The sequence below is a fragment of the Pseudarthrobacter sp. NPDC055928 genome, from assembly GCF_042270935.1.
Classification (GTDB): domain Bacteria; phylum Actinomycetota; class Actinomycetes; order Actinomycetales; family Micrococcaceae; genus Arthrobacter.
Genome location: NZ_JBHJZH010000012.1, coordinates 107,108 through 163,691 on the forward strand (window position 1 = coordinate 107,108; position 56,584 = coordinate 163,691).

Here is a 56,584-nt window from a genome sequence, read left to right on the forward strand (position 1 = left end):
CCATCTATTTCACACTTACGCCCTATGCCCGCGCGTTACATTGGCCTTAAGTGTCACTTCGATGAGGCGTGTGGGTACAGGATGTTAGTCCTGGAACCAGATCTTGATTTCGCGCTCAGCTGAGTCCACGGAATCCGAGCCGTGCACCAGGTTCTGCTGGACCTTCAGGCCCCAGTCGCGGCCGAAGTCGCCGCGGATGGTGCCCGGGGCAGCCGTGGTGGGGTCCGTGGTGCCTGCCAGGGACCGGAAGCCTTCGATGACGCGGTGACCTTCGAAGATCGCTGCCACAACCGGGCCGCTAAGCATGAATTCCACGAGGGGTTCGTAGAAGGGCTTGCCAACGTGCTCTTCGTAGTGCTGTTCCAGGAGTTCCCTGCTGGCATCAACCTTCTTCAGCTCGGCAAGGGTGTAACCCTTGGCCTCGATGCGGCTCAGGATGGCGCCGCTGAGGTTGCGTGCCACGCCGTCGGGCTTGATCAAAACGAGGGTGCGCTCAATGCTCACGGTTGCTCCAATGCGTTGGTGGGGTTTCGGGTCAATTCTACGAGGCTTCCGGGTGCGCGGCGTTCCACTCTGCCTGCTCGCGTTCGCGCTGGGCGGCCTCGGAGTCGATCCGGATGCCGGTCCTGATCCCGTACCACCAGGCAAGGCCGAACAGCCCGCCCACCAGGAACATCAGGGGCTCCACGAGGCCGGTCAGGATGAGTACGATTTGCAGGATCCAGCCGAGCGCCACGCCCCAAGGCTTGGACAGCACAGCGCAGGCAAGGATCATGATGACGCTCAGGCCAATGCCGACTCCGAGGATCAGCGCCGGGGGCACTTCCCCGCGCTTGAGGCCGAAGACCGCGAGCGTGGCAAAGAACGCCACAAAGGCCTCCAGCAGCAGAACAGTGGAGGCGAACATCACCTTGGTGGAACGGCGCTTCTTGGGCATCCCCGGGCGCCATTCCCGCTGGGCCCTGGTCAGTTTGGCCACGAGCTACACCTCCGTCTTTCCCAGGAGGATCCGGGCTTCGGCCACCAGTGTGATGGAACCGGTTACGAGAACTCCGCCAGCGAGGTCATCGTTGGACTCCGCGCGTTCAACTGCCCATTCCAGGGCGTTATCCAGTTTTTCCTCGATGTGGATGTTGTCCTCCCCGAAGCCCAGCTCCACAGCCAGTTCGGCGAGTTCGGCAGCTGGTACTGCACGGGGCGAGTTGGACTGCGTGAAGCAGTATTCCTCAGCGAGGCCTGCCAGGGAGTCCTTGAGCTGGCGCAGGATTTCTTCCGCGTCCTTTTCCTTCAGCACCCCGACCACCGGAACGAGCTTGCTGAAGCTGAAGGCCTCCTGGATGGCTTCGGAGGAGACTCGGATGCCGTCGGGGTTGTGCGCTGCGTCAACGATGATGGTGGGTGCGGTCCGGACAACCTCCAGCCGTCCCGGCGAGGTGACGGATGCGAAGGCTTCCTGGAGCACGTCGGCGTCGAGTTCCTTTTCGCCGCCGAAGAATGCCTCCAGCGCGGCCACCGCAACGGCAGCGTTCTGGGCCTGGTGGGCCCCGTGCAAGGGGACCATCAGTTCCGGATAACGTCCGGCGATCCCCTGGATGCTGACGATTTGGCCGCCGACGGCCACGGTCCGGGATTCGACCCCGAATTCCACGCCTTCAAAGCGGAACGGAACGGACACTTCCCGGGCCTTTTCCAGCAGCACCTGGGCGGCGTCAACCGGCTGCGCCGCGCTGACCAGGTACCCGCCCGGTTTGATGATGCCGGCTTTCTCGTAGGCGATGTCCTCCGTGGTGTCGCCCAGCAGGTCCGTGTGGTCCAGGGAGATGGGTGTGACCACGGAGACCTGTCCGTCGCCTACGTTGGTGGCGTCCGTGACGCCGCCGAGGCCTACTTCGATGACGGCAACGTTCACCGGCTGGTCGGCGAAGACCGCGAAGCCGAGGATGGTGAGGCACTCGAAGTAGGTGAGCCGGGGCTCCCCCGCAGCGGTGAGTTCGTCGTCGACGATCTGCAGGTAGGGGCGGATCTCGTCCCAGATGCGGACAAACGTCTCATCCGACACCGGGGCGCCATCGATACTGATCCGCTCAGTGACCTTGGATAGGTGCGGGCTTGTGTAGCGGCCCGTGCTCAGTCCATGGGCGCGCAGTCCGGCCTCGATCATCCGTGCCGTGGAGGTCTTGCCGTTGGTGCCGGTCACGTGGATGATCGGGTACGCCTTGTTGGGCTCCCCCAACACGTCCATGGCGCGGAACAACGGCGCCAGCCGTGGTTCCATCTTGTTTTCGGGGGCACGCCCCAGGAGCTCGGCGTAGACGCTTTCCACGGAAAATTCGTCGGTCATGTCCTAGGCCTCGATCTTTTCGACGGTGATCTGCAGCTCGGTGCCGTCTCCGTTGGAGAACAAGCCAAGCTCCAGGGTCAGGGTTTCGGTGACTACAAGGTTTTCGTGGGCTTTCACCGCGTCCACAACATCCGTCGTGGCGGTGACGTTTGTCCGGATGCGGTCACTGACGTTCAGCCCGGCATCCTTGCGAGCCTGCTGGATGGCACGGACCATGTCGCGGGCCGTGCCCTCGGCCTCGAGCTCGGGGGTAACCTCGGTGTTGAGCACCACAAATCCGCCACCTGGCAGAACGGCCGCCGCGCGCGAGCCGGCGCCCGCCGCCGCTTCTGCCACCACGGTTTCCAGGGCGTATTCCTGCGGTTCCAGTTCCAGGCCGCCGGCAGTAACCACGCCGGCGTCGGAAACGGACCAGTCGCCGGACTTCGAGCCCTTGATGGCCTGCTGGACGTTTTTGCCCAGGCGGGGGCCTGCGGCCCGGGCGTTGACGACGAGCTTCTGCTCGATCCCGAACTCCTCCGGGGAGGCGCTATCGGCGTCGAGCAGGCGGACCGAGCGGATGTTCAGTTCGTCCGCGACGACAGCGGCGAAGCCTTTCAGCGCATCCGCGCCGGGTGCCACCACGGTCAGTTCCTGCAGTGGCAGCCGGACGCGAAGGTTTGCGGCCTTGCGCAGCGAGGAGCCGGTGGAGCAGATCTGCTGGACACGGTCCATCGCTTCGACCAGCGTTGCGTTGGATGGGAACAGGTCAGCATCCGGCCAGTCGGCCAGGTGGACGGAACGGCCGCCCGTCAGGCCGCGCCAGATCTCCTCGGAGACCAACGGCAGCAGCGACGCCGCCACCCGGGAGACGGTTTCCAGCGCGGTGTACAGCGCATCGAAGGCGTCAACGCTCTCGTCGAAGAAGCGCTGGCGGCTTCGGCGGACGTACCAGTTGGTGAGCATGTCAAGGTAGCTGCGGAGTTCGTCGCAGGCTCCGGAGATGTCGTAGCTGTCCAGCTGGGTGGTCATGTTGCGGACCAGGTCGCCGGTGTTGGCCAGCAGGTATTGGTCCAGGGTGTCCGCGTAGCCGTCGTACCGCAGCTTCGCTTCGTAGCCCTTGCCCCCTGCAGCGGCGTTTGTGTACAGCGTGAAGAAGCTGTACACATTCCACAGCGGCAGGATGACCTGGCGGACGCCGTCGCGGATGCCCTGCTCGGTGACCACCAGGTTGCCGCCGCGAAGGATGGGGCTGGACATCAGGAACCAGCGCATGGCGTCGGAGCCGTCGCGGTCCAGGACCTCTGAGACGTCCGGGTAGTTGCGCAGGCTCTTGGACATCTTCTGACCGTCCGAGCCCAGCACGATGCCGTGGCTGATGACGTTCCGGAAGGCCGGACGGTCAAACAACGCCGTTGAGAGGATGTGCAGCATGTAGAACCAGCCGCGCGTCTGGCCGATGTACTCCACGATGAAATCTGCGGGGTTGTGGGTGTCGAACCAGGCTTCGTTCTGGAAGGGGTAGTGCACCTGGCCGTACGGCATGGAGCCGGAGTCGAACCAGACGTCCAGGACGTCTTCGACGCGGCGCATCACGGACTGTCCCTCTTCGGGGGTCCGGGGGTCGTCGGGGTTCGGGCGGGTGAGTTCGTCGATGAATGGGCGGTGCAGGTCAACCTGGCCATCCGCATTCAGCGGCAGGCGGCCAAAGTCGGCTTCGATCTCGGCCAGGGAGCCGTAAACGTCCGTCCGCGGGAATTCGGGGTCGCTGGACTGCCACACGGGGATGGGGCTGCCCCAGTACCGGTTGCGGCTGATGGACCAGTCGCGGGCGTTTTCCAGCCATTTGCCGAACTGGCCGTCCTTGACGTTGCCGGGGATCCAGTTGATCTCCTGGTTCAGTTCGGACATCCGGTCCTTGAATTTGGTGACCTCGACGTACCAGGACGACACTGCGCGGTAGATCAGAGGGTTCCGGCAGCGCCAGCAGTGAGGGTAGCTGTGTTCATAGCTGGCCTGCCGGACCAGGCGGCCCTGGGCGCGGAGCACCTGCGTGATGGGCTTGTTTGCCTCGAAGACCTGGAGGCCCGCGATGTCATGCAGGTCGCCGTGCTTGAACAGTGGCAGGAATTTGGCGCCCTCGTCCACGGACAGCACCACGGGGATGCCGGCCTCTTCACAGACTTTCTGGTCATCCTCGCCGTAGGCCGGTGCCTGGTGGACGATGCCCGTGCCGTCCGTGGTGGTGACATAGTCGGCCACCAGGATGCGCCAGGCGTTCTGGGTGCCGAATTTTTCGGTGTCGCTGAAGTCGTTCCACAGCGGCTGGTACTGCAGGCCCTCCAGCTCTGCCCCGGCGTGGGTGGACGTGACCGCGGCCTCGGCGGCCTCAACATCCTCGTAGCCAAGGTCCTTGGCGTAGGTGGCCAGCAGGTCCGCGGCCAGGAGGAAGCTTCCCGTGACGGGCGCCTCCGGCGAGGCGGCCTTGATGCCGTTGGGTCCGGCGGGCAGTACGGCGTAGGTGATGGAAGGCCCGACGGCGAGCGCCAGGTTGGTGGGCAGGGTCCACGGGGTGGTGGTCCAGGCAAGCGCCTGCACGCCGGCCAGCTGCCGGGAAAGGGCGGACTCGCCTGCCGTGATGGGGAACGTCACGGTGACAGTCTGGTCCTGGCGGTTCTTGTAGACGTCGTCGTCCATGCGCAGTTCATGGTTGGACAGCGGGGTTTCGTCTTTCCAGCAGTACGGCAGCACACGGTACCCGTTATACGTCAGGCCCTTTTCGTGCAGTTGCTTGAAGGCCCACAGGACCGACTCCATGTACTCGACGTTGAGGGTCTTGTAGTCGTTGTCAAAGTCCACCCAGCGGGCCTGCCGCGTGACGTAGCTCTGCCATTCATCGGCGTACTTCATGACCGACGCCCGGCAGGCGTCGTTGAACTTGTCGATGCCCATGGCCTCGATCTGGGTCTTGTCAGTCATGCCGAGCTGCTTCATCGCTTCCAGCTCAGCAGGCAAACCATGGGTGTCCCAGCCGAAGCGGCGTTCCACGCGGCGGCCGCGCTGGGTTTGATAGCGCCCCACCAGGTCCTTCGCGTAGCCGGTCAGGAGGTGTCCGTAGTGCGGCAGGCCGTTGGCGAACGGCGGGCCATCATAGAAGACGAACTCGTTGCTGCCGGGTTCGCCGCCGGGGGCGTCAGCGCTTCGCTGGTCGATGCTTGCCTGGAACGTTCCGTCCTCGTCCCAGTACTTCAGGATGCGTTCTTCGATTTCCGGAAACTTCACGGAAGCGGAAACACCTGCGCCCGGTGCGGCCGAAGGGGAGGCTGAGGCTTTGGGGTAATACGTCATTCTCGACATCCTGGGTTGAGCTGGTGAACCGTCCAGCCGTTGCTGTCGGGCTCCGTTCAGGATGCGAGGACGGCTCCTGCGCAGTCCGGGGACTGCACGCTTACCGCGGTACCACCTCACTTACCGGCACTCCGTCACGCTCCTTGGAACGTGCTGTTGCGCCGGCCGCTCATTACTGCTGTGACGGGCTTACCCGTCCGGTTCTACTGACACTGGCCGCCAGGTGCCTGGCGATATGTGCGTTCTTCCGGAAGCTCACCGGTGATAGCCGGGTCATAACCGTCTTCAAGTCTACTATCGCCCGGCGGCCCACCGCCATTCCCGGTGCGGGAAGTGTTATTGCCTAGACTCAGGACCATGACTGCTTCCGCCCGCGGCTCCACCGCTGCACCTGGACAACAACCGAAGGCAGCTGCAGTTCCTGCCCAAACTATGCCGCCTGCGCCCGTTCCGGCCAGGAAAATCCTTGCCCCGGCCTGCCGCTGGCTGTCGCTCCTGGCCTCCCTGCCAGTGATGGCTATGTCGGTGGTCCGGGCGGTTCCAGGGGAATGGCCGATCCTGGCAGTCCAGCTGGTTTCCTTTACACCGTGGCTGGCCGTGCCAGCCATGGTGGCACTGGTCCTGGCGCTGCTCGGCCGGAGCAGGTGGCTGCAGGTGGGCACTGCGGCGTTGCTGCTGTGCCAGGTGTTCTGGCTCTTTCCGTTTGATGCGGCCCGGCCGTCCGCAGCACCCGGCGCCGCAGCCACGGTGGAGCTGAAGGCCATGACCATCAATGCGGAGTATGGCCAGGCGGACGCCACCCGGATCGTGGAGCTGGTAAGGGATAACGGGATAGGGCTCCTGACGGTCCAGGAGCATTCGCAGGCCCTGCAGGACCGGCTGGCGGCCGCAGGCCTGGACACCCTCCTGCCGCACCGGATCAGCGACCCCACCGATGACGCCGCGGGTGGTGCCGTCTATTCCAGCCATCCCCTCGAACAGGTGGGCCTCATCCCGGACACGCCGTTCCGGATGCCGACGGTCCGGCTAACAGCGGAGGCACGAGGATCAGTCGCGGTTCTGGAGGTAACGAATGTCCACGCGCTGCCGCCGGTGGATGTCCGGGTGGACCAGTGGCGCAGCGACCTCGCGTCCGTGGGCAGGCTGGCCGGGCGTCCTGGCAACAGGCTGCTGGTCGGTGACTTCAATGCCACATATGACCATTCCGAGTTCCGGCAGCTTCTGGGTGCAGGCCCAGGACTTGTCGATGTGGGGACAGCCTCGGGTTCCCGCCTGGTGCCCACGTGGCCTATGGAAGGGGTCTGGCTGCCCGGGGATCACCCTTGACCATCTGGTGACCAGCCGGCAGGTGGGCAGTTCGGGCTACCAGGTCCACAAGGTGCCGGGTACGGACCACGCGGCCGTCCTGGCCACGCTCGCCGTACCGGCCACCTGATCAGCCTTTGCGGATGAGCTTGTAATTGGCGGCCTGCGCCACAGGGCGGATGACAATCTGGTCCAGGTTGACGTGGTGCGGCGCGCTGACGGCATACCGCACTACGTCAGCCACATCAGCTGCGGTCAGCGGCTTCTCCACGCCCTCGTATACCTTTTTGGCCGCTTCCGGATCGCCGAGCCGGTTCAGCGCGAACTCCTCCGTATAGACCAGTCCGGGGGCCACTTCGATAACGCGGACATTGTGCTCGGCCTCTTCCAGCCGGAGCGCGCCGGTCATGGCGTGTTGGGCGAACTTGGCCGCGTTGTAGCCTGCGCCGCCTTCGTAGGCCGCCAGCCCGGCCGTGGACGTAAGGTTCAGGACTGTGCCTTCACCATTGGCGCGGAGCATGGGCAGGAAGGCTCGGGTGACCTTCATGGTGCCGAGCACGTTGACCCGGTACATCCAGTCCCAGTCCTCGGTGTTGGCAGCGCCCACGAAGTCGGCTCCGCGCGCTCCGCCGGCGATGTTGATGAGCGTTCCCACGCCCCCTGCTTCGGTGACGTGGGCAAGGAGCCGGGCGACGTCGTCGTCCTCGGTGATGTCGGCGGGAACCCCAACGGCGCCCGTCTCGGCTTCGAGCGCGGCCAGCCGTTCGGCGCGACGGGCTACAGCGAAAACCGTCCACCCCTCAGCGCGCAGCGCGCGGACGGTGGCCTCGCCGATACCGGTACTCGCCCCCGTAACTACTGCTGCACTATTCTGCCTTGCCGTGGTGCGTGAATCCTCAGTCATGGCACCACCCTAACGGCCCCGGCAGGGACCATGCCCCAACCGATGTCGCATGATGAAGTCCGGGCCATGAAACAATTGGCAGATGGCTGAAGCACATCAGGGTACAGACACGCCCTCCACCGCCCCTATCAACGTTCCGGACAAGCCCGCCCTTGAGGGGCTTGAAGCCGCCCTCACGCAGCGCTGGCTTGCCGAAGGGACCTACAAGTTCAACCCGGACACCACCCGGGAGCAGGTCTACTCGATCGACACTCCCCCGCCCACCGCGTCAGGTTCGCTGCACGTGGGGCACATGTTCTCCTTCACGCAGACCGACGTCCTGGCCCGCTACCAGCGCATGATCGGCAAGAACGTCTTCTACCCGATGGGCTGGGATGACAACGGCCTTCCCACCGAGCGCCGCGTGCAGAACTACTACGGCGTGCGTTGCGACCCGGCTATCCCCTACGACGCCGCGTACCGGCCGCCGGCCCAGCCGGCCAAGAACCAGCGCGATTTCGACGTCGTCTCGCGCCGGAACTTCATTGAGCTCTGTGAAGAGCTTGCCGTTGAGGACGAGAAGGTTTTCGAGAGCCTGTTCCAGCAACTCGGACTGTCCGTCGACTGGAAGCTGACGTATCGGACCATCGACGACGCCTCGCGCGAAGTCTCACAGCGTGCCTTCCTCGCCAACCTCGCAGCCGGCGACGCCTACATGGCAGAGGCCCCCACGCTGTGGGACGTGACGTTCCGCACGGCCGTTGCGCAGGCCGAACTGGAAGACCGCGAAGTGGCCGGGCACTACTACCGGTACCCGTTCTTCACGGAGGACGGCGAGAAGATCTACATCGAGACCACCCGTCCCGAACTGTTGGCGGCATGTGCGGCCCTGGTGGCAAACCCCGACGACGAACGGTACCAGCCGCTGTTCGGCAAGAAGGTCACGTCCCCGGTCTTCGGCGTTGAGGTTGAAGTCAAGGCCCACCCGCTGGCCAAAGCGGACAAGGGGTCCGGCATTGCCATGGTCTGCACCTTCGGTGACCTCACCGACGTCACCTGGTGGCGCGAGCTCCAGCTGCCCACGCGGGCCATCGTGGGCCGGGACGGACGCATCATCGGCGACACCCCGGACTGGATCAGCACCGACGCCGGCCGTACGGCGTTCGAAGCCATCGCGGGCAAGACTGTCTTCAGTGCCAAGGAAACCGTGGTGGAACTCCTGGCCGCCGAGGACCTGATCGACGGTGAGCCGAAGAAGATCATGCACCCCGTGAACTTCTACGAAAAGGGCGACAAGCCGCTCGAAGTGGTCACGTCCCGCCAGTGGTACTACCGCAACGGGGGCCGCGAAGAGGACCGCCGCGAACGCCTCATCGCCCGCGGGCACGAGATCGACTTCCACCCTGCCTTTATGCGGTCGCGCTTCGAGAACTGGATCTCGGGCCTGAACGGCGACTGGCTGGTTTCCCGCCAGCGTTTCTTCGGCGTTCCCATCCCCGTCTGGTACCCGCTCGACGCCGACGGCAACCCGCAGTACGACACCCCGATCGTGCCCTCGGATGAGCAACTGCCGGTTGACCCCGCGGCAGATGCAGCACCGGGCTACGACGAGGCCCAGCGCGATCTCCCAGGCGGCTTTACCGGTGACGCCGACATCCTGGACACTTGGGCCACGTCCTCTCTGACGCCCCAGATCGTCGGCGGCTGGAGCCGGGACGAGGACCTTTTCGCCAAGGTCTTCCCGTTTGACCTGCGCCCCCAGGGCCATGACATCATCCGCACGTGGCTCTTCTCCTCGGTGGTCCAGGCGGACTCGCTGCAGAACACCGCGCCGTGGAAGCATGCCGCCATCTCGGGCTGGATCCTGGATCCGGACCGGAAGAAGATGTCCAAGTCCAAGGGCAACGTGGTGGTTCCCACCGACGTGCTCGACGAGTTCGGCTCCGACGCCGTCCGCTACTGGGCTACATCGGCCAAACTCGGCGCTGACACAGCGTACGAGATTGCCCAGATGAAGATCGGCCGCCGCCTGGCGATCAAGCTCCTGAATGCCTCCAAGTTCGTCCTGAACCTGGGCGCCACGGAGAATTCGGTGGTGTCCGGGGACCTCTCCGTGCTCACGAATCCGCTGGACCGTGCTGTCCTGGCACAGCTGGCCGACGTAGTGCGGCACTCCACCAAGGCGTTCGAGAATTACGACTACGCCAGGGCACTGCAGATCACCGAGAGCTTCTTCTGGCAGTTCACGGACGACTACGTCGAACTCATCAAGGACCGCTCGTACGGCGCGGCCGGCGAAGAGGAGCAGGCTTCGGTCCTTGCCGCCCTCGCCACGAGCCTGGACACCCTGCTGCGTCTTTTTGCCCCGTTCCTCCCCTTCGCCACCGAAGAGGTCTGGGGCTGGTGGCGCAACGGGTCAGTGCACCGTGCCGAATGGCCCACGGCCATAGAGGTCGACGGCGACACCACCCTGCTCGCCACCGTGGGCACTGCCCTCAGTGGTGTCCGCAAGGCAAAGTCCGAGGCCAAGGTGAAGCAGCGGACCGAGGTCCTCTCTGCCACTATCACTGCCTCCGAGTCGCTGACCACCCAGCTCAAGGCCGGCCTGGCGGACCTGAAGGCGGCGTCGAACGCCCGCGAACTGACGCTGGTAGCCGGAGAAGGCGAACTGACGGTCAGCGACGTCATCCTGGCTGCGCCGGAGGAACCCGCACAGGGCTGACCGGATCCGGGCCTGTTTCAAACAGGCCCGGATCCCGACGGCCTGTTTTTGGGCAAAGGGGAAGCCCCATCAGCGTTTTGCCGTTGGTGGGGCTTCGACTTTTCGGCCATCTGGTGACGTCTTTGATGGTCTGGCAGGATCCGCTGATCTTCAGGTCTTCCTACCTCGTCACTGGTAGCTTGTACCTGGCTTTGCCGAAGGCTGCGTCAGATACATATCACTGAATCTTTGGTTCCTGCGTCCCTCTTCTTTCGAAGTGGGTAAAAACCATTCTGGTCCCGGGGATGGGGATACGCAAGGGCCCCGGAAGAACTACATCAGAGTAGTTCTCCCAGGGCCCTTTTCGTTGTGTCTGGACGCAGGAATTCAGTCGAACCGGGGACGTTCGGTACGGCTCCGCTTAATCTCAAAGAAGTGCGGATAGGAGGCCAATGCCACGGTCGCGTCCCACAGCTGGCCAGCCTGCTCGTCCCGAGGAATACGGGTCAGCACGGGGCCAAAGAAGGCCGTTCCGTTAAAGGCGACCACCGGGGTTCCGACGTCCTGGCCCACCAATGAGATGCCCTCATCGTGGCTGGCGCGCAGCTGGGAATCGAACGCGTCCGACGTGGCGGTCTCGGCCAGTCCGGCTGGGAGGCCGCATTCTGCCAGCGCCTTGCTGATCACAATGGCGAAGTCCTTCTGCCCGCCTTCATGGATCTGCGTTCCCATGGCGTCGTACAGCGGCTTAATGACGTGATCGCCGTGCTGCTCCTTGGCTGCGATGATGACTCGCACGGGGCCCCAGGCGTTGTCCATGGACTTCCGGTAGTCGGGGTCCAGGTCGCGGCCCTCGTTGAGGACTGCCAGGCTCATGACGTGCCAGGCAGTCTTGATGTCGCGGACAGCCTCCACCTCGCCGATCCATCGTGAGGTGATCCACGCGAACGGGCATACGGGATCGAACCAGAAGTCGGCCTGGTTCGGGGTGGTTTCAGTCATGCGTCATTCCTCTGCGTCGTTCAGCGTGATGGTGTGTGGCGGCGGGTGCTGTCAGGCTGACTTACGGCGCTTGGTCACGTGCGGAATCATGGTGGGCTCAGCCTTGCTGAGCACCACGTCCGCCGTGATTACCACGCTGGCGATGTCTTCGCGGCTGGGCAGGTCAAACATGACGGGAAGCAGCACTTCCTCCATGATGGCGCGGAGGCCCCGTGCGCCCGTGCCCCGCTCAAGGGCCTGATCCGCGATGGCGTTCAGGGCGTCGTCATCGAAGGCGAGCTCCACGCCATCGATCTGGAACATCTTCTGGTACTGCTTCACCAGTGCGTTCTTGGGAGTGGAGAGGATCTGGATCAGGGCGTCACGGTCCAGGTTGGATACCGTCGTGATCACGGGGAGCCGGCCGATGAATTCCGGGATCAGACCGAATTTCAGGAGGTCCTCTGGCATTACTTCGCCGTAGGAGTCGATCTTGTTGCTGGCCTCGTTAAGCGGGGCGCCGAACCCGATTCCCTTTCGGCCGGAACGGGAACCGATGATCTCTTCCAGGCCAGCGAACGCACCGGCAACGATGAAGAGCACGTTGGTGGTGTCGATCTGGATGAATTCCTGGTGCGGGTGTTTGCGGCCGCCCTGGGGCGGGACCGAGGCTACCGTTCCTTCAAGGATTTTCAGCAGTGCCTGCTGGACGCCTTCGCCGGACACGTCCCGGGTGATGGAGGGGTTCTCGCTCTTGCGGGAGATCTTGTCGATCTCGTCAATGTAGATGATGCCCTGCTCGGCCTTTTTGACGTCGTAGTCCGCGGCCTGGATGAGCTTGAGGAGGATGTTCTCCACATCCTCACCCACGTAGCCGGCCTCGGTCAGGGCGGTGGCGTCAGCAACGGCGAAGGGGACGTTGAGGCGGCGGGCCAAGGTCTGCGCGAGGTAGGTCTTGCCACAGCCTGTAGGACCGATCAGGAGGATATTGGACTTGGCGATCTCGACGTCGTCGTGGTGGCCGCCGTCGGCGAGGCTCCCGCTCTTGGGCGCATGGCCCGCCTGGATCCGCTTGTAGTGGTTATAGACCGCGACGGCGAGGGACCGTTTGGCCGGCTCCTGGCCGATGACGTATTCCTGCAGGAAGTCGAAGATTTCCCGGGGCTTGGGCAATTCAAAACTTCCCAGATCCGCGACTTCGGCGAGCTCTTCCTCAATGATCTCGTTGCAGAGTTCAATGCATTCGTCGCAGATATAGACACCGGGCCCGGCAATGAGCTTGCGTACCTGCTTCTGGCTCTTTCCGCAGAAAGAACACTTCAGCAGATCCGTGCTCTCGCCAATCCGAGCCATATGTGAACCCCTTAGTATCTTGCTGCCAGGCAGCTGTGCACCGTTGCTGGAATCTGTTCCGGCCTGGGAGGGCCGGCTGTGACAACATCCACTCTAGGTCACATTCGGTCCCAAGGGTGGAAAGCGAAGGCCGGTGCGGCCCAAATGAACTGGACCGCACCGGCCTGAAGCAGAGCCGTACTACCTGGTAATTGCCTGCGGCTTGATCTTGCGTGAATCCAGGACCTGGTCGATGAGGCCGTAGTTCATGGCCTCTTCCGCCGTCAGGATCTTGTCTCGCTCGATGTCGTTGTTGACCTGCTCTGAGGTCCGGCCCGAGTGGTGGGCGAGGGTGTCCTCGAGCCAGGACCGCATCCGCATGACTTCAGCGGCCTGGATCTCTAGGTCCGAAGCCTGGCCGCCCTGACCGCCGGACAGTGCCGGCTGGTGGATCAGGACACGGGCGTTGGGAAGCGCCAGTCGCTTGCCGGGCGTTCCGGCCGCCAGCAGCACTGCAGCGGCGCTGGCAGCCTGTCCGAGGCAGACGGTCTGAATCTCGGGCCGGATGTACTGCATGGTGTCGTAAATGGCCGTCATGGCCGTGAACGAGCCGCCCGGCGAGTTGATGTACAGGGTGATATCGCGGTCCGGGTCCGTGGACTCCAGAACCAACAGCTGCGCCATGACGTCGTCGGCAGAGGCGTCGTCCACCTGCACGCCGAGGAAGATGATGCGGTCCTCGAACAGCTTGGTGTACGGGTCCTGGCGCTTGAAGCCGTAGGGCGTGCGCTCCTCGAACTGGGGAAGGACGTAGCGGCTGGTCGGAAGATTACCGGCAGTCGATCCGAAGTTGTAAGTCATTGTGTTGCTCCTGATCTAAGTGTTCTAGTGCCGGGTTACTTCTCGGATGCTGGCTCGCCGGACGAACCGTTGGCGGTTCCGCCGCCGCCGGAAACGGAACCGGCGTGGGCCGCGATCTTGTCAAAGAAGCCATACTCCAGGGCTTCCTTGGCGGTGAACCACTTGTCGCGGTCGTTGTCCTTGAGGATGGTGTCCACAGTCTGGCCGGTCTGCTCGGCAGTCAGCTCAGCCATGACCTTCTTCATGTGCAGGATCAGCTCGGCCTGGATCTTGATGTCCGAGGCAGTACCGCCAATGCCGCCGGAAGGCTGGTGCATCAGGACGCGGGCGTTCGGCGTGGCGTAGCGCTTGCCCTTGGTGCCTGAGGAAAGCAGGAACTGTCCCATAGAAGCGGCAAGGCCGGTGGCCACGGTGACAACATCGTTCGGGATGAACTGCATGGTGTCGTAGATGGCCATTCCTGCGGTGACGGAGCCACCGGGAGAGTTGATGTAAAGGTAGATGTCCTTGTCCGGGTTCTCGGCGGACAGGAGCAGCAGCTGCGAGCAGATCGCGTTGGCGTTGTCATCGCGCACCTCGGAACCCAGCCAGATGATCCGCTCTTTCAGGAGGCGGTTGTAGATGTAGTTGTCCTGGGCTGCAGGATCGACTGTCGCCATTCGTGGGGCCTCTGCGTGCTGTGACATGTGTACTTACCTCTCGCTGGTGACGGTGACATCACTGAACTTCACTACTTGGACACTAACCGTTTTGACGGCCGATTTGTTCGCCCGAATCGCGCTGTTCGCTGACGGCGCACGAGCCGGAAACCGGCTGTTAAAGCACCCAGCCCCTGGACCGGTCGGGTCCAGGGGCGGGCGGCGGAAACTAATTCCGTACTAGAACTTCACGGCAGCGGGGTCGTCGTTCGCTGCGGATTCGGCTTTGGCGTCTTCAGCTGCGGCTTCCGTAGCTTCTTCCTCGACGGCGGGAGCTTCCTCTTCGCCACCGGGACGCACGAAGTCGCTCAGGTCAACGTTGTTGCCGGCGGTGTCGGTAACAGTTGCCTGTCCCAGCACAACGGCCAGTGCCTTACGGCGGCGCACCTCGGAAACCATCATGGGAACCTGGCCACTCTGATCGATGATCTGGGCGAACTGGTTCGGGTCCATGCCGTACTGGCTGGCAGTGGAGACGATGTAGTCGATCAGCTCGTTCTGGCTGACGTTGACTTCTTCCTTTTCGGCGATGGCGTCAAGGATGATCTCGTTCTGGAAGGCGCGGGCGGTGTTGGCCTTGACCTCGGCGCGGTGCTCCTCGGTGTCGTGCTCGCCTTCACCGTGGCCGCTGCCCTCCTTGAAGTGCGCTTCGAGCTGCTCTTCAACTACGGAGTCCGGAACCGGAACCTCAACGAGCTCAACGAGCTTGTCCAGGACCTTGTCGCGGGCTTCGACGCCCTGCTCAACAACCTTGGAGTCTGCAGCCTGCTTGGCCAGGTCCTCGCGGAGTTCAGCCAGGGTGTCGAACTCTGAAGCCAGCTGGGCGAAGTCGTCGTTGGCCTCGGGGAGCTCGCGCTCCTTGACGGCCTTCACAATAACCTTGACCTGGGCTGCTTCGCCGGCGTGCTCGCCGCCAACCAGCGTGGTGTCGAAGATGGAGTCTTCGTCGGCGCTCAGGCCGGTGACTGCCTCGTCCAGGCCTTCGAGCATGGTTCCCGCGCCAACCTGGTAGGACAGGCCTGCTGCGGAGTCCACCTCGGTGCCGTCAACGGTGGCGGTGATGTCGATGGTCAGGAAGTCGCCATCGGCGGCCGGGCGGTCCACGGACTTCAGCGTGCCGAAGCGGCCACGGAGTTCGTCCAGGGCCTTGTCGACGTCTTCATCGGAGGATTCCGCAGCGGCAACCTCAACCTTGATGCCGGCGTAGTCAGGCAGCTCGATCTCCGGGCGGACGTCAACCTCGGCGTGGAACTTCAGTTCCCCGTCCGTGGACGTGGGGTCCGGAACTTCGGTGATCTCAACCTCGGGGCGGCTCAGGGGGCGGATGCCCGATTCCTGCACAGCGGCCTGGTACCAGCCGTTGAGGCCCTCGTTGATTGCGGTCTCCAGGACGTAGCCGCGGCCAACGCGCTGGTCGATCAGCTTGGACGGGACCTTGCCCTTACGGAAGCCAGGGACCTGGATCTGCGAAGCAACAGTCTTGTATGCCTCGTCGATGCTGGGCTTCAATTCCTCAAAGGGGACCTCAACATTGAGCTTGACCCGCGTGGGGGTGAGGTTCTCGACAGCGCTCTTCACGGTCTAAGTACTCCTGGGATTGTGGGATGGGTTTCTGCAAACGCATGTGTGTTCTGTCCAGGCCGTCCGGTCCGGGCCGCAGAGTCGGGGTGACAGGATTTGAACCTGCGACTTCCTGCTCCCAAAGCAGGCGCTCTAGCCAAGCTGAGCTACACCCCGTAAGTGCACAGGCAAGTCTACGGTCAAACCGGCCGTGATTGCACATTTGACACGTAGGGCATGAATTAGGTTTAGTTATATCCGGCTTGATCAGCCAGCCCGAAAGACCGGCAGTAGCATTGACAGTGCAGGACATGTTAATGCAGGACTGCTGTTCTCCCGGGGACGTAGCTTAATGGTAAAGCCTCAGTCTTCCAAACTGATTACGCGGGTTCGATTCCCGTCGTCCCCTCCATAACGAGTCCGTTCAACGGACATACACAAAAAGGGCCCCTCGCTGAGGGGTCCTTTTTGTGTTGGTGTCTACCCGGAAGGCACCGCCCATCCGGCAGCCCGTGCTCCGGCAGACGCCAATGGAGCCCGTCACGTACTGACCGTGGGCGGGCAGCGCGTCCGGCCTGCAGCCCCTAGTTCTCCTGGCAGCCGGGACACCAATAGAGTTTCCGGCCTCCCAGCTCTGCCAGGGCCACCGGGACGGCGCAGACCCGGCACGGCAGCCCCTGGCGTTTGTAGACGTAGTGCGCTTCGTCCCCCGCAGGCAACGCGGCACCCGCTGACCAGTACGACGGCGGCGTGGTGATGATCCTGCCGTCGCGGACGCCGTCACCCATCACCGCTGCGGTGTCATCCCACAACATTTCCGTGGATTTCCGGGGCAGCGAACTGCCCGGCAGCAGCGGATCGATCCGCTGGCGGAAGAGGACTTCGGCCCGGTAGACGTTTCCGACGCCGGCAATCACCTTTTGGTCCATCAGCAGCGCCGCGATGGGCGTCTTTCGTGACTGCACGCCCGTCACAAAGCGTTCCCGGTCCGGCGGCAGATTGCGCAACGGATCCGGTCCCAGTCTCGCGAGCACGGCAGCGGCTTCGGCCGTGGTGATGGCAGCGCAGGTAGTGGCGCCGCGCAGGTCCGCCCAGCCGTGCCTGCCCACCAGCCTGACCCGGACTGCGCCGACCGGAGCAGGCGGGCCGGCGTAGTGAAGCCCGCCGCCGTCGTCGAACGTTTCCCGCTCCCCCACTTTCCGGGGCGCGCCAATGCTGGAGGCGCCCCGGAAGGCGGCGTCGCCGCCGAAATCCCATGCCCCGTAGAGACCCAGGTGGACATGGAGCACCAGGGCGTGGTCAAAATGCAGGAACAGGTGCTTGCCGTGGGCCTGCGATTCGGTCAGCGTGTGGCCATCGAGCAGGGCGGCGCCGGCCGCGAACCGCCCCTGCGGACTGCTCACAGCCAGCGTCTCGCCGCCGAAAACATCGCCGAACTGGCGCGCCAGCCGGCGTACCGAGTGGCCCTCGGGCACTACTCGATGACCTCGCCGGTGGTTTCGTAGGCGGCAATCTTGCCGATCCTGCGCACGTGCCGTTCATCATTGCTGAACGGTTCTGCCAGGAAAGCCTCGATCAGCGCTGTGGCTTCTTCGACAGTGTGCTGCCGGCCGCCGACTGCCACCACATTGGCGTCATTGTGTTCACGGGCCAGCGTGGCAGTGGAGTGGTTCCAGGCCAGCGCTGCGCGAACGCCCTTGACCTTGTTCGCGGCGATCTGCTCACCATTGCCGGAGCCGCCCAGCACGATTCCCAGGGCGTGGACGCCGGCTTTCTGGTCAGCCACCACGGCCAATGCGGCGTTGATGCAGAAGGAGGGGTAATCGTCCTGTGCGTCGTACTCCTTGGGACCGTGGTCCACTACGTCGTAGCCCTTTGCCGTGAGGTGGGTGACGAGGTGGGCGCTGAGTTCCATGCCTGCGTGGTCGGTGGCGATGTGTACCCGCGGGAAGGCAGGGGAAGAAGTCACGACAGTATCCGTTCGGTTTAGCGGTGATGGGCAGAAATGTTGGCTCAGCGGCGCCGGCTCGGGCCAGGGTCAGATCAACAGGCACAAGAATACTAGGACTCTGCACCCGCCGCGCCGGAGGCTCCGCCATGCGCCCGCGCGGCCACCCGGGTCAGGACTTCGGCCAGGCGGGCAGCGGACGCCGGGCTGCCGCCGCTCACTGCGAGGCTGTGGCCGTCTGTTTTCCGCACGACGACGGCGGGGCCGCTGCTTACCAGCATGGCGGCAGTGCCGCTGTGGTTCCGGTAGCCCCACCCGCCGTAGTCAGCGGCCTTCACCTCCGAGGCGTTGGCCTCCGAGATGGCCGCTGCGGGCACGTCCATCACCGGGAACACGCCGGCCACCAGCACCCGCAGGCCGCTGCGGTCGGCCTTGACCCTGGCGCAAAGGAACGCCGCGGCCACGACGGCCAGCCCTGCGAGGACGGCTCCCAGCCACGGCAGGGCAATAGTGATCAAGGCTGCGGGAAAGAGCGTGGCCACGGTGATCATGACAAAAACCGAACTGCGGGCGTGGACCCAGAGCCGGATCGAATCGCGCGCGAGGTCAGGGTCCAGTTCCCTGGCGAGGGCCAGCTCGAAGGCCCTGTCGTCTTCCGGCGACCACTGCCTGTCGGCCTTGAAAACAAAGCCCATGATGACCCCCAGTGAGAGCGCTGCACCGCTTCCCAGTGCCAGGACTGTCAGGTCCACCCGGGATTCGCGGGCGTCTGCAAGTCCGGTCTGGCCCACCAGCCCGGCTGCCAGGACGCTGGTAATGAAGAGGCTCAGGAAAAGTCCGGCCCCCATCATGATCCTGCGCATCACGGCCGGACGGGAGACCGGAACGGCCTGGGACAGGACCAGCCAGCCCGCTGCAACGATAATCAGCGCCCCTCCCCACGCATAGGCGGAAAACGACGCAAAGGAGGCGCCGCCGTCGTCCGTCCAGCTCACGGCGAGCGGCTCCGGAAGGTCAGGCCGCAGGAGGAAGGCACAGAAAACAAAAGCCGCGGCCAGTACCACCGGGAACCCGACAGCAAACCGCAACGCCTTGGCATCCACCGCATCCCTGAACTTGCCCATGCATTAACGCTACTCCCGCCGTGTCGGGATGTGATCGCGGTAACTTGCCAACCGCCCAAGAAATGAAAGAATGATTTCACAGTGCCCGGCGCAGGCCATCACCCGCCGGCAACAGCAACCCTTCTGGAGGCCCCCTTGCCAGGTATTAACCTGACGCGCACCGAAGCCCGCGAGCGCGCCGAACTGATCACTGTCGATTCCTACGCGGTCAGCCTGGATTTGACCAGGGGCGAGAAGGTCTTCGGGAGCACCACAACGGTAAAGTTCGAAGCCGAACCGGGTTCCTCCACGTTTATCGACGCCATTACCCACACGGTCCACAGCGTCACGCTAAACGGGCGTGCCCTGGACCCCGGCACCGTCTCCGACGGCATCCGGATCCAGTTGCCGGACCTGGCGGCCACCAACGAGCTCACGGTGGTTGCCGACGCCCCGTACATGAATACTGGCGAAGGCCTGCACCGGTTCGTGGATCCGGTGGACGGCGAGGTTTACCTGTACACCCAGTTCGAGGTGCCCGATTCGCGCCGCATGTTTGCCGTCTTTGAGCAGCCGGACCTCAAGGGCACGTTTACCTTCAACGTCACCGCACCGTCGCACTGGGACGTTATTTCCAACTCCCCCACCCCCGCGCCGCAGGAAACCACTCCCGGGGACAACGGCGGGGCGCGCTCCGTCTGGTCCTTCGCACCGACGCCCAGGCTTTCTTCCTACGTCACCGCGCTGATCGCAGGCCCCTACCAGTCGGTCCGGAGTGAGGTGGCCAGTTCTGACGGACGGGTCATCCCGCTGGGCGTCTTTGCCCGGAAATCACTGATGCAATACCTCGATGCCGAAAACATCTTTGAGCTGACCCGGCAAGGCTTTGAATTCTTCGAGGCCCAGTTCGGCTGCCCGTACCCGTTCGAGAAGTACGACCAGCTGTTTGTGCCCGAGTTCAACGCGGGGGCCATGGAAAACGCAGGCGCGGTCACCATCCTCGAAGGGTACGTGTTCCGTAGCAAAGTCACCGACGCGCAGATCGAACGCCGGGCCATCACGGTGCTGCATGAGCTCGCGCACATGTGGTTCGGCGATTTGGTGACCATGCGCTGGTGGAATGACCTCTGGCTCAACGAATCCTTCGCCGAATACATGTCCCACCTCGCCGCCGTGGAGAACACGTCCTTTACCAGTGCGTGGACCACCTTCGCCTCCGTGGAGAAGTCCTGGGCCTACCGCCAGGACCAGCTGCCCACCACGCACCCGATCTTCGCCGAAATCAACAACCTGCAGGATGTGGAGGTCAACTTCGACGGCATTACCTACGCCAAGGGCGCCTCCGTGCTGCGCCAGCTGGTGGCCTGGGTCGGTCCGGAGCAGTTCATGGCGGGCGTGCGGGAGTACTTCAGCAAGCACGCCTGGCAGAACACCGAGCTCAGCGACCTCATGGTGGAGCTGGAGAATGCCAGCGGCCGGGATCTTGACCGATGGGGCCAGTTGTGGCTGGAAACGGCCGGCGTGAACACGCTCAAGCCCGAGCTGGAGGTGGACGGCGACGGGAACCTCACCTCCTTCGTGATAGTCCAGTCGGCCGTTGAGGAGTGGCCCACCATCCGTCCGCACCGCCTTGCCGTTGGCTTCTACAACCTCAATAGCGCCGGCAAGCTCGAGCGGGTGCACCGGGAGGAACTCGACGTCGACGGCGGGCGCACCGAGGTGCCGGCCCTGGCCGGACTGGCGCAGCCGGACCTGATCCTGGTCAACGACGACGACCTCGCCTACGCCAAGGTTCGGCTGGACGAAAAGTCCCTGGCGACGGCCACAGCACACCTGAAGGACTTCAGTGAGAGCCTCCCGCGCACCCTGGTATGGAATTCCGCGTGGGATGCGGCGCGCGACGGCGAGACCCCCGCTCGCCGCTACGTTGACCTGATCCTGGCCAACGTTGCCGCGGAATCGGATTCCTCGGTGATCCTGGTCCAGCTGCGCCAGCTGGCCACCACGCTGAACTTCTATGTCGCTGAGCAGCACCGCGAGGCCACTGCTGTGGCAGCGGTGGACACGCTGTGGGAACTCGCCAACACTGTGCCGGGCGGATCCGACGCCCAGCTGCAGTTCGTGAAGTCTTTTGCCCTCCTGGCCCGCAGCACCGGGCAGCTGGATACCGTTGCCGGCCTTCTGTCCGGCGCAACACCCCTGGACGGGCTGGCCGTGGACCAGGACCTCCGGTGGGAGCTCCTGGCATCCCTGGTAGCCGGCGGCCGCCTAGGCACGGAGGACATCAACGCCGAACTGGAACGGGACAACACCGCCAGTGGGCAGAACGCGGCGGCTCTGGCCAAGGCCGCGATCCCCACGCCCGAGGCCAAGGCGGCCGCGTGGGAATCGATCGTGGTCAAGGGCGAACTGTCCAACGCACTGCAGGGCTCTGCGGTGACCGGATTCACCCGGGTCCTGGACCGGTCCCTGCTGGAACCGTACGCGGAAAAGTACTTCGAGGCGGTTCCTGGGATCGTGGCCACCCGCACCCACGCACTGGCCCAGCAGATCGTCGTCGGGCTCTACCCGGCCCTGCTGACCACCCAGGCCACCATCGACCGGACTGACGGCTTCCTGGCCGCCCTCCCGGCAGAAAGCGCCGCGTTGCGGCGGATGATGCTGGAAAACCGCGACGGCGTTGCCCGGGCACTGCGCGCCCGTGCGGCCGACGTCCTTCCCGGCGATGCCTAGGCGTCCGGCATGAGCCTGGGTGAGCACCGCTATGAACTGACCGTGCAGTGGACCGGCAACCTTGGGGAGGGAACATCGTCCTACCGGGGCTACTCGCGGGACCACGACGTCCTGATTCCGGGGCTGCCGGTGCTCCCGGGCTCCGCTGACCCGACGTTCCATGGCGACAGGTCACGCTACAACCCCGAGCAACTTCTCCTCGCCGCTCTCGCCCAGTGCCACATGCTGTCCTTCCTGCACGTGGCGGTACGGCACGGCGTCATTGTTACGGACTACCGGGACGAAGCCACGGGGACGATGCGCCTGAACCGGGACGGCAGCGGGCAGTTTGAGTCAGTGACCCTGCACCCGAGGGTGACGCTGGCGGACCCGGCCCACGTGGCTCTGGCGGAGCAAATGCACCACGAAGCAAACCAGGTCTGTTTCATTGCCCGGAGCGTCAATTTCCCCGTGCACCACGATCCCGTGACCCTGACGGCCTGACCCCAACTGAGTAGCAGCTGATGTCGTTTTGAGGGCTCAGAACAACATCTGCTGCTACTCAGTTGGGCGGATGGGATTCATACGCTTCGGCGGAGCTCCTCCACGAGCCGGGCTTCCGTGGCGGGGGCAAGCCCGGCCTTGCGGCGGCGGTTCAGTCCGCGGCGGCGCTCGTCCTCGAGGGTGTCCGCCACCGTCTCCTGCCAGGGGCGCGTCGTCAGTCCGGCGGCGCGGGCAGCCATGTTGCTGCGTGTGCAGAAGCCGTCGTGGCCCGGCGGCAGCCACAGCGGGAGGGAATCAGGCCCGGCCCAATAATCGACTCCATGGTCCACGAGCCAGTCCTCCGGCGCCGTTAGGACCTCGCCCTGGTAGCCGGCGGCGGCTTTCGAGCCCTCAAGGTAGTCGGCGAAGGGCACCTGGTCCCCCAAGGCGTTCAGTGCGCCCGTGACACCCTGCTCCGCGGCGTGGAGAATCCATAGGGCCAGGTCGCGGACGTCGATGACTTGGGTGGCGTGGCCGGGTATGTCGGGGACGACGACGGGTCCATTGTCCCGGGCGAACCTCGCCGGCCAGTAGCCGTAGCGGTCGGTTGTGTCGCCGGGACCGCCGATGAGTCCGGCCCGGCAGAGATGCGCCTTGGCTGCGGCCGCAACCAAGGTTGCCTGCTCGATGGCCGACTTCGACTCCCCGTAGTTTTCGGGGGCGGATACCGTACCGGCGGGCAGGGGAGGCAGGAGGGCAGCGTCCTCCGCCTCTCCCGGGGTCGAATGGTCGGCGTAGACCGAACAGCTGGACACAAACGTCCAATGGCCGGCTCTGTCTGCCAGTGCGTCCAGAGCATCCGTCGCCTGGACGGTATCGCGGGCCACGTCAATGACTTCGTCCCAAACTCCGGTGGCCCCGTCATAAGCGTTCGCGCCCAGTGAACGGTCCGCCCTCAACCATTGAGCGCCCTCCGGCGGTTGAGCCGCCGAACCGCGGGCCAGGCACGTAACATCATGCCCCGCAGCCACTGCTTGCCGGACTATTTCTGCGGACAGGAAGGCAGTTCCGCCCAATACAAGGATGCGCATGGGTCCACGCTACGGCGCTAGGGTTGAAAGAGAACAGAGCCTTCCGCGCCGGGCGAAACCCGAGCGCCGGCGAGCACCATCCCGGCCCCCGCCGGAGACCCCCAAGGAGTTTTACCGTTTATGTTCAGCACGTTGTCGATCACCCCTTCCCTCGCCTCCGAGCCCGACGGCGTCAGCGTCACCGGCATTGTCATCAGCCTGGGCGTCGGCGTAGCTATCTGGTTGGTGGCAACCTTCGTGATTTCCCGGATCAGCAGGCGGGTGGCCTCCGGGAGCAACTTCTTCAAGAAGGCCCACTTCAAGTGGGTGGCCCCGGCGATCCGGGCCTTGGATCATGAGCGCCGCGTCCAGCGCGCGGAAACCATCGGATCGCTGCTCAACAGCATCGTAGGCGTGCTGGTGGCCGTCATCACCAGCATGTATGTCCTCCAGAACCTGGACATCAACATCGCCCCGCTGCTGACAAGCGTGGGAATCCTCGGTGTTGCCATTGGCTTCGGCGCCCAGCAGCTGATCCGGGATTTCCTGGCCGGCATCTTCATCACCATCGAGGACCAGTACGGAATCGGCGACGTCATCGAAACCAGCGAGGTGGTGGGGGTAGTGGAATCCATGGGCCTGCGCATCACCCGGGTCCGGTCCGAGGACGGCGCCATCTGGTACCTGCGCAACGGCGAAATCCTCCGTGTCGGCAACCGTTCCCAAGGAAACTACGCGCCGGTGCCTGATGCGCCCGCCGCCGGCCCGGAAACTGCACTGCACGAGCCTGCCACCAACACCGAGACTAAAAAGACTGACCAGAAAGCCGGAGAATAGGGACATGAGCACACCCGCCGACCCGCAGCAGCCGCGCCAGCTGATGCAGAACGACCCTTTCAGCCAGCCAGGCTACACGGACAACTTCTACGATGCCGTGGGCGGCCATGAAACGTTCGTTCGCCTCATCGATGTCTTCTACGATGGCGTGGCTACCGACCCGCTGTTGCGCCCGATGTACCCGGAAGAGGACCTTGCGCCGGCCAAGCGCCGTTTCCTGATGTTCCTGGAGCAGTACTGGGGTGGCCCCACCACGTATGGCGAGGAACGCGGCCACCCTCGGCTGCGGATGCGGCACATGCCGTTTCGCGTCACGCCCGAGGCGAAGGACCGTTGGCTCTTCCACATGCGCGCGGCCGTGGACTCGTTGGGGCTGCCGCCCTTGTACGAAGGCACGCTATGGGACTACATGGAGCGTGCGGCACTGTCTATGGTGAACAGCCCGTCCGACAGCTGAGCCCGGGTCCGGGCTGTTTGCCAAAGCCGGGCCTAGCCCAGTCCGCTCCCGGTGCGCGCAAGGACGTGCCCGCGGGCGCCGGTAAGGCGGAACCACCGGCCAGTGCGGTAGAGCTTCTGGTCACCCTCGCCAAGGAACCCCAGCGTCAGCGCGGCGAACGCGGCTCCAGCCGGAAGCCCCGAATCGTCCAGGGGCCGGCCCCAGACTGCGGCCCGGGCATTGTTGACGATCAAGGCGCCCGGCTTGTCCGGCACGATGCCGGCAACTTCGGCGATGCCGGCATCGGCGGCCTGGCGCAGTTCAGCATCCGGTACGGACCGGATCAGTTCCCAGCCTGTCCTGGGGGCGCCGACTCCGGTCCAGGATTCGGTGACGGTGGACGGCGGAACCGGCAGCTCGACGTCGCCCTCCCCTGCCCTGGCGAGACGATCCAGGACCGCAGACAGCGGGACTGTGACATCAGTTTCAGAACGTTCAGCGAGCCCCATGGTGCGCAAGCCCAGGATGGTGGGGGTTGATTCGCCCAGCAGCCGTGGCCTCAGCACGCAGACGTACGCCGCCAGGACTGAGCCTGCTGCCTGAAGCCGAATGGCGCCGTCGTCGATTGTTTTGGCGCGCGTGGCGAAGGTGCGCAGGTCGGCGAGATCACGCGGATCGGTGAAGCGGAAGGACTGGGTGAGTAGATCAGACACACTAAGAACACTACCGGCTGTACGTTGTTTGAGCGGTGCCGGGGTGGCGTCTAGAGTCGAACCATGACTGAAGCCGACGCCGGATTGCTGGCCCCGCCCAGCGGTGACCCCACCACATCACTGATCAAGCTCCTGGACCTGGGCGAACTGGAGGGGGCCCGCACCGACGAGGACATCTTCCTGGGGCCTTCCCAGCAGCAGCCGCACCAGCGGGTCTTCGGCGGCCAGGTCCTGGCCCAGTCCCTCATCGCCGCCACCCGGACAGTGGACCCTGAGCGCCACGTCCATTCCATGCACGGCTACTTCCTGCGGCCAGGCGATGCCAACAAAACCATCACCTTTGGCGTCCAGCGCCTGCGCGATGGCCGCTCGTTCTCCGCACGCCGGGTCCATGCCTACCAGGAGGGTGTGCCCATCCTGTCGATGATCGCGTCCTTCCAAGGCGAGGATGAAGGCATCGAGCACGAATCAGCCATGCCCAAAGGAATCCCGGATCCCGAATCGCTGCCGAGCACAGCCGACCTCCTGGGCAAGTTCGACCACCCGGTGGCCCGGCACTGGGCCTACGAGCGGCCATTCGACATCCGCCACGTGGATCCGCCCCTGTATGTATCTGCCAAAGGCAAACGGGAAGCGCGGAATGCCGTGTGGATGAAGACGTTTGGACCGATGCCCGACAACGCCAACCTTCACCGAGCCGCTTTGGCCTACGCCAGCGACTACACACTGCTGGAGTCCATTCTCCGCCGGCACGGGCTCAGCTGGATCACCCCCGGCATGAACGTGGCCAGCCTGGACCACGCTATGTGGTGGCACCGCCCGGCCCGCGTGGACGAGTGGCTGCTCTACGTCCAGGAATCCCCCAGCGCCCAGGGCGCCCGGGGGCTGGCCACGGGCAAGATCTTCAACCGGGCCGGCCAGCACGTGGCATCCGTGGCGCAGGAGGGGATGGTCCGGGTTCCCACCGACCTCAAGAACAAGGTGGTGGGGGCTTTCCAGTCCAAAGTCCTGGAGCACCAGATCCGCAAGGCCGGGCGCGACTAGCTCGCTTCGCCTCTCACTGACTTTCACTTAACGAGAAAGGCCGGCACCCTGCAGGGTGCCGGCCTTTCCGCTTCGTACTGTCAGTGCGCAGTTGTTCAGTCGCGGGTGAGGCGGCGGTGCGTGACCCGGTGCGGCTTCGCGGCGTCCGGACCCAGGCGCTCCACTTTGTTCTCCTCGTAGGATTCGAAGTTGCCCTCGAACCAGTACCACTTGGAGGGGTTTTCCTCGTCGCCTTCGTAGGCGAGGATGTGGGTGGCAACCCGGTCCAGGAACCAGCGGTCGTGCGAAACCACCACGGCGCAGCCGGGGAATTCCAGCAGCGCGTTCTCCAGGCTGCTGAGGGTTTCAACGTCGAGGTCGTTGGTGGGTTCGTCAAGGAGCAGCAGGTTTCCGCCCTGCTTGAGCGTCAGGGCCAAGTTCAGCCTGTTGCGCTCACCGCCGGAGAGTACGCCGGCCTTCTTCTGCTGATCCGGGCCCTTGAAGCCGAACGCGGCGACGTAGGCGCGGGACGGCATTTCCACGTGGCCCACCTGGATGTAGTCCAAGCCGTCGGAGACGACCTCCCACAGGGTCTTGTTGGGGTCGATGCCTCCGCGGCTCTGGTCCGCGTAGGAGATCTTGACGGAGTCACCGATCTTCAGCTCGCCGCCGTCGAGCGGCTCCAGGCCCACGATGGTCTTGAACAACGTGGACTTGCCCACACCGTTGGGGCCAATGACGCCAACGATCCCGTTGCGGGGAAGGCTGAAGGAGAGTCCGTCGATCAGCGTGCGGTCGTCGAAGCCCTTCTGCAGGTTCTTGGCTTCCAGGACCAGTCCGCCCAGGCGCGGTCCTGGCGGGATCTGGATCTCTTCGAAGTCAAGCTTCCGCGTACGGTCCGCCTCGGCGGCCATTTCCTCGTAGCGGGCCAGGCGGGCCTTGGACTTGGTCTGCCGGCCCTTGGCGTTGGAGCGGACCCACTCAAGTTCTTCGGTGAGGCGCTTAGCCTGCTTGGCGTCCTTCTTGCCCTGGACTTCAAGGCGGGCGCGCTTCTTCTCCAGGTAAGTGGAGTAGTTGCCCTCATACGGGTAGAGGTGGCCCCGGTCAACCTCGGCGATCCACTCTGCAACGTGGTCCAGGAAGTACCGGTCGTGGGTGACGGCCAGGACGGCGCCGGCGTAGTTGGACAGGTGCTGTTCAAGCCACAACACGCTCTCGGCGTCCAGGTGGTTGGTGGGCTCGTCGAGCAGCAACAGGTCAGGCTTCTGCAGGAGGAGCTTGCACAGGGCGACGCGGCGGCGTTCACCACCGGAAAGGAGCGTGACGTCAGCATCGGCGGGCGGGCAGCGGAGTGCGTCCATGGCCTGCTCCAGCTGGGAGTCCAGGTCCCAGGCATCGGCCGAGTCAATGGCTTCCTGCAGGTGGCCCATCTCTTCGAGGAGGGTGTCGTAGTCAGCGTCGGGGCTGGCCATTTCCTCGGAGATCTCATTGAAGCGCTGAATCTTGCCGTAGATCTCGCCCACGCCTTCCTGGACGTTACCGAGGACGGTCTTTTCTTCGTTCAGGGGCGGTTCCTGCAGCAGGATCCCCACCGTGTAGCCAGGGCTGAGCCGCGCTTCGCCGTTCGACGGTGTGTCCAGTCCGGCCATGATCTTAAGAATGGTGGACTTACCGGCACCGTTCGGGCCAACAACACCAATCTTGGCGCCCGGGAAGAAGGACATGCTTACGTCGTCGAGAATAAGTTTTTCGCCAACGGCCTTACGGGCCTTGGTCATTGTGTAGATAAATTCCGCCATGGTTCCAAATCTAGTGGGTTGGCGGGGATAACTCACATTCGTCCGTCAGGCGGGAGCCCCTACAAAGCATTTGCCGCTCGCCAGCACCGGCAGCACCGTGACTGTTACGCTGCCGTCGCGGATTTGCCCGATAACACAGTCCGCGCCCTGCAGGACAGCCGCTTCGATGGCGTCGGCATCCAGCCCGGTGGGTGTGCGGCTTTCGGAAACCTCCAGGGCCGCCTTCGGGATACCCACCCCGGCAAGTGCATCCGTTACCTGGGCCGTGGCGGGCTTTGGAGTGCTGGCGGCCAGGCGGTTCAGGGCGTCGGCAAGGGTCTGCTTCAGCGTGGATGTGGCAGGGTCTACTTCCGCTGCCGGGCCGGTTGCCTGGGCAGAGGCCGGCGCCGTGGTACCCGCCGCCATCGTGGCACTCGGGTCTGCTGTGGATGTCCCGGTGCAAGCCGTCAGTGCTGCGGCACCGGCAAGGCAGGCGACAACCGCGATGAGAACCTTGCGGGAGGAAGCGCCGGATGATGACGGAAATCCCGGCCGGGGAGCTTCTTGATGGTTCGGCCGGTGATTCGTCGTGCTCGTCATGCCGCCATTCTGCCACGCCGCAACGCCGGGGGTTGTTGCGGCGTGGCGGGCCTTGGAGCGGCTGCCCGGCGTGGCATGAAGCGCGGCGCCCTCAGGTCGCGGCCCCTGCGAGCTCGCCCGTTTCGGTGTCCAGGGTGACGTAGTCGCCATTGGTGTCCTCGATGGTGACGTCCTTCGGGATTCCGTCTTCCTCCGTGTAGTCATCAGGCTCAGGGTCCCCTCCTGTCCCGTCATAACCGTCGCCACCGGGCCGGTTTGCCACCTCGGAGTCCGGCAGCTCGTTCTTCGGGGTCCGGATGTAGTTAGCAGAGCCCCACTTCAGATCGTGGCCCACGGCGTCGGCGTTTATTTCAGCAGTGTGGAAGACCCGTCCGTCCCGTTCCCAGCTCGCCAGCTTCAACCGGCCAACCACGATGACCCGCTGGCCCTTCTTGATGCTGCAGCCCATATTGCCGGCCAGTTGGCGGTAGCCCTGGACCGTGAACCAATTCATGTGGTCCTCGACCCATGTGCCCGAAGTTTTGTCGAAATGACGGGAAGGGGATCCGAGCCGGAACGAGGCCGTCCCAACGCCGGTGGTGGTGGTCGACGTGGTGACGTCTGTGGCCACAAAGCCCCGGATGGTGATGATGTCGCTCATGATGAAGTCCTGTCTCGAAGGTGGCGCCCAATCGGGCAAAACCAGCTTCGCGTGGACTCCATGCTCCCGCGAGGGGCAATTTTGCGTATGTGCACAACGCTTCCAAGAATGGCGCTGTGGAGGACGGGTGCCTGCGTGAGCGTCGCAGCAGCCGGGGCCATGTAAACTTTTGATGCGCCCGGAATATAAGCTCCGGACACCACGTGCCCCAGTAGCTCAGGGGATAGAGCAGCGGCCTTCTAATCCGCCGGTCGGGGGTTCGATTCCCTCCTGGGGCACTAAGAAAAGCGGTCCTGATCTGCGGTACTTTCCGCTGGTCAGGGCCGCTTGCTTTGTGCAGAGGGCTATCGTGAACGCCGGAATCCCAAGGCCTGCAGCAGAACGGACAATGCCGAGCCATACTGCTCGTAACCAAGCCATCGCGCTTCGGTCTGTGCATGGTCGCGTTGATTTCCCTGTTCTGGTTCTTCATGCCGTCGAAACCATGGTTTCGACTAAGGAAGAAGCCCGACCAGAACTAAGCGATCTGCTGTGCCAGTAATTGGCGAACAACTCCAGCGACCGCAGAATGACGGCCAGACCGGACATGCACTCGCCTAAGGAGCCTGATCCTGGAGCCGGTGTGGGGCCTCCACGAGGGAACGGACGACGCTGCCGGCAGCACCCAGCAGCGCTCCGGCCTGGCCCACGGCGGACAGGCTGATGTTCCCGGCCGGGACTTTTCCAGGGGCGTATCGAGCCAGGCTTTCCGCTAGTGCGGGCCTGATCCACTCGCCCAAGATAGCGAAGTGGCCGCCCAGGACCACCGACGGGATATCAAGCAGCCGGACCGTGGACGCGACTGCCACGCCCAGGTAATGACCTGCGCGCGAAACAGCTGCAAGTGCGTCCACGTCGCGGGCGGCGAGCGCCGTGAGCAACTGCGCCAGGCTCTCGGATCGGGCAGGACCATATCCGGCTGGACCAGCCGCCGGACCCGAAGCGGCCGGTCCGGGCGCCGTCTGCGTGGGAATTCCCGCGGCAACAAAGATCGCGTCCTGGCCCGCCACCGTTTCCAGGCAGCCCGTGCCACCGCACGAACACAGCGTTCCCTCTGGCTGGACGACAACATGCCCCAACTCCCCAGCATGCCCGTGGGGTCCAGTGAACAGTTCGGAACCGATCACCAGCCCGCCGCCCACGCCCACTTCGCCGGAGACAAACAGGAAGTCCGCGTCGCCGGCTGGCCGGTAGCGCAGCTCGGCAAGGGCTGCGGCGTTGGCCTCGTTGAAGAGCGTGGTGCCCAGCGGCACGTCCGGCAACACCACAGCCAAATCCAGGGTCGCGGAATTCCACCCAAGGTTTGGAGCCGTGATGACCGTTCCGGTTTTGGCATCGACGAGCCCCGGGACGGCCAGGCCGCCGCCGAGGACGCGGACCCCTTGGGCTTCCGCCGTGTCCCGCAGCCCGGCCGCCAGATCCGCCAAGGCCGCGGACACCGAATCGGGTGTGACACGGCGATTGTCCTGCTCGCGCGTTTCCTGGAGCAACAGGTTTCCTGCCAGGTCCGTCACTCCCGCGGAAATGTAGTCGACATTGATTTCCATGCCCATCACGCCTCTGGCGGGATTCAGCTCCAGCCCGACGCCGGGGCGTCCGCGCTCCCCTTGCGGATTCAGCCCGATTTCCCTAACGATGCCGACGTCCAGGAGGTCCAGCACCAGGCTCGAGACGGAGGCCTTGGTGAGGCCCGTGGCGGCGGCAATCTGGGCCCGGGTCAGGTGCGTGCCCGCCCCCGACAGGGCTATGCGCCCCAGCACCAGGGCCAGGTTGCCGCGGCGGACGTCACCCATGCTTCCCGGTGTCCCGGCCTCCGGGGTGCCGGCAGCCGGCGCTGAACTGGCCATGCGGCCTCCTTCTCGAAGTTCATGCCCTTGGGCAGCCTCATCCTATTGACCTTAGCTCATCGCCACCTATATAGTTCAAGCGATAAACTAACTCTCGGGTTCCACGGTTCCCCCAAATGCAAGGACGCATCATGACTCTCACGCCCACACCCGGCGACAAGTTCACCTTCGGCCTCTGGACCGTCGGCTGGACTGGAGCAGACCCTTTCGGCGTCGCCACCAGGAAGCCCCTGGACCCCGTGGAAGCGGTCCACAAACTCAGCGAACTCGGTGCCTATGGCATCACGTTCCACGACAACGACCTCGTCCCGTTCGATGCGACGGCCTCCGAGCGCGAACTGATCCTCAAGAACTTCAGGGCTGCCCTGGCCGAGACCGGCCTCAAGACCCCCATGGTGACCACCAACCTGTTCAGCCACCCGGTGTTCAAGGACGGCGGCTTCACCTCCAATGACCGCTCCGTCCGCCGATTCGCCCTCAGCAAGGTCCTGCAGAACATCGACCTCGCAGCCGAGCTGGGCGCCGAAACGTTCGTTATGTGGGGCGGGCGCGAAGGCAGCGAATACGACGGTTCAAAGGACCTGTCCGCCGCGTTGGACCGCATGAAGGAAGGCGTAGACACCGCCGCCGCCTACATCAAGGACAAGGGCTATGGCCTGCGGATCGCCCTGGAGCCCAAGCCCAACGAGCCCCGCGGCGACATCTTCCTGCCCACCGTGGGCCACGGGCTGGCCTTCATCGCCCAGCTCGAGCACGGCGACATCGTGGGCCTCAACCCCGAGACCGGACACGAGCAGATGGCAGGCCTGAACTTCACCCACGGCATCGCCCAGGCCCTCTGGGCCGGCAAGCTCTTCCACATCGACCTCAACGGCCAGCGCGGCATCAAGTACGACCAGGACCTCGTCTTCGGTCATGGCGACCTCACCAGCGCGTTCTTCACCGTGGATCTGCTCGAGAACGGCTTCCCCAACGGCGGCCCCAAGTACGACGGACCGCGCCACTTTGACTACAAGCCGTCCCGGACCGATGGTTACGACGGCGTTTGGGAGTCCGCGAAGTCCAACATGTCCATGTACCTCCTGCTCAAGGAACGCGCGCTCGCCTTCCGTGCAGACCCTGAAGTCCAGGAGGCCCTCAAAGCCTCCGGTGTATTCGAGCTCGGCGAACCGACCCTCGCCGCCGGTGAGACCACCGCGGACCTGCTCGCTGATGCGTCCGCTTTCGCGGAATTCGACGCCGACGCCGCCGCCGAGCGCTCCTTCGCCTTCGTGCGGCTCAACCAGCTGGCCATCGAGCACCTGCTCAACGCACGCTAAGCCGCAGGCACCCCACCACCAGCACCACGGCGCCGCCGGATCAGGACATGATCCGGCGGTGCCGGCGCATCAGAAGGAACCCCATGGCCCTCGTTGCCGGAATCGACAGCTCCACCCAGTCCTGCAAAGTAGTGATCCGCGACGCGGACACCGGCGAGCTGGTGCGCCAGGGCCGCGCCAGCCACCCCGACGGATCCGAAGTCCACCCCGACCATTGGTGGAACGCCCTGCAGGCTGCAATCACCCAGGCGGGCGGGCTCGCCGACGTCAGCGCCATCTCTGTCGGCGGACAGCAGCACGGCATGGTTTGCCTCGACAGTGCCGGTGAGGTCATCAGGCCGGCACTGCTGTGGAACGACACCAGGAGTGCTCCCGCCGCCCTCGAAATGATCCGGGAGGCCGGCGACGGCGACTCCGCAGCGGGTGCCCGCTACTGGTCCCGCGCCACGGGAACTGTACCGGTTGCCTCCCTGACCGTCACCAAGCTGCGGTGGCTTGCAGAGAACGAGCCGGCGAACGCCGAACGGGTTGCCGCCGTATGCCTGCCGCACGACTGGCTCTCCTGGCGCCTGGCTGGCTTTGGTCCCGGCAGCGGCGACGCGGGCCTGGCCGCACTCCGCACCGACCGCTCAGACGCTTCGGGCACGGGCTACTACTCCGCCTCCTCCGGCGAGTACCTTCCCGACGCCCTCGAAAAGTCCCTTGGCCGCGTCCCGCACCTTCCCGCCGTCGTTGGTCCGTTGGACATCGCAGGGAAAACTCCGGAAGGGGCGCTCATCGGACCGGGTGCCGGGGACAACGCCGCCGCCGCGCTGGGCGTCGGAGCGGGCGTGGGCGACGTCGTGCTTTCACTTGGCACGTCCGGGACCGTGTTCGCCGTGTCAACGACGCCGGCTGCCGATGCATCGGGGCTTGTTGCAGGTTTTGCGGACGCCACGGGCAACTACCTGCCGCTCGCCTGCACGCTCAACGCAACCCGGGTCTTCGACGCCACTGCCGCGCTGCTCGATGTCAGCCTCGAGGAGTTCAACGAGCTTGCCCTGTCGGCTCCCGCAGGGGCCGGCGGCCTGACCCTGGTCCCCTATTTCGACGGCGAGCGGACACCCAACCTGCCGGAGGCGGCAGGATCACTGCACGGCATCACCCGGACAAATTACACCCCCGCGAACCTGGCGCGCGCCGCCGTCGAAGGCGTGGTTTGTTCCCTCGCCGACGGCCTGGCGGCCCTCCGGTCGCAAGGGGTGGACGCGCAGCGTGTCATTCTGGTGGGCGGCGGTGCGCAGTCGCCTGCTGTGCAGCTGGCGACCAGCCAGCTGCTCGGCCTTCCTGGCTTTGTTCCGACCCCCGGCGAGTACGTGGCCGACGGCGCCGCGCGCCAGGCAGCCGCCGTGCTGGCCGGGGCCTTCCCTGAGTGGACCCTCAGCGGTACGGAATTGCCGGCAGAACCGTCCGACGGCGGCGTGCTGGCCAGGTACCGCAGGCACGCCGCCGCCTACTTGGGCTGAACCTGCGGCAGATCCCCGGATCCGAAGCCAGGGCAAAGCGAAGGACCTGCACCGTGACGGCGGTGCAGGTCCTTCGCAGTGGGGCGCAGGCGCCTGCCGTGACGTAGCAGGCGCCCGCGGTCTGGATCAGGTCAGGCGTACGGCAACACGAGTTCCGCGTAGCGTGCCTTGATGGTCTCCAGGACGGCGTCGCCGTCAGCGTCCCAGATGTCCTGATTAAAGATTTCAACCTCGATGTCGCCCATGTATCCGGCGTCCCGGACCCAGGTGCCGATGGTGGCGAAGTCGATCACGCCGTCGCCCATGAAGCCCCGGGACAGCAACGGATCCGCCGCAATGGGCATGTTGAAGTCGCACACCTGGTAGGAAGCGATGCGGTCCTCCCGGCCTGCGCGTGCAATCTGTGCCTTAAGTTCCGGGTCCCACCAGACGTGGAACGTGTCGACCGCGACGCCCACATCCTTGGTGTCAAACGGCGCCGCGAGGTCAAGGGCCTGCCCCAGCGTGGAGATCAGCGCACGGTCCGCGGCGTACATCGGATGCAGGGGTTCGAGCACCAGCCGGATGCCGTTCTCGGAGGCGAACGGGACAAGATCGGCAAGGCGGTCTGCCACGCGCTGGCGGGCAGCTACCACGTCTTTCTCCCCCGGCGCCAGTCCGCCGACCACCAGGAAGAGCTCCTGTGTGTCCAGCGCTACTGCCTCGAGGATCGCCGCGCGGTTGTCCGCCAGCGCGGCAGCCTGGCCGTCGGCGTCGGCAGCGGTCAGGAAGCCGCCTCGGCAGAGCGAGGAGACCCGGAGGCCGGCGTCCTTGATCAGCTTTGCGGCCTTGTCCAGCCCTGCTTCTTCCACGCGGTCACGCCAGGGCCCGATCGCGGGGATTCCGGCGCGGACGCAGCCCTCCACGGCCTCGGCCAGCGTCCATTTCTTGGTGGTGGCGCTGTTCAGGGACAGGCGTGAGAAGTCGCTCATACTCCCACCCCGTTGATGCGCAGGTAGTCGGACATCCGGAACGCGGCGAGGGCCGGGTCCTTCAGCAGCCCGGCCTGGTCCGCCAGCTCGAAGGTTTTGGCCAGGTGCACCACGGAACGGCCGGAGTGCAGGCCGCCCACCATCTGGAAGCCTGGCTGCTTGCCGTTGAGCCAGGACATGAACGCGATCCCGGTCTTGTAGTAGAACGTGGGGGCGCTGAAGATGTGCTTGCCAAGTTCGCGGGTGGAGTCGAGGATGGCCCGCGCTTCCGCAGCGTTGCCGGCGTCGTATTGCTGCAGCGCAGCAGAAGCCGCCGGGTAGATAGCCGCGAATATGCCCAGCAGGGCGTCCGAGTGGTGTGTGCCGTCGCCGTCGATCAGTTCCGGGTAGTTGAAGTCGTCGCCGGTGTACAGGCGGACGCCTTCCGGCAGGACCGCGCGGAGGGCAACTTCGTGGCTGGCGTCCAGCAGGGACACCTTGACGCCGTCCACCTTGTCGGCGTTGTCGCGGATCAGGGAGAGGAACGTCTCGGTAGCCTGGGCGACGTCGTCCGAGCCCCAGTAGCCAGCCAGGGCGGGATCGAACATGGTTCCGAGCCAATGCAGGATGACAGGCTGGTCCACTTCCTGGAGCAGGGTGGAGTACACCTTCAGGTAGTCTTCCGGACCGGCGGCAACCCGGGCCAGTGCCCGGGAGGCCATCAGGATGACCTTGGGTCCGGCTTCACTGACGACGGCGATCTGCTCGCGGTAAGCCTCGAGGACGGCTGCGAGTCCAGCCTCGCCCGTGGGCAGGGTGGCGATGTCCAACTGGTCGGTGCCAGCGCCGCAGGAGACGAGGTCCCGCACGGTTTTGCCGGCGGTCGCGGCGTTGCCGGCAGAGACCACCGAGGCGGCCTCAACACCCGTGCGCTTGATGAGCTGCTGGGTGGCGGCCCAGTCAAGGCCCATGCCGCGCTGCGCGGTGTCCATGGCATCGGCAACGCCCAGGCCATAGGACCAGAGTTCGTGCCGGTACGCCATGGTGGCGTCCCAGTCCAGGCGTGCCGGGGCGCCCGGTGTGTTGTCTGCCAGGACCTCCGGAATCACGTGCGCCGCTGCGTAGGCGCGCCGGGCTGTGAGCGGTGCGGCGGGGCGGGCCCAGGATGCACCGCCTTGGAGGCGGTACTCCCGGGTTCCGCCGTCGTTGGAGGGAAGGATCAGGGAAGTCATCAGAGGGTGATCTCCGGGATGTCGATGGTGCGGCGTTCGTCGTTGGACTGCAGGCCCAGCTCGGCGAGCTGCACGCCGCGGGCGGCGGAGAGCAGGCCGAAGCGGTGTTCGCGGCCGGCGACGACGTCGCGGAGGAATTCTTCCCACTGAAGTTTGAAGCCGTTGTCCAGTTCGGCGTTGGCGGGAACTTCCTGCCACTGGTCGCGGAAGGATTCCGTGACGGGCAGGTCCGGGTTCCAGACCGGCTTGGGGGTGTGGGCGCGTTGCTGGGCAACACACTTGTTCAAACCGGCAACCGCGGAGCCGTGTGTGCCGTCAATCTGGAATTCGACCAGTTCGTCACGGTAGACACGAACGGCCCACGAGGAGTTGATCTGGCCGATGACTTCGTCGCCGCCCGGGGTCTCGAGTTCGAAGATGCCGTAGGAGGCGTCGTCCGCGGTGGCCTTGTATTCCTTCCCTGCCTCGTCCCAGCGGGCCGGGATGTGCGTGGCGGTCTTGGCGTTGACACTCTTGACCTTGCCAATGATGCCTTCGAGGACGTAGTTCCAGTGGCAGAACATGTCCGTGGTCATTCCACCGCCGTCTTCCTTGCGGTAGTTCCAGGACGGGCGCTGGGCAGCCTGCACGTCGCCTTCGAAGACCCAGTAACCGAATTCGCCACGGATGGAGAGGATGCGGCCGAAGAAGCCTTCGTCCACCAGGCGGCGCAGCTTGACGAGGCCGGGCAGGTACAGCTTGTCATGCACGACGCCGGCGGTGACCCCGGCTTCCTTGCCGATGCGCGCCAGTTCGATGGCCTCCTCGAGGGTCTCTGCCGTGGGCTTCTCGGTGAAGATGTGCTTGCCGGCCAGCATGGCTTTCTTCAGGGTGGCCGCGCGGAGGCTGGTCATCGAGGCATCAAAAATGACGTCAACCGTGGGGTCATTGATTACCGAGTCCAGGTCCGTAGTCCACTCCGCCACTTTGTGCAGTTCCGCGAGTTCGCGGATCTTGGCTTCGTTGCGGCCTACCAGGATCGGTTCGATCTGGACTTTCGTGCCGTCCTCCAGCGTGAAGCCTCCGGCGTCACGGATGGGGAGGATGGAACGCAGCAGATGCTGGCGGTAACCCATCCGGCCGGTGATGCCGTTCATGGCGATACGGATCGTCTTTGTTTCGAAGCCCATGTGTCCTCCACGGTGAGTGAGCAGTGTTACTCAAGCTGTCTGGGAAAGCGCATTCCCACTGCCACTATTCTGCACCCCGCGACACGGAATTGGCAAGCGCTTTCCGGCAAGTGCCTAAAACTGCCATAATGTGCTCAACGCCATTGGCGGCTAGTCCCGCGCGAAATACCGTCTGAAAAGGAGATCCCGTGGCTGCAAGTACCCTCACCGAGGTGGCCCGGCTGGCTGGGGTCTCGCCTGCTACGGCCTCCCGCGTGCTCAACGGTTCGGCCCGGAAACCGGGGCAGGACATCGCCGACCGCGTGCGGCAAGCCGCGGACTCGCTTGGCTACATTCCCAACGCCCAAGCCCAGGGCCTGGCCAAGTCAAGCTCCGGCCTCATCGGCCTGATCGTGCACGACATCGCGGACCCCTATTTTGCCGCGATCGCCCGCGGCGTCCAGGAAGCCGCCCGGGAGCAGGGCCGCATGGTCCTGCTCGCTACTACTGCCGGTGCACCCGCGGACGAAAAAGAGGCTGTCGCCGCCTTCGCCGCGCGCCGGGCCGATTCGATCGTGATCGCCGGGTCCCGTTCCTCCCGCGCCGAGGACACCAAAGGCAACGCCGATCTGGCCGCGGAACTGGACAGGTATTGCCGCAACGGCGGCCAGGTGGCAGTGGTGGGACACCCGGTAGTAGGGGCTGAGGTGACGGAGGGCTACCACGTGGTGGAAGTGCCCAACGAGGAGCTCGCCGCCAGCCTTGCCTCCGAGCTTGCCGCCTCCCGGCAGGACGACGACTTCGTGATCATCGGCGGCCCGGAAGGACTCTTCACCTCCGATGACCGGATCCGCGGCTTCCAGAAGGGCCTTGCCGACGCAGGCAGGCCTCCGGCGGAGATTCTGCGCAGTTCCTTTAACAGGGCCGGCGGGTACGAAGCCGGGGTCACCCTGGCCGAACGGATCAAGGCTGTGGGCCGGGACGGCCAACGGGGCGAAGGGAACGCGAACCAGGGTCCGGCCAGGGGGCTGTGCATCTTCGCCGTCAACGACGTCATGGCAATTGGGGCTGCCGCCGCCCTCCGCAGCAAGGGCCTGCGCGTCCCCCGCGACGCCACCATCGCCGGCTTCGACGACATCGAGACGCTGCGCGATTTCCGTCCGGCCTTGTCCACCGTGCACCTTCCGCTTGAGGACATTGGCAGGATCGCCACACGCAGCGCCGCCGGCTCCGCCGCAGCCGAAGACGCCGCCGAACCGTCTCCGGTGACCGGACGCGTGACGCTTCGCCGCAGCACCGAGATGGCCTCCTGAGGTGGCGACCGCCTCCCTCACAGCTGTCCCCGCTCGCACAGACGGCCCGCGACCTGCCGTCCTTGTCCTTCCAGGCGGAGGTTACGGCCATCAGGCTGACCATGAGGCTGAGCCGGTTGCCGAGTGGCTTGCCTCGCTGGGGATCCACGCCTATGTGCTCCGTTACCGGGTTGCACCGCACCGCCACCCGGCACCCCTCGAGGATGCCAAAGCTGCGCTGCTGCAGATCCGCGCCGGAGGCATGGGCCTGGCCGTGGACGGCACACGGGTGGGCGTCCTCGGGTTCTCCGCTGGCGGCCACCTGGCGGCCACGCTGTCAACAGCGGTGGCTACCGGCGATGCAGCGCTCGACCTCAAGGCCGCCGTCCCGGACCTGACAGTGCTGTGCTATCCCGTGGTGTCCTACACGGACGAAGTGCACCAGGGGTGCGTGGACAATTTGCTCGGGGCGTCACCATCGGAAGCGCTGCTCCGGGAAGTTTCCGCCGATCTCCACGTCACTGCCACTACTCCCCCGGCATTTGTGTGGCACACGGCCGACGACGCGGCGGTGCCGGTCCATCACAGCCTCGCCTACACCGGGTCATTGGTCCGCGCCGGAGTGCCGGCCGAACTGCACGTGTTTCCGCATGGGCGCCACGGCCTCGGACTCGCTCCCGAGGATCCGGGACCGGCCCAGTGGACCTCGCTGTGCGCGGCGTGGCTGACGCGGATGGGGTGGACTCAGTCCTCGCCCAGAGCGATGTGATTCAGGAAGTCCGCATCATGGCTGACGTTCTCCGCGAGGTCCTCCGCCACGAACTCAAGCATCATGTCCACTGGCCGGCCCGACTCACGCACGGCATCGGCCACCGACTGCCACAGTTGCTTGCGTCCGCTCAGGGGTAGCCGCTCCTGCTTCGGCCACCACGAAAAGCAGTGCACGCCGGAAACAAACGGAAGCACTTTGCGCAGGCTCGCCAGGGCGGCCTGGTCGGAGAGTCCGACGGCGGGCTGCCAGTAAGTCCCCACGTTGTCCCGGCCAACGTCACGGAGCAACTGGATCGTGGACTCGGGCGTGTCCGTGAGCGTGCCGCCGTGGTACTCGAAGGCAAGGTCCAGACCCTGGCGGCCAGCGATGTCCGCAATCCGCAGGGTGTCCCGGACGACTTCCGCCCAAAGACCGCCGTCGGATTCGGCCGAGCCGAGTTCGCCCGCCCAGATCCGGATTCTTGGCGCTCCCAGGCGAACGGCCAGTTCCGCTGCGGCTTCAAAATCGGTGAAGCTGCCGGCACGGTAATAGGAGCCGAGGGACAGGATCTCCAAGCCTGCGGCCAGGGTAGCTTCGCGGGCTTCGTCTGCGGAGGCGCCATCGCGGATATGCACGTCCGTTCCCCACTCGATTCCGGCCAGGCCGGCCTCGGCCGCTATCCGGGCAACGTCTGCAATGCTGCTGTTCGGCAGCGTCACCGAACATAGGCCAGGGGTGAGCGCTGAACGGTTCCAGTCCGGCAGTTCCGTCTGCTGTCCAAGGGTCATTGGCATTCTTTCCGTTGCGGCGGCCCGATCAACTTCTGGGCCGGGGTGGGATTGCCTCCCAGCGTAGCGGGAAGGCGTTTGCCACGTTAATCATTTCGTAGCAAGCCGCGTCGGGCGGACTACCCTGTAGGCATGGAAGACGAGCCGGTTCATGGCCTGACCACGGCACCTGCAGAATGGGCCGACGTCGAGAGCCTCTTCAGCCTGCCCGGTGAACCGTCGCGCTGCTGGTGCCGGTACTTCGCGCTCACCGGTCCCGAGTACTCCGCGCTGGAACCGGCCGCGCGCAAGGCGCAACTGCGGGAAAAGTTCGACGCCGGGTCCACCGCCCCCGGTGTGCTCGCCTTCCGGGCGGGGCGGCCGGTGGGCTGGTGCGCGGTTGAACCGCGAACGTGTTACCCGCGGGTGCTCCGTTCCCGGGTCCTGCGGCTCGCGGATGCATCAGCACCGGCCGATGCCGGGGCCGACGCCGTGGCCACTGATCCCGCGCCACGCGACGTGTGGTCCGTGACCTGCTTTGTGGTCGCTCCCGGCCACCGCCGCAGCGGTGTTGCGGATGCCCTGCTGGGCGCCGCCGTCGACCACGCCCGGATCCATGGTGCGGACGTGGTGGAAGGCTATCCGGTTGACCGCGGACTCAGGCCCAAGGCGTCAGCTGCCGACCTGTATCACGGCACATTGAACCTGTTCCTGCGCGCAGGGTTCCAGGCTGTCAGCTCCGCCGTTCCGGGACGGGCCGTGGTGCGCCTGGACCTTCGCGGAGGTCCGGCTAACTGAGCGCCCTGATGGTCCAGCCGGCCTCGTGGGACTCCCCGGGCGCCAGGTGCACCAGGTCCGTCCCTGAATTGAACGCGTCCGGCGGGCAGGTCATGGGCTCCACGGCAAGGCCCAGCCTGTCCTTGCCGCTGGGCTTGTCGGCAGTGTGGACCTGAACCCAGGGCCAGGTTCCGTCCCACTCCAGCTCGACACCGGTTCCCGCCGGATCAAGGACGCGGACAGCTGCGAGGCCATGTTTCCCGCGGATGATCCCTGTGAAGGCGTGGTCGATCTTGATGGTGCCCAGAGGGCGGGGGGTGCGGAAATCGAACTCATGGCCCTCAACCGGATGGATGCCTTCGGGCAGCAGCCGGTCAGCAGACACAGCCAGGAACTCCCGGGCGGGAAGCTCCATGGTCCAGTGGTCCAGCGGCGAGGGGCCGGCCACGAGGTAGGGGTGGGGACATACTCCGTAAGGCGCCGTTTGGGTGCCGGTGTTCCGCGTCCGGACCATGGAGTGGAGGCCGTCATCAGAGAGCCGGTAGGTGACGCAGACTTCAAGGCCGGACGGATACGCGGCATTGGCCTGGACGTTGCCGGCGAGCGTGATGGCATCCGTCGAGTGCTCCAGCACGTCCCAGTCCACTCCGGTCAGCAGGCCGTGGAGTGCCGTACCGCGCTCCGGTTCATTGATGTCTGCCCGGAAGGAGCGGTCACCGTAGCTGTATGTGCCATCGGCGAGGCGGTTGGGCCAGGGGGCGCAAATGACGCCGCGGTAGTCGGGAATCCCGCCGTCAGGGCCAAAGGTAACCACCAGGTGCCGTCCCTGGTACTGAAGTTCACGCAACGCGCCGCCGCGGGCCGTGACGATGGCCGAGTAGGACCCGAAGGCGATGCTGTGTTCCGTACCCGACATGATGGATCCTCTGCGTTCCAGCTGGTTGTTAGCGCTAACTAGCCTATTGTATCCATGTTCATTCTCGCCTCCTGTTACGTCACAGTGAGGATCCGGCTCGCTAAAGTTGCAGGATGGTGAACCGCGAGGTGCTGGCCACTATCCGTGCGGCCTTGGAAGAACAGGCCGACGCCGAACGCGGGGCGGGCGCGCAGGCCTACATGAAATCGTCCATCCCATCGCTGGGCGTCAGGGTGCCGGAGGTCAGGCGCCTGACAAAGGCCGCAGCCGCTGCCCACCCGTTCGAATCCCCCGAGCAGCTGCGGGCCACGGTGCTTGAGCTCTGGCGCGACGCCAAGGTGCGGGAGGAACGCTACGCGGCCATAGACCTCACCGGTGTGAAGATGGCAGCCAAGGACCTGGCGATGCTCCCTGTGTATGAGGAAATCATCCGGACCGGCGCCTGGTGGGACTTTGTGGACGGCGTGTCGGACCGGATCTGCGCCCTGCTCCAAGCACACCGGCCGGCCATGACTGAGGTTTTGCTTGGCTGGAGCCGGGACGAAGACCTCTGGATCAGGCGGGCCTCCATCACCGCCCAGCTCAAGGCCAAGGCCCACACTGACCGCAGGCTACTCAGGAACGTCCTTGAAGCCAATCTCGCGGATCGCGAGTTCTTCATCCGCAAGGCCATTGGCTGGGCACTGCGCGAGTTTGGCAAAACCGACCCGGAATGGGTCCGGACTTTCGTCGCCGAGCACGGCGAACACCTTAGTCCGCTGTCCCACCGGGAAGCGATCAGGAATCTCCCGTCAGATGACGGGGCGTGAGGTAACTGGCTGGTCCGACTTGCTGAAGAGCTGTTTGGTGCGCGGGTCCAGGAAAATCAGGTAGAGCGCGAACATCAGGGCGATAACAGCGGCAGCGTTGCGCGCCAGGGCGAGCGCCAGGCCAAGGTCCTCCGTCTGCAGGTACGGAAAGACTTCCAGCTGGTCCGAGATCGCATAGACCATAAAGAAGGACACGATGAAGTAGAGGGCCTTGACCTGCCAGTCGTCCCGGATGCCTGTAACTGCGAACAACGGGATCAGCCAGACCACATACCAGGACTGGATCATGGGGGCCAGCAGGACGATGGCGGCAAATGCCAACGTCAGCCGGCGCATGAGGCGGTCATGGTCTCCCTTGAAGATCTGCCAGGCGACGATGCCCACGGCCAGCAGCTTCCCGGCGTCGTACACCCATTTGGCGAGCCCCCAGCCATCGAGGCTGAACGCGTTGGCGATGGAAGCGACCACCAGGCCCATCAGCCCGATCGGCGCGTACCAGATCCAAATGCTGCCGGGAGCCGAGAGGCCATTAATCCAGCCAAAACCGAAGCCGTTGACCCGGCTCATGGCAAAAAGAATCCCCACGCTCAGACCGGCCGTGAGTGCCCAGTACAGGAATTTCCGCGGCCAGCTGGCGTCCTTGCCGGCCCAGAGCAGGCCGATGAAAGGCAGGAAGACGATGGTGATCGGCTTGACCGAGATGGACAGCGTGACCAGCACGATGCCCAGCACCACGCGCCGGGTGGCGCAGTAGTACAGGCCAGCTAGGGCCAGCCCGATCATCAGGGCGTCGTTGTGCACGCTGGCAATGAAGTTGGTGAGGAACAGTGGATTGGCTGCGGTGAGCCAGAGGGCCCGGTGCGGGTTGACACCATGGAGGTCCGCCAGCTTGGGCACGTAGTTGATGCACAGCACGATGCCAACCAGAGCAGCCAGCCGGAACAGCATCACGCTGGCCTCCGGGTGCACGTTGGTGGACCAGACCACAAACTGCTCAATCCACAGGAACAGCTGGCCATATGGGACCGGGGCCTCGGTCCACATCTTGTCGGCGCCGAGCTGGAAATAGTTGGACAGCGCGGAAATGCCGTTTTCGTAGGGATTGAAGCCTTCCACCATCAGCCTGCCCTGGCCGATGTAGGCGTACACATCCCGGCTGAACAACGGCACTGTGAACATCATCGGCAGGCCCCAAAGCACCACCGCCTGAAGGGTGGCTTTGCGCGCCGCCAGACCCCAGATCCGGACGCGTTGGCCCAGCCTGAGCCAGGCGCGGACGAGGAGCATGCCGCCGACGGCCAGGAGGATGATGGACAGCGCAACACCGATGGCCTCGGTCCGCATCCAGATGAAGAGCGGCATCCGCCGCAACTCCGAGACGGGCGCAAGCCAACCGACTCCCAGGGAACCGACCATCATCAACACCGAACCGATAAAGCCGGCGATCAGCGGAGACCGTGCGTTGTCGACCTCGGCCTCTGGCAGCTTGAGGATCGGGGCGGCCTTCTCCCCCGCTGCAGGCACAGGCCCCGTCATCTCAGGATTGTCCAATCTGTTGCATTCCACGCTTCCGCCCTGCGGGCCTCACCGGGCCGGCCGGGGCATAGTACAACGACGGAAAATTCACCGCCGCGTTTCCGAAATCCTAGCATCGGACGGCCCGGACAGAGCTAAACGGTAGGCTTGTCAAGTGCCTATATCTAATGAACGCATCGTCTGGATCGACTGCGAAATGACCGGCCTGGACATCAAGAACGACGCCCTGATCGAGGTGGCGGCCTTGGTGACGGACTCGGAACTGAACATCCTGGGCGACGGAGTGGACGTGGTGATCAAGCCGGAGGATTCCGCGCTGGCCCAGATGAATGATTTCGTCCGCGACATGCATACGCGCTCGGGGCTGCTGACGGAACTGCCGCACGGCAAGACCATGGCCGAGGCCGAGGCCGCCGTCATGGAATACATCGAAAAGTGGGTCCCGGACCCCCGTAAGGCGCCGTTGGGCGGCAACTCGGTGGGCACGGACCGTGTGTTCCTGTCCCGGGACATGCCCTCAGTGGTGGAACACCTGCACTACCGCGTGATCGATGTCAGCACCATCAAGGAACTCTCACGCCGGTGGTTTGCGCGAGCCTATTTCCAATCCCCCGCCAAAAAGGGCGGTCACCGCGCCCTCGGTGACATCAAGGACTCCATCGACGAACTCCGTTACTACCGGGAAGCCGTATTTGTCCCGGCGCCAGGCCCGGACAGCGCAACGGCCCAGGCCATCTCCAAACGGATCGCCGCCGGCGCGGAGACCACCGCCGCTGATGCAGACCCAGCGGCCCCAAGGACGTAATCTGCACCACGTTTGCTTCGAATTTTGGCCAAAAACGGGAAAAGTGGCAAAAGCACACGCGAACAGCAGGTAAGCTATTTGAGTTGCCTTTCCAGAGAGCCGGTCGCCCGGTAGACCTGCAAGGCACATGGTGGGCTTAGCTCAGTTGGCAGAGCGCCTGGTTGTGGTCCAGGAGGTCGCGGGTTCAACCCCCGTAGCTCACCCGCACAGGATGGTTCTAGCAGCCGTTCGAGAAGGAGGCCGCACCGGATATCCGGTGCGGCCTCCTTTGTTTTGCATCCTTGTTTAACGCACAACGGCCGGCATCGCGCCGCATCCCGAAGGACCCGTCTGACATGACAGTTATGCCAATCACCATTTGGGGGGAACCGGTCCTGCACCGCCGGGCTTCCGAGGTGGAAGTGTTCGACGACGAACTCAGGACCCTGATTGCGGACATGTTCGAAACCAACGACGCCGCAAACGGCGTCGGACTCGCGGCGCCGCAGGTCGGGGTCGGCAAGCGGATATTTGTCTACAAATACGCCAACGATGACGGCGCGCCTCCCGCAGGAGTATTGGTCAACCCTGTCCTGACCCTGTCCAAAATTTCCGGCGCCCTTCCCGATCCCGATGAGGAAGAGGAGGGCTGCCTGTCTTTTCCGGGCGGACAGTACCCGTTGAAGCGTGCCGAGTGGGCCAGGGTGCGCGGCTTCGACGGCTATGGGCAGCCAGTTGAATTTGAGGCCACAGGGTGGTTCGCGCGGGTAATCCAGCACGAGTATGACCACCTGGATGGAAAACTCTACGTCAACCGGCTGATCGACCGCTATGCACGCAAGGCGATGAAGCAGGCCAAGAAGAGCGGTTGGGGCGTTCCGGGCCTAACCTGGATGCCCGGCGTCGACCCGGATCCTTTCGGCCACTAGTCCACGAGTCGGACGTCAGCCCGCAGTAACAGTCAGCTGCTGGGGGCAGCTGTCCAGGACCCTCTTCATGGCGTCCTTCTCCGGCTGCGTCACCCAAAGCCCATAGGCGGCCTTCACCGAGATCTGCCTAGCGACATAATGGCAGCGGAAGGCCTTGTTCTTGGGCAACCAGGTGGCGGCGTCACCAGCACTCTTCTGCTGGTTGGCGGGCCCGTCCGCGGCGATAAGGTTCAGGGGGTCGTTGGCCAGGCTCTGGCGCTGCTGCGGACTCAGGCGCTGCGCGCCCTTTTGCCAGGCGTCGCCCAGGGCCACCACATGATCGATCTGGACCGCCTTGCTGCTCTCCGAGCCTCGCCGGAAGTCCACGGGAAGTCCTGTGTAAGGCTCGTGGAAATGGCCGGCCGCCACTCGGCATGTGGAGCCTTCGGTGAACACCACGCCCGTGAGGTCACGGCGAAGGACGTCGTTGCGGGTGTCGCAGCCATTCCGGTCCAGGTCCTGCCACGCCTGCCCGAAGGCTTCGCGCTCATAGTTGTCGTTAGGTGCACGTCCCTTGACCGGCAGCCCGTCGAGGGCTTCACGGGCGCTACCCCGCGGCACAGCATGCACCGGAACCACCGGTTTCATAAAGCCCGGATCGAAAACCGGCGCCTCCGTAGGTCCTGCAATGGCCGGTTCCGCCGCCGCGAACTGGCCGGCAGTGAAGAACCACGCCACCGACGCTGCAGCGGATACTCCCAGGAGAATGACCAGGGCCCATGCCTGCCGCGAGCGGCGGCGTGCCCGTCGGTAAGCAGACCAGCTGACGGTCACGGGCAGCCTGCCCTTCCGGAAACGTAGTGCACCAGAAGAGCCTAGGACACTCCTCGGACAACGTGGCCGATATCCACAGTGTTGGGGAGGAGTGGGAAGCCGGGAAAGAGCTTCTTATTGTTCCCGGGTCACCCTCCGGAGATCTTCGGCGGCAACCTGGAGCAGCTCTTCGAGTTGGCGCACGCGATCTTCGCTGACATCTCCGGCCTTGTAACCCGCCTGGGCCTCCTCCAGGAGGCGGATGGCCCGTTTGTGGTTGGCCTTGGCTACATCCAGGGCGTGTTCGAGCGTGGTCTCGTGGAGAGTTTCGTTATTCATGCCACCAGTGTGGTCCCGTTTCCCGGCTGATTCCAGAGAACCAGCCGGGAAATTGCCTCAGAGGAGGGAATCAGACGGCGATGGCCGCCAGTGCCGCGGCAGGTTCCTTGGCGGGAAACGACGGCGGGTTGACCCCTGCCATCTCTTCCATGACTCGGACCACCTGGCAGGAGTAGCCGAATTCGTTGTCGTACCAGACGTAGAGGATGACGTTCTTGTCGTTGGAGATCGTGGCCAGGCCGTCCACGATGCCCGCACGGCGGGAACCGACGAAGTCGGTGGACACAACCTCGGGGGAATCGATGTAGTCGATCTGCTTGCGCAGGTCCGAATGCAGGGACATCTGGCGCAGGTAGTTGTTCACCTCGTCCTTGGTGGTGCCGTTTTCAAGGCTCAGGTTCAGGATGGCGAGGGAGACATCGGGGGTGGGGACGCGGATGGAGCTGCCGGAAAGCTTGCCCTGAAGTTCGGGCAGCGCCTTCGCCACAGCAGTGGCCGCACCGGTTTCGGTGATGACCATGTTCAGCGCGGCGGAGCGGCCGCGGCGGTCGCCCTTGTGGAAGTTGTCGATCAGGTTCTGGTCGTTAGTGAAGGAGTGGACGGTTTCCACGTGGCCGTGGATCACGCCGAACTTGTCGTTGATGGCCTTCAGGACCGGGGTGATGGCGTTGGTGGTGCAGGACGCCGCGGAGACGATTTGGTCAGTATCCTCGATGCTGCCGTGGTTAATGCCGTGCACGATGTTCTTGAGCGCGCCCTTGCCCGGCGCGGTGAGGAGAACACGCGAAGCACCCTTGCTCTGAAGGTGCTGTGACAGGCCTTCGGCGTCGCGCCAGCGTCCCGTGTTGTCCACCACCAAGGCGTCGTGGATGCCGTAGGACGTGTAATCGATCGTCGCGGGGTTGTCCGAGTAGATGACCTGGACCTGGACACCGTTCGCGGTGATGGTGTTGGCTTCCTCGTCCACGCGGATGGTGCCTTCAAAGGAACCATGGACCGAATCGCGGCGCAGCAGGCTGGCGCGCTTGGAGAGATCCTTGTCCGATCCACGGCGCACCACTATGGCGCGCAGGCGAAGACCGTGGCCGCCACCAGCCTTTTCGATCAGGAGGCGGGCCAGGAGCCGGCCAATCCGGCCGAAGCCATAGAGCACAACGTCAGTGCTGGTGCGGTCGTCGGCGCCGCGTTTGCCCACTACCTCGGCCAGTTCGGCGCGGAGGAACTCTTCCAGTGTGGCGCCGTCGCCCTCGGCCTTGAACTTCTGGTTCAGGCGGGCAATGTCGATCGCGGCCGCGCCCAGTTCCAGGCCGGCGAGGGTGTTCAGCAGCGGGGCTGTTTCTTCCAGAAGCAGCTCATCCTTGCTCATACGGCGGGCGAACCGGTGCGCCTTCAGGATGTTCATGGTGGACTTGTTAATCAGGCTGCGGCCGTGGATGGAAGTCACCACGTTGTTTTCACGGTACAGCCGGCCGATCACCGGAATCATGGCCTCGGCGAGGGCCTCCCGGCCCATCCACGTATCAAGACAAGAATCTGACGTCTGGCTCACAGAACTACCTTCCTTGGGTCAACCACATACGTCCTCGTACGCGGAGGGCGGCCGCCGGAGGTGTTCCGGGGCGCAAGCGTCGGCGGGGATTCGGTCCACCCCGGACACCTTGGAGAAGCGCGAAGAAAAACCACCGGCTGCGAACGCAGACCCGGTGGCAGAACTTCTACGTTCGCTCTCTATTCTAGGCGGGAGGGGCGCCCTGGACTGCCCCGTCCGGCGTGAAGTCACTCACATGACTTGAGCTGACGTTGTGTGGATGGGTTGACCGATACGCCGGGTTCTGTGCTCCCGTGCCGTTACCAGCGCGGGAGTAGCGGCCATCCATCTACGGACGCCGTTGCCGACGCCCTCCAGCGGCCTACCCGGACACTCGGGCGGGCAGCCCTCAAACGTGTCCTGTCTGGCCTTGCTCCGGGTGGGGTTTACCTAGCCTTCCCGGTCACCCGGGAAGCTGGTGGTCTCTTACACCACCGTTTCACCCTTACCTGTTTCGTGCCGCTTTCAAACCGGCGCGACACAGGCGGTCTGTTCTCTGTGGCACTGGCCTGCGGGTTACCCCGAGTGGGCGTTACCCACCACCCTGCCCTGTGGAGCCCGGACGTTCCTCGAGCCACTTGCGTGACGCGCGGCCGCCTGGTCAACCCATCCGGCACCCAGTCTACCGGGCAAGGGGGCGCCCAAGTCGCCGGTAAGATCGTACGGTGCTGATTCTGCTTCCCCCCTCCGAAGGCAAGACTCCCGCAGCCCGGGGAACCGCCGTCGACTGGCCTTCCCTCAGCTTCCCGGCACTGAACACCTACCGGGCCAAAGTCCTGGATGCCCTGGGAACGGTGAGTGCACACGAGGACGCCCTCGCGCTGCTGGGCGTCGGGGCATCGCTGCGGGACGACGTCGAACGGAACACCCGGCTGCACGCCGAACCGGCGGCGCCTGCCCACCAGATCTACTCGGGGGTTTTGTACGACGCCCTGGGCTACAAAACGCTGACGCCCGCGCAGCGCCGGAAGGCCGACGAGGCGGTGCTGGTGGTATCCGCGCTGTGGGGTGCCATCCGCTTTGCCGACCGGGTGCCCGCCTACCGGCTGTCGATGGGGACTGCACTGCCCGACGTCGGCCGCCTCGCCTCGTTCTGGAAGCCGCAACTGTCGGAGGCCCTCACGGAGGCCGCGGCAGGCCAGCTGCTGGTGGACTGCCGTTCAAGCACGTACGCCGCGGCGTGGGCACCCCCGCCGGCGCAGACCGTCGCCGTCAACGTTTTCACTGAAGTGGATGGCGTGCGCAAGGTGGTGAGCCACTTTGCGAAGCACACGCGCGGGGAACTGGCCCGGCACTTGCTGGTCCGCCGCGGCAACGCCCCGCAGACCCCGGCACAGCTCCTGAAGGCGGCGCGCGAAAAGTGGGACGCGGAGCTGGTTGACGGTGCAGCCCGTAAGCCGCACGCGTTGAACATCATCCTGGGTTAGTTGGTCGGGCTGGCCGTGTTCCACTCGGCGGAGCGCACCAGGATGGCACCGGAGTCCGGGCAAAAGACGATGTCGTCCTCGGCGGCGGCTTTGATTTCGGCGAGGTCGCCGGGGCTGAGCTTCATTCCGGAAGCCTCGGACGTTCCATGGAACAACCGTGCGGCGCCCACTCCTCGCTTGGCCAGCGTTTTTTCGTAAACGGCCAACATCCCGGCGTCCAGTCCTGCGGCGAACTCAGCGCGTTGGCGTTTGACCTCCGCTGCCTCGGCATCCACTTCAGCCAGGGCTTTGTCCAGCTCCGCGCGGATGCCGCCGAATGAGCCCTGGATGTTGTCCACGATCAGCTGCTGGGCCGCCTGCCTGGCGCGGAGCGAATCCAGTCGCTCCATGACTTCGAGCTCTATGTCCTCGAGGTCTGAGCGGCGCCTGTTCAGCGACGCGATGTCCTTCTGCAGGGCCACGAGGTCCTTGGAAAGCCCCGTTCCGCTGTTGAGCCGGGCCTCGTCGCGTTCAATGCGGGTGGTGACCTGTTCGACGTCGGACTCTGCCCGCTTCAGCTCAGCCTCGGCGTCGTGCACGGCCATCTTGGCGGCACCCAGCTCACCGTTGGCGACCGACAGCGCCGACTGGAGATCCGTAATCCGGGGGTCGGTGTCCAGGGCACGGCGCCGGTTGGCGAGCGACTTCAGCTTGGCGTCCAGTCCCTGCAATTCGAGCAACTTCAACTGTTCCGCCGGTGCTGCCTTAGCCACTGTTACCTCCGCTTGATCCCACCGGCCGGAGCCGGGCACCGAACCGGCGCTCTATAGACTCTAGCGCGTGGCCTGCTCCCCTGCCTCGCTTCGCTCGCCCGGGCCCCTTCGCACTCCAGGCTTAGCCCGGAGTCAGTATGAAGTCCCATGGATCACTGTTGGTGGTGCTCACCTGGATCTCCACATCGTGGCCCTGGTCGGCGAGCACGTTACCCAGCGCAGACGCTGCGGCCGGCAACCACAGCCACTCACTGGCGAAGTGCGAGACGTCAATAAGGTAGGGCCGGCCATTCACGGCGTCTTCGCGGGCCTCGGATGCCGGATGGTGCCTAAGGTCAGCGGTGACGAAGACGTCCGCATTGCTGGCGCGCACCTCGTTGAACAGCGAATCGCCGGCCCCGCCGCACACCGCGATGCGGCGCACCAGGCCATCCTTGTCACCTGAGACCCGCACTCCCCCGGCCACGGACGGAAGGATTCCAAAAACCCGTGCGGCGAAGTCTCCGAGGCTCATTACCTCCGCCAGGTGACCCACGCGCCCGATGCCCTCCTCGGGAAGGCCGTTGCTGGCGAGGGTCAGGGGCAATACGTCCTCCAGTCCCAGTGCGTCTGCCAGGACATCAGAAACGCCGCCGACGGCGGAATCACCGTTGGTATGGACGGTCAGCAGTGCGGTTCCAGACTCGATCAGCCGGTGGATTGCCTTGCCTTTGGCCGTGGTGGCGGCCACCGAGGTGACGCCTTTCAAAAGCAGCGGATGGTGGGTGATGAGCAGCTCGGCTCCCCATTCCACGGCTTCCTCGATGACTTCCAGCGTGGGATCGACGGCGAACATCACCCGCGTGACCGGCGAGGACGGCCGTCCGGCCACCAGGCCCACTTCGTCCCAGCTCTCTGCCAGGGATTCGGGCCACAGTTCCTCTACCGCCAGCAACACCTGCCCCAACGTGGGCGGGACTGTCTGCTCTGCCGCGGGGGCTTCCTCCCGGGAGGTCCCGTCGTCGTGCGGTTCCGCATCTGCAACGCCGGTGTCTACAGGTTCCATAGTCTCAGTTTTACCCCATTCGGCGCCCTCCCCTGCATGTGGCAGAGTCCTTATAGGGTTGTCAGGGAATCATCCGGGGTTCCCAACCATTGAAGAGGTCATGAAAACTTTTGTTCTTGGCGGGGGCTGCTTCTGGTGCCTCGACGCTGTCTATCAAAAAACCAAGGGCGTCAGTTCAGTGGTTTCCGGCTACACCGGCGGCCACGATCCGAATCCCGACTACTACTCCGTCTGCAACGGGACTACAGGGCATGCCGAGGTGGTGGCGGTGACGTTTGACGAGGACGTGATCCCTGCCGAGGTCATCCTGGACATGTTCTTCGCACTGCACGATCCCACCACGCTCAACCGGCAGGGATATGACGTGGGCACGCAGTACCGCTCGTCCATGTTCTATGAGACCACCGAGGAAAAAATACTGTTCGAGGAAGCGATCGAACGGAACCAGGCGCTGTGGTCCCACCCCATCGTCACCGAGGTCAGCCGCCTGCCCCGGTTCCACGTGGCAGAGGACTTCCACCAGGACTACTACGCCAAGCACCCGGAACAGGGGTACTGCCAGGTGATCATCAATCCCAAGCTGGCCAAGGCCAGGAAATATTACTCTGCATGGCTTAATGCTTAGCAACGGTTGCGCCGCCATCGTTAGGCTGACCTCAGTATTCACTCTTGAGAGATAGGCATACCTACATGGCACGGATCTATGACGACGTAACGCAGCTGGTCGGCGGCACTCCGCTGGTCCGCCTGAACCGGCTGAGCGAAGGCCTCGGTGCCACTGTCGCCGTCAAGCTTGAGTTCTACAACCCGGCCAACAGCGTCAAGGACCGTATCGGCGTGGCCATCGTAGACGCCGCCGAGAAGTCCGGCGCCCTCAAGCCCGGCGGAACCATCGTGGAAGGCACCTCCGGAAACACCGGCATTGCCCTGGCCATGGTGGGCGCTGCCCGCGGTTACAAGGTCATCCTGACCATGCCGGAAACCATGTCAACGGAACGCCGCGTTATGCTTCGGGCGTTCGGTGCCGAGATCGTCCTGACACCCGGCTCCGAGGGCATGCGCGGCGCAGTGGAGAAGGCCCAGGAAATCGTGGCCAACACGGAGAACTCCATTTGGGCACAGCAGTTCGCCAACGAGGCCAACCCCGAGATCCACCGCACCACCACGGCTGAGGAAATCTGGTCCGACACTGACGGCAAGGTTGACATCTTCGTAGCCGGCATCGGCACCGGTGGCACCATTACGGGCGTCGGCCAGGTCCTGAAGGAACGCAACCCCGATGTGCAGATCGTGGCCATCGAGCCGAAGGACTCCGCCATCCTGAACGGCGGCGCCCCCGGCCCGCACAAGATCCAGGGCATCGGCGCCAACTTCGTGCCGGAAATCCTCGACACCAACGTCTATGACGAAGTCCTGGACGCAACTCTGGAGGACTCCGTGCGGGTGGCCCGTGACCTCGGCATCAAGGAGGGCATCCTGGGCGGCATCTCCTCCGGCGCCATCGTCTGGGGCGCCCTGGAACTGGCTAAGCGTCCCGAGAACGCCGGCAAGCTGATCGTCGCCGTTGTCTGCGACTTCGGCGAGCGTTACATCTCCACCGTGCTCTATGACGACATCCGCGGCTGATCAGTCCGCTCTCCGCCCGTTTCCTGTAGAAAGAACTTTGTGGGCTTTTTCGCAAGACTAAAGGAAGACCTCGACGCCGCCCGGTCCCACGACCCGGCGGCTCGAGGTTCTTTTGAGAACTTTTTCGCCTATTCAGGGCTGCATGCCATCTGGATCCACCGGCTGACGCACCGCCTGTGGCAAAACCCCGGGCTGCGCTTTCCGGCCCGGCTCGTTTCCCAGCTGGGCCGTTTCCTGACCGGGATCGAAATCCACCCCGGCGCCACCATTGGACGGCGCTTCTTCATTGACCACGGCATGGGGGTGGTCATCGGCGAGACCGCCGAAATCGGTGAGGACGTGATGATCTACCACGGTGTGACGCTCGGCGGCCGCTCCCTGGCCAAGGTCAAGCGTCACCCCACCATCGAAGACAGGGTGACCATCGGGGCCGGAGCCAAGATCCTGGGACCCATCACCATCGGCCGGGACAGCGCCGTCGGTGCCAACGCAGTTGTGGTGAGGGACGCGCCGCCCGAATCAATCGTTACCGGCGTCCCGGCCAAGTGGCGCCACCGGGACGCCCAGCGTGAGACCACGCCTGCGGTGGATCCGGCCGAGTACGACATCGAATACCTCATCTGACGGTTACCGGGCCGCCACCCGCTTGAGCACGAGCATGACCACGGGGTCGAACAGCCGGTCCGGCAGGATCCGCCGCAGCGTCAGGATGGCCCGGGCGCCGCGCCCCACGGGGTAGCGGGTCCGCGGCCGTGCGGAATGGGCCGCGTGCAGCACCGCGTCAGCAATGACCTCCGGGGCCGTGGACGTCGCGGGCCGGTTAGTGGAATCCAGCGCGCCGGCCATCTGCCGGGCCTGTGCGGCGTAGGGCCCTGTTCCACTGGTGGCCAGCAGCCCCTGGGCCGCGATCCCGCCCCATTCGGAGACGGTACTCGCAGGCTCAATGATGGACACGCTAATGCCATGCGGCTTCAGCTCGAGCCGCAGTGCGTCGCTCATGCCCTCCACGGCGAACTTCGTGGCGTGGTACCAGGCGCCGAGCGGCTCATAGAATTTGCCACCGATGGATGAGATATTGATGATCCGTCCCTGGCCCGCCTTCCGCATCGCCGGCAAAACAAGTTGGGTCATCCTCGCCAGCCCGAAGACGTTGACGTCGAACTGGCGGCGCCCTTCGGCGAGTTCGACGTCTTCCAGGGCGCCGAATGAGCCGTACCCGGCATTGTTCACCAGGACGTCGATCCGTCCACGTTCCTCCAGGACACGGCCGACGGCGGCACTCATCGATTCCTCGTCTGTCACGTCGAGCGGCAGGACATGGACTCCGAGGGCTGTCAATGGTTCCATCCGGTCCACGCGGCGGGCTCCGGCATAGACCGTGAAGCCGTGGCCGGCCAGTTTCCTGGCCGCTTCGAAGCCGATCCCCGTGGAAGCTCCGGTAACGAATGCTACTGGCTGGGCCATGCTGGACTCCCTCGCTCGGCGGATACCGCAGTTGCCCCCGAAAACAGCAACGGCCGACAGCTCCCAGAGTAGCGGGAACTGCCGGCCGGAGGTGCCATGGCGTGACGCAATGGCGCCTGCCGAAACTAGTGCGTGTCTACTGCTTCAATCTCGGACTTGTCTTCGCCCCACAGGGTGTGGAATGTGCCCTCGGCGTCGACACGGCCATAGGTGTGGGCTCCGAAGAGGTCCCGCTGGCCCTGGATCAGGGCGGCAGCGACGCGCTTGCGGCGCAGGCCGTCGTAGTACGCGAGCGAGGAGGAGAACACCGGCACGGGAATGCCCAGCTGGACGGCGGTGGCGACCACGCGGCGCCAAGCCGGCAGTGCCTCTGCGATGGCTTTGGTGAAAGCCGGCGCGAACAGCAGGTTGGCGGGCTTTTCGTCAGCGGCGTAGGCCTTGGTGATGTCCTTGAGCAGTTCAGCACGGATAATGCAGCCAGCGCGCCACAGGGAGGCAATTTCGTCCAGCTTCAGGTCCCAGCCGTACTCCTTGGCGGCGGAGGTCAGCATGTCCAGGCCCTGGGCATAGGAGACCAGCTTGGAAGCGTACAGCGCCTGGCGGACGTCCTCGACGAAGGTGTCGGGGATTTCCACGGAGGCTTCCTCGCCGGCCAGCAGTTCCTGCCCGAGCCTGCGCTGTTCAGCCTGGGAGGACAGGGCGCGGGCGAACACGGACTCGGCGATTCCGGAGACCGGGGAGCCGAGTTCCAGGGCGGAGATGACGGTCCAGCGACCGGTACCCTTCTGGCCTGCGGCATCGACGACAACGTCAACGAAGGGCTTGCCGGTCTTGGCGTCGACATGGCCCAGGACCTCGGCGGAGATTTCGATCAGGAAGGAGGAGAGGTCGCCCTTGTTCCACTCGGTGAAGATCTTGGACTGTTCGGCCGGCTCGATGCCTGCGCCGGAGCGAAGGAGGTCAAATGCCTCGCCGATGACCTGCATGTCGGCGTATTCGATACCGTTGTGGACCATCTTGACGAAGTGGCCGGCGCCATCAGTGCCAACCCAGGCGCAGCAAGGCTCGCCGTCGACCTTCGCGGAAATCTTCTCCAGCAGCGGGCCAAGGGCCTTGTAGGACTCCTTGGAACCACCCGGCATGATGGACGGTCCGTTCAGGGCGCCTTCTTCGCCGCCGGAAACGCCAACGCCCACAAAGTGCAGGTCCTTCTTGGCCAGGGCGGCTTCGCGGCGGCGGGTGTCCTCGTAATGGGAGTTGCCGGCGTCGATGATGATGTCGCCGGCTTCCAGCAGCGGCTCCAGCTGCTCGATGACAGAGTCAACCGGCTTGCCTGCCTTGACCATGATGAGGACGCGGCGCGGCTTCTCCAGGGAGTCGACCAGTTCCTGCAGCGTCTCGGTCCGGACAAAATCGCCGTCCGTGCCGTGCTTCTCCAGCAGTGCGTCAGTCTTTTCTACCGACCTGTTGTGCAGGGCAACCGTGAAGCCGTTCCGGGCAAGGTTACGCGCCAGGTTGGCTCCCATCACCGCAAGGCCGGTGACACCGATGTGTGCTGACATCAAAAACTCCAATTCATTTCTGTGCAATGGATGTGCAGGTGGCCCCGCGTTTGGCA

General features: G+C 64.8%; 51 protein-coding genes, 4 tRNA genes and 1 other RNA gene. 22 read left to right on the forward strand and 34 right to left on the reverse strand.

What is annotated here, in order from left to right:
* Nucleotides 1–84 precede the first annotated feature (84 nt).
* The 4 genes from ndk to ileS are packed head-to-tail and all read right to left on the reverse strand — an operon-like array spanning nt 85 to nt 5,668.
* Nucleotides 85–504 carry a nucleoside-diphosphate kinase gene (gene ndk / locus ACFC25_RS15465; RefSeq protein ID WP_267275371.1) on the reverse strand — a complete coding sequence of 140 codons (420 nt, stop codon included), beginning with the start codon at nt 502–504 and terminating at the stop codon, nt 85–87.
* A 37-nt stretch (nt 505–541) separates the two neighbouring features.
* The gene (locus ACFC25_RS15470) at nt 542–979 is read right to left on the reverse strand and encodes a DUF4233 domain-containing protein (RefSeq protein WP_376046634.1); all 438 of its coding nucleotides are present in this window, start codon (nt 977–979) and stop codon (nt 542–544) included.
* Nucleotides 980–982: 3 nt separating this feature from the next.
* Entirely contained in the window at nt 983–2,341 is a 1,359-nt protein-coding gene (locus ACFC25_RS15475) for a folylpolyglutamate synthase/dihydrofolate synthase family protein (protein WP_337348207.1), read from the reverse strand.
* Nucleotides 2,342–2,344: 3 nt separating this feature from the next.
* The gene (gene ileS, locus ACFC25_RS15480) at nt 2,345–5,668 is read right to left on the reverse strand and encodes an isoleucine--tRNA ligase (protein WP_376046638.1); all 3,324 of its coding nucleotides are present in this window, start codon (nt 5,666–5,668) and stop codon (nt 2,345–2,347) included.
* A 357-nt stretch (nt 5,669–6,025) separates the two neighbouring features.
* Here ileS and ACFC25_RS15485 point away from each other — a divergent pair, with 357 nt between their 5' ends.
* Complete coding sequence (locus ACFC25_RS15485; protein WP_376046641.1) at nt 6,026–6,994, forward strand: endonuclease/exonuclease/phosphatase family protein; 969 nt, start codon at nt 6,026–6,028, stop codon at nt 6,992–6,994.
* A 109-nt stretch (nt 6,995–7,103) separates the two neighbouring features.
* Here ACFC25_RS15485 and ACFC25_RS15490 read toward each other — a convergent pair whose 3' ends face one another.
* A complete protein-coding gene (locus ACFC25_RS15490) occupies nt 7,104–7,877 on the reverse strand; it encodes an SDR family oxidoreductase (protein ID WP_337352331.1) in 774 nt (257 codons plus the stop codon).
* An 82-nt stretch (nt 7,878–7,959) separates the two neighbouring features.
* Here ACFC25_RS15490 and valS point away from each other — a divergent pair, with 82 nt between their 5' ends.
* Nucleotides 7,960–10,578, forward strand: a complete 2,619-nt coding sequence (valS, locus tag ACFC25_RS15495; RefSeq protein WP_376046644.1) for a valine--tRNA ligase — start codon at nt 7,960–7,962, stop codon at nt 10,576–10,578.
* A 366-nt stretch (nt 10,579–10,944) separates the two neighbouring features.
* Here valS and ACFC25_RS15500 read toward each other — a convergent pair whose 3' ends face one another.
* The 6 genes from ACFC25_RS15500 to ACFC25_RS15525 form a co-directional block, all read right to left on the reverse strand.
* Nucleotides 10,945–11,559, reverse strand: coding sequence for a DsbA family protein (locus ACFC25_RS15500; RefSeq protein WP_337348212.1), 615 nt, complete (start codon nt 11,557–11,559; stop codon nt 10,945–10,947).
* 51 nt (nt 11,560–11,610) lie between these two features.
* Entirely contained in the window at nt 11,611–12,891 is a 1,281-nt protein-coding gene (gene clpX / locus ACFC25_RS15505) for an ATP-dependent Clp protease ATP-binding subunit ClpX (RefSeq protein ID WP_337348213.1), read from the reverse strand.
* A 180-nt stretch (nt 12,892–13,071) separates the two neighbouring features.
* Nucleotides 13,072–13,731 (reverse strand): ATP-dependent Clp protease proteolytic subunit, encoded by a 660-nt coding sequence (locus ACFC25_RS15510; protein ID WP_267275380.1) that lies wholly within the window; start codon nt 13,729–13,731, stop codon nt 13,072–13,074.
* Between the two features lie 35 nt (nt 13,732–13,766).
* A complete protein-coding gene (locus ACFC25_RS15515; protein WP_337348229.1) occupies nt 13,767–14,390 on the reverse strand; it encodes an ATP-dependent Clp protease proteolytic subunit in 624 nt (207 codons plus the stop codon).
* Between the two features lie 219 nt (nt 14,391–14,609).
* Entirely contained in the window at nt 14,610–16,007 is a 1,398-nt protein-coding gene (tig, locus tag ACFC25_RS15520) for a trigger factor (RefSeq protein ID WP_337348214.1), read from the reverse strand.
* An 84-nt stretch (nt 16,008–16,091) separates the two neighbouring features.
* Nucleotides 16,092–16,166, reverse strand: a tRNA-Pro gene (locus tag ACFC25_RS15525).
* Between the two features lie 161 nt (nt 16,167–16,327).
* Here ACFC25_RS15525 and ACFC25_RS15530 point away from each other — a divergent pair.
* Nucleotides 16,328–16,401, forward strand: a tRNA-Gly gene (locus tag ACFC25_RS15530).
* Between the two features lie 172 nt (nt 16,402–16,573).
* On the opposite strand, the gene ACFC25_RS15535 is transcribed toward ACFC25_RS15530, so the two are convergent.
* The 3 genes from ACFC25_RS15535 to ACFC25_RS15545 form a co-directional block, all read right to left on the reverse strand.
* A complete protein-coding gene (locus ACFC25_RS15535) occupies nt 16,574–17,464 on the reverse strand; it encodes an Fpg/Nei family DNA glycosylase (RefSeq protein WP_376046650.1) in 891 nt (296 codons plus the stop codon).
* The gene (locus tag ACFC25_RS15540) at nt 17,464–17,958 is read right to left on the reverse strand and encodes a ribose-5-phosphate isomerase (protein ID WP_337348216.1); all 495 of its coding nucleotides are present in this window, start codon (nt 17,956–17,958) and stop codon (nt 17,464–17,466) included. Before ACFC25_RS15540 ends, ACFC25_RS15535 begins: the two co-directional genes overlap by 1 nt.
* Before the next feature lie 92 nt (nt 17,959–18,050).
* Nucleotides 18,051–19,061 carry a hypothetical protein gene (locus ACFC25_RS15545; RefSeq protein ID WP_376046653.1) on the reverse strand — a complete coding sequence of 337 codons (1,011 nt, stop codon included), beginning with the start codon at nt 19,059–19,061 and terminating at the stop codon, nt 18,051–18,053.
* A gap of 135 nt (nt 19,062–19,196) precedes the next feature.
* On the opposite strand from ACFC25_RS15545, the gene pepN reads away from it, so the two are divergent.
* Both pepN and ACFC25_RS15555 read left to right on the forward strand, forming a co-directional pair.
* Entirely contained in the window at nt 19,197–21,773 is a 2,577-nt protein-coding gene (gene pepN / locus ACFC25_RS15550) for an aminopeptidase N (protein WP_376046656.1), read from the forward strand.
* Nucleotides 21,774–21,782: 9 nt separating this feature from the next.
* Nucleotides 21,783–22,256 carry an OsmC family protein gene (locus tag ACFC25_RS15555; protein WP_337348219.1) on the forward strand — a complete coding sequence of 158 codons (474 nt, stop codon included), beginning with the start codon at nt 21,783–21,785 and terminating at the stop codon, nt 22,254–22,256.
* A 77-nt stretch (nt 22,257–22,333) separates the two neighbouring features.
* On the opposite strand, the gene ACFC25_RS15560 is transcribed toward ACFC25_RS15555, so the two are convergent.
* Nucleotides 22,334–23,326, reverse strand: a complete 993-nt coding sequence (locus ACFC25_RS15560) for an NAD-dependent epimerase/dehydratase family protein (protein WP_376046659.1) — start codon at nt 23,324–23,326, stop codon at nt 22,334–22,336.
* Nucleotides 23,327–23,446: 120 nt separating this feature from the next.
* Here ACFC25_RS15560 and ACFC25_RS15565 point away from each other — a divergent pair, with 120 nt between their 5' ends.
* Nucleotides 23,447–24,142, forward strand: coding sequence for a mechanosensitive ion channel domain-containing protein (locus ACFC25_RS15565; RefSeq protein WP_337348221.1), 696 nt, complete (start codon nt 23,447–23,449; stop codon nt 24,140–24,142).
* A 4-nt stretch (nt 24,143–24,146) separates the two neighbouring features.
* Complete coding sequence (locus ACFC25_RS15570) at nt 24,147–24,599, forward strand: globin (protein WP_376046662.1); 453 nt, start codon at nt 24,147–24,149, stop codon at nt 24,597–24,599.
* Between the two features lie 32 nt (nt 24,600–24,631).
* On the opposite strand, the gene ACFC25_RS15575 is transcribed toward ACFC25_RS15570, so the two are convergent.
* A complete protein-coding gene (locus tag ACFC25_RS15575; protein WP_376046665.1) occupies nt 24,632–25,291 on the reverse strand; it encodes a hypothetical protein in 660 nt (219 codons plus the stop codon).
* A 63-nt stretch (nt 25,292–25,354) separates the two neighbouring features.
* On the opposite strand from ACFC25_RS15575, the gene ACFC25_RS15580 reads away from it, so the two are divergent.
* A complete protein-coding gene (locus ACFC25_RS15580) occupies nt 25,355–26,335 on the forward strand; it encodes an acyl-CoA thioesterase II (RefSeq protein WP_337352339.1) in 981 nt (326 codons plus the stop codon).
* 95 nt (nt 26,336–26,430) lie between these two features.
* Here the strand turns inward: ACFC25_RS15580 and ettA are convergent, their stop codons facing one another.
* The 3 genes from ettA to ACFC25_RS15595 form a co-directional block, all read right to left on the reverse strand.
* Nucleotides 26,431–28,113, reverse strand: coding sequence for an energy-dependent translational throttle protein EttA (gene ettA, locus ACFC25_RS15585; RefSeq protein WP_337349033.1), 1,683 nt, complete (start codon nt 28,111–28,113; stop codon nt 26,431–26,433).
* A 45-nt stretch (nt 28,114–28,158) separates the two neighbouring features.
* Nucleotides 28,159–28,692, reverse strand: coding sequence for a DUF6993 domain-containing protein (locus tag ACFC25_RS15590; RefSeq protein WP_376046668.1), 534 nt, complete (start codon nt 28,690–28,692; stop codon nt 28,159–28,161).
* Between the two features lie 91 nt (nt 28,693–28,783).
* The gene (locus tag ACFC25_RS15595; RefSeq protein WP_337349031.1) at nt 28,784–29,332 is read right to left on the reverse strand and encodes a single-stranded DNA-binding protein; all 549 of its coding nucleotides are present in this window, start codon (nt 29,330–29,332) and stop codon (nt 28,784–28,786) included.
* Nucleotides 29,333–29,537: 205 nt separating this feature from the next.
* On the opposite strand from ACFC25_RS15595, the gene ACFC25_RS15600 reads away from it, so the two are divergent.
* Nucleotides 29,538–29,610: transfer RNA gene (locus ACFC25_RS15600), tRNA-Arg, on the forward strand.
* Between the two features lie 318 nt (nt 29,611–29,928).
* On the opposite strand, the gene ACFC25_RS15605 is transcribed toward ACFC25_RS15600, so the two are convergent.
* A complete protein-coding gene (locus ACFC25_RS15605) occupies nt 29,929–31,218 on the reverse strand; it encodes an ROK family protein (RefSeq protein WP_376046671.1) in 1,290 nt (429 codons plus the stop codon).
* Nucleotides 31,219–31,349: 131 nt separating this feature from the next.
* On the opposite strand from ACFC25_RS15605, the gene xylA reads away from it, so the two are divergent.
* Together xylA and ACFC25_RS15615 are read left to right on the forward strand one after the other, a co-directional pair.
* Nucleotides 31,350–32,537: a xylose isomerase gene (gene xylA, locus ACFC25_RS15610; protein ID WP_337349029.1), complete on the forward strand. Its 1,188-nt coding sequence runs from the start codon at nt 31,350–31,352 to the stop codon at nt 32,535–32,537.
* A gap of 83 nt (nt 32,538–32,620) precedes the next feature.
* Nucleotides 32,621–34,042 (forward strand): xylulokinase, encoded by a 1,422-nt coding sequence (locus ACFC25_RS15615; RefSeq protein WP_376046674.1) that lies wholly within the window; start codon nt 32,621–32,623, stop codon nt 34,040–34,042.
* A 131-nt stretch (nt 34,043–34,173) separates the two neighbouring features.
* Here ACFC25_RS15615 and ACFC25_RS15620 read toward each other — a convergent pair whose 3' ends face one another.
* Genes ACFC25_RS15620 through ACFC25_RS15630 form a run of 3 tightly spaced genes read right to left on the reverse strand, consistent with a single transcriptional unit; the run spans nt 34,174 to nt 37,393 of the window.
* A complete protein-coding gene (locus tag ACFC25_RS15620; protein ID WP_376046677.1) occupies nt 34,174–35,013 on the reverse strand; it encodes a sugar phosphate isomerase/epimerase family protein in 840 nt (279 codons plus the stop codon).
* A complete protein-coding gene (locus ACFC25_RS15625; RefSeq protein WP_376046679.1) occupies nt 35,010–36,224 on the reverse strand; it encodes a dihydrodipicolinate synthase family protein in 1,215 nt (404 codons plus the stop codon). The genes ACFC25_RS15620 and ACFC25_RS15625 overlap by 4 nt, the downstream gene beginning before the upstream one ends.
* Nucleotides 36,224–37,393 carry a Gfo/Idh/MocA family oxidoreductase gene (locus ACFC25_RS15630; RefSeq protein WP_337349025.1) on the reverse strand — a complete coding sequence of 390 codons (1,170 nt, stop codon included), beginning with the start codon at nt 37,391–37,393 and terminating at the stop codon, nt 36,224–36,226. The genes ACFC25_RS15625 and ACFC25_RS15630 overlap by 1 nt, the downstream gene beginning before the upstream one ends.
* 188 nt (nt 37,394–37,581) lie before the next feature.
* Between ACFC25_RS15630 and ACFC25_RS15635 the strand changes: the two genes are divergently transcribed.
* Nucleotides 37,582–38,685: a LacI family DNA-binding transcriptional regulator gene (locus ACFC25_RS15635; RefSeq protein WP_376046682.1), complete on the forward strand. Its 1,104-nt coding sequence runs from the start codon at nt 37,582–37,584 to the stop codon at nt 38,683–38,685.
* A gap of 1 nt (nt 38,686) precedes the next feature.
* Nucleotides 38,687–39,433, forward strand: a complete 747-nt coding sequence (locus ACFC25_RS15640) for an alpha/beta hydrolase (protein ID WP_376046685.1) — start codon at nt 38,687–38,689, stop codon at nt 39,431–39,433.
* Here ACFC25_RS15640 and ACFC25_RS15645 read toward each other — a convergent pair.
* On the reverse strand, nt 39,409–40,203 hold the full coding sequence (locus ACFC25_RS15645; RefSeq protein ID WP_376046688.1) for a sugar phosphate isomerase/epimerase family protein: 795 nt from the start codon (nt 40,201–40,203) through the stop codon (nt 39,409–39,411). The genes ACFC25_RS15640 and ACFC25_RS15645 overlap by 25 nt on opposite strands.
* A 132-nt stretch (nt 40,204–40,335) precedes the next feature.
* Here ACFC25_RS15645 and ACFC25_RS15650 point away from each other — a divergent pair, with 132 nt between their 5' ends.
* The gene (locus tag ACFC25_RS15650; RefSeq protein WP_376046691.1) at nt 40,336–40,980 is read left to right on the forward strand and encodes a GNAT family N-acetyltransferase; all 645 of its coding nucleotides are present in this window, start codon (nt 40,336–40,338) and stop codon (nt 40,978–40,980) included.
* Here ACFC25_RS15650 and ACFC25_RS15655 read toward each other — a convergent pair.
* Entirely contained in the window at nt 40,973–41,875 is a 903-nt protein-coding gene (locus ACFC25_RS15655) for an aldose 1-epimerase family protein (RefSeq protein ID WP_337349020.1), read from the reverse strand. The two genes, ACFC25_RS15650 and ACFC25_RS15655, sit on opposite strands and share 8 nt — an antisense overlap.
* A 113-nt stretch (nt 41,876–41,988) precedes the next feature.
* Between ACFC25_RS15655 and ACFC25_RS15660 the strand changes: the two genes are divergently transcribed.
* Complete coding sequence (locus ACFC25_RS15660) at nt 41,989–42,684, forward strand: DNA alkylation repair protein (protein ID WP_337349019.1); 696 nt, start codon at nt 41,989–41,991, stop codon at nt 42,682–42,684.
* On the opposite strand, the gene mptB is transcribed toward ACFC25_RS15660, so the two are convergent.
* A complete protein-coding gene (mptB, locus tag ACFC25_RS15665) occupies nt 42,667–44,220 on the reverse strand; it encodes a polyprenol phosphomannose-dependent alpha 1,6 mannosyltransferase MptB (protein WP_376046695.1) in 1,554 nt (517 codons plus the stop codon). The genes ACFC25_RS15660 and mptB overlap by 18 nt on opposite strands.
* Before the next feature lie 154 nt (nt 44,221–44,374).
* Between mptB and orn the strand changes: the two genes are divergently transcribed.
* The 3 genes from orn (at nt 44,375) to def (ending at nt 45,933) form a co-directional block, all read left to right on the forward strand.
* A complete protein-coding gene (orn, locus tag ACFC25_RS15670) occupies nt 44,375–45,025 on the forward strand; it encodes an oligoribonuclease (protein WP_376046698.1) in 651 nt (216 codons plus the stop codon).
* 130 nt (nt 45,026–45,155) lie between these two features.
* Nucleotides 45,156–45,228, forward strand: a tRNA-His gene (locus ACFC25_RS15675).
* A 132-nt stretch (nt 45,229–45,360) separates the two neighbouring features.
* A complete protein-coding gene (gene def / locus ACFC25_RS15680) occupies nt 45,361–45,933 on the forward strand; it encodes a peptide deformylase (protein ID WP_337349016.1) in 573 nt (190 codons plus the stop codon).
* A 15-nt stretch (nt 45,934–45,948) separates the two neighbouring features.
* Here the strand turns inward: def and ACFC25_RS15685 are convergent, their stop codons facing one another.
* The 4 genes from ACFC25_RS15685 to rnpB all read right to left on the reverse strand — a co-directional run bounded on the left by ACFC25_RS15685 (nt 45,949) and on the right by rnpB (nt 49,261).
* Complete coding sequence (locus ACFC25_RS15685) at nt 45,949–46,746, reverse strand: HNH endonuclease family protein (RefSeq protein WP_376046702.1); 798 nt, start codon at nt 46,744–46,746, stop codon at nt 45,949–45,951.
* Nucleotides 46,747–46,860: 114 nt separating this feature from the next.
* Entirely contained in the window at nt 46,861–47,064 is a 204-nt protein-coding gene (locus tag ACFC25_RS15690) for a hypothetical protein (protein WP_337349014.1), read from the reverse strand.
* 70 nt (nt 47,065–47,134) lie between these two features.
* Nucleotides 47,135–48,613 (reverse strand): glyceraldehyde-3-phosphate dehydrogenase, encoded by a 1,479-nt coding sequence (locus ACFC25_RS15695; RefSeq protein ID WP_337349013.1) that lies wholly within the window; start codon nt 48,611–48,613, stop codon nt 47,135–47,137.
* A gap of 256 nt (nt 48,614–48,869) precedes the next feature.
* Nucleotides 48,870–49,261, reverse strand: an RNA gene (rnpB, locus tag ACFC25_RS15700) — RNase P RNA component class A.
* Nucleotides 49,262–49,317: 56 nt separating this feature from the next.
* Here rnpB and ACFC25_RS15705 point away from each other — a divergent pair.
* Nucleotides 49,318–50,079: a peroxide stress protein YaaA gene (locus ACFC25_RS15705; protein ID WP_337349012.1), complete on the forward strand. Its 762-nt coding sequence runs from the start codon at nt 49,318–49,320 to the stop codon at nt 50,077–50,079.
* Here the strand turns inward: ACFC25_RS15705 and ACFC25_RS15710 are convergent.
* Both ACFC25_RS15710 and ACFC25_RS15715 read right to left on the reverse strand, forming a co-directional pair.
* Nucleotides 50,076–50,831 carry a C4-type zinc ribbon domain-containing protein gene (locus ACFC25_RS15710; protein ID WP_337349011.1) on the reverse strand — a complete coding sequence of 252 codons (756 nt, stop codon included), beginning with the start codon at nt 50,829–50,831 and terminating at the stop codon, nt 50,076–50,078. The two genes, ACFC25_RS15705 and ACFC25_RS15710, sit on opposite strands and share 4 nt — an antisense overlap.
* Before the next feature lie 121 nt (nt 50,832–50,952).
* Complete coding sequence (locus ACFC25_RS15715; RefSeq protein ID WP_376046707.1) at nt 50,953–51,876, reverse strand: Nif3-like dinuclear metal center hexameric protein; 924 nt, start codon at nt 51,874–51,876, stop codon at nt 50,953–50,955.
* 100 nt (nt 51,877–51,976) lie between these two features.
* Between ACFC25_RS15715 and msrA the strand changes: the two genes are divergently transcribed.
* The 3 genes from msrA to epsC all read left to right on the forward strand — a co-directional run bounded on the left by msrA (nt 51,977) and on the right by epsC (nt 54,126).
* Entirely contained in the window at nt 51,977–52,501 is a 525-nt protein-coding gene (msrA, locus tag ACFC25_RS15720; protein ID WP_337352404.1) for a peptide-methionine (S)-S-oxide reductase MsrA, read from the forward strand.
* 65 nt (nt 52,502–52,566) lie between these two features.
* The gene (gene cysK, locus ACFC25_RS15725) at nt 52,567–53,502 is read left to right on the forward strand and encodes a cysteine synthase A (RefSeq protein ID WP_337349008.1); all 936 of its coding nucleotides are present in this window, start codon (nt 52,567–52,569) and stop codon (nt 53,500–53,502) included.
* A 39-nt stretch (nt 53,503–53,541) separates the two neighbouring features.
* On the forward strand, nt 53,542–54,126 hold the full coding sequence (gene epsC / locus ACFC25_RS15730; RefSeq protein WP_337349007.1) for a serine O-acetyltransferase EpsC: 585 nt from the start codon (nt 53,542–53,544) through the stop codon (nt 54,124–54,126).
* Between the two features lie 3 nt (nt 54,127–54,129).
* Here the strand turns inward: epsC and ACFC25_RS15735 are convergent, their stop codons facing one another.
* Together ACFC25_RS15735 and gndA are read right to left on the reverse strand one after the other, a co-directional pair.
* The gene (locus ACFC25_RS15735) at nt 54,130–54,966 is read right to left on the reverse strand and encodes an oxidoreductase (protein WP_376046711.1); all 837 of its coding nucleotides are present in this window, start codon (nt 54,964–54,966) and stop codon (nt 54,130–54,132) included.
* Nucleotides 54,967–55,091: 125 nt separating this feature from the next.
* The gene (gene gndA / locus ACFC25_RS15740; RefSeq protein ID WP_376046713.1) at nt 55,092–56,528 is read right to left on the reverse strand and encodes an NADP-dependent phosphogluconate dehydrogenase; all 1,437 of its coding nucleotides are present in this window, start codon (nt 56,526–56,528) and stop codon (nt 55,092–55,094) included.
* Nucleotides 56,529–56,584: the final 56 nt, after the last annotated feature.

Coding starts and splice junctions, on each gene's coding strand:
- ACFC25_RS15475 (WP_337348207.1), bottom strand. CDS start 2,341: ATGACCGACGAATTTTCCGTGGAAAGCGTCTACGCCGAGCTCCTGGGG.
- ileS (WP_376046638.1), bottom strand. CDS start 5,668: ATGACGTATTACCCCAAAGCCTCAGCCTCCCCTTCGGCCGCACCGGGC.
- ACFC25_RS15485 (WP_376046641.1), top strand. CDS start 6,026: ATGACTGCTTCCGCCCGCGGCTCCACCGCTGCACCTGGACAACAACCG.
- ACFC25_RS15490 (WP_337352331.1), bottom strand. CDS start 7,877: ATGACTGAGGATTCACGCACCACGGCAAGGCAGAATAGTGCAGCAGTA.
- valS (WP_376046644.1), top strand. CDS start 7,960: ATGGCTGAAGCACATCAGGGTACAGACACGCCCTCCACCGCCCCTATC.
- ACFC25_RS15500 (WP_337348212.1), bottom strand. CDS start 11,559: ATGACTGAAACCACCCCGAACCAGGCCGACTTCTGGTTCGATCCCGTA.
- clpX (WP_337348213.1), bottom strand. CDS start 12,891: ATGGCTCGGATTGGCGAGAGCACGGATCTGCTGAAGTGTTCTTTCTGC.
- ACFC25_RS15510 (WP_267275380.1), bottom strand. CDS start 13,731: ATGACTTACAACTTCGGATCGACTGCCGGTAATCTTCCGACCAGCCGC.
- ACFC25_RS15515 (WP_337348229.1), bottom strand. CDS start 14,390: ATGGCGACAGTCGATCCTGCAGCCCAGGACAACTACATCTACAACCGC.
- ACFC25_RS15545 (WP_376046653.1), bottom strand. CDS start 19,061: ATGGGCAAGTTCAGGGATGCGGTGGATGCCAAGGCGTTGCGGTTTGCT.
- ACFC25_RS15555 (WP_337348219.1), top strand. CDS start 21,783: ATGAGCCTGGGTGAGCACCGCTATGAACTGACCGTGCAGTGGACCGGC.
- ACFC25_RS15560 (WP_376046659.1), bottom strand. CDS start 23,326: ATGCGCATCCTTGTATTGGGCGGAACTGCCTTCCTGTCCGCAGAAATA.
- ACFC25_RS15565 (WP_337348221.1), top strand. CDS start 23,447: ATGTTCAGCACGTTGTCGATCACCCCTTCCCTCGCCTCCGAGCCCGAC.
- ACFC25_RS15570 (WP_376046662.1), top strand. CDS start 24,147: ATGAGCACACCCGCCGACCCGCAGCAGCCGCGCCAGCTGATGCAGAAC.
- ACFC25_RS15580 (WP_337352339.1), top strand. CDS start 25,355: ATGACTGAAGCCGACGCCGGATTGCTGGCCCCGCCCAGCGGTGACCCC.
- ettA (WP_337349033.1), bottom strand. CDS start 28,113: ATGGCGGAATTTATCTACACAATGACCAAGGCCCGTAAGGCCGTTGGC.
- ACFC25_RS15590 (WP_376046668.1), bottom strand. CDS start 28,692: ATGACGAGCACGACGAATCACCGGCCGAACCATCAAGAAGCTCCCCGG.
- ACFC25_RS15595 (WP_337349031.1), bottom strand. CDS start 29,332: ATGAGCGACATCATCACCATCCGGGGCTTTGTGGCCACAGACGTCACC.
- ACFC25_RS15605 (WP_376046671.1), bottom strand. CDS start 31,218: ATGGCCAGTTCAGCGCCGGCTGCCGGCACCCCGGAGGCCGGGACACCG.
- xylA (WP_337349029.1), top strand. CDS start 31,350: ATGACTCTCACGCCCACACCCGGCGACAAGTTCACCTTCGGCCTCTGG.
- ACFC25_RS15615 (WP_376046674.1), top strand. CDS start 32,621: ATGGCCCTCGTTGCCGGAATCGACAGCTCCACCCAGTCCTGCAAAGTA.
- ACFC25_RS15620 (WP_376046677.1), bottom strand. CDS start 35,013: ATGAGCGACTTCTCACGCCTGTCCCTGAACAGCGCCACCACCAAGAAA.
- ACFC25_RS15625 (WP_376046679.1), bottom strand. CDS start 36,224: ATGACTTCCCTGATCCTTCCCTCCAACGACGGCGGAACCCGGGAGTAC.
- ACFC25_RS15630 (WP_337349025.1), bottom strand. CDS start 37,393: ATGGGCTTCGAAACAAAGACGATCCGTATCGCCATGAACGGCATCACC.
- ACFC25_RS15645 (WP_376046688.1), bottom strand. CDS start 40,203: ATGACCCTTGGACAGCAGACGGAACTGCCGGACTGGAACCGTTCAGCG.
- ACFC25_RS15650 (WP_376046691.1), top strand. CDS start 40,336: ATGGAAGACGAGCCGGTTCATGGCCTGACCACGGCACCTGCAGAATGG.
- ACFC25_RS15655 (WP_337349020.1), bottom strand. CDS start 41,875: ATGTCGGGTACGGAACACAGCATCGCCTTCGGGTCCTACTCGGCCATC.
- ACFC25_RS15660 (WP_337349019.1), top strand. CDS start 41,989: ATGGTGAACCGCGAGGTGCTGGCCACTATCCGTGCGGCCTTGGAAGAA.
- mptB (WP_376046695.1), bottom strand. CDS start 44,220: ATGACGGGGCCTGTGCCTGCAGCGGGGGAGAAGGCCGCCCCGATCCTC.
- def (WP_337349016.1), top strand. CDS start 45,361: ATGACAGTTATGCCAATCACCATTTGGGGGGAACCGGTCCTGCACCGC.
- ACFC25_RS15690 (WP_337349014.1), bottom strand. CDS start 47,064: ATGAATAACGAAACTCTCCACGAGACCACGCTCGAACACGCCCTGGAT.
- ACFC25_RS15715 (WP_376046707.1), bottom strand. CDS start 51,876: ATGGAACCTGTAGACACCGGCGTTGCAGATGCGGAACCGCACGACGAC.
- msrA (WP_337352404.1), top strand. CDS start 51,977: ATGAAAACTTTTGTTCTTGGCGGGGGCTGCTTCTGGTGCCTCGACGCT.
- cysK (WP_337349008.1), top strand. CDS start 52,567: ATGGCACGGATCTATGACGACGTAACGCAGCTGGTCGGCGGCACTCCG.
- ACFC25_RS15735 (WP_376046711.1), bottom strand. CDS start 54,966: ATGGCCCAGCCAGTAGCATTCGTTACCGGAGCTTCCACGGGGATCGGC.
- gndA (WP_376046713.1), bottom strand. CDS start 56,528: ATGTCAGCACACATCGGTGTCACCGGCCTTGCGGTGATGGGAGCCAAC.